This window comes from Kribbella sp. NPDC003505 (genome assembly GCF_040610875.1).
GTDB lineage: Bacteria > Actinomycetota > Actinomycetes > Propionibacteriales > Kribbellaceae > Kribbella.
The window spans coordinates 56,064-112,000 of record NZ_JBEXNA010000016.1; the positions used below are offsets into that span (position 1 = coordinate 56,064).

The window sequence follows — 55,937 nt, forward strand, 5'->3', positions numbered from 1 at the left end:
CGCGCACCGCTCGACCGGGCCGACGCTGATGCGCGACATCGCGGCCGTCCTCGCCGCTTTCGGGGACGACCTGGACATCCTGATCGCGCAGTCCCGGCGCTTCCAGCTCTGGCTCGCCGGGCCGGATCCAACGCCCGCCGACCGGCTGCGCGCCGCGGCCGCGGTCGAGACCATCGGCGCCGCGATGTCGGCCGAGCTCGACCTGGGGATCTCGGACGCCGAGATCCGGGCCATCCTCCTGGACGCCGCCTCCGCCATCCTGGCTCGCCGCGGCGCCCCGATCACCGAATGACTGCACCGCGGTATCACTTCACTGCGCCGCTGTGGCAGTACCCCGGCGAGGGGAGCTGGTACTTCGTCACCGTCCCCGAGGAGATCAGCGACGACATTGCGGCCCTGACCGCCGGACGACGCAAAGGCTTCGGCTCGGTGCGCGTCAGCGTGACCGTCGGCACCAGCCGCTGGCAAACGTCGATCTTTCCGACCAAGTCCGGCACCTACGTCCTCCCCGTCAAGAAGCCCATCCGAACCACCGAAAACCTCACCGAAGGCACCCCCGTCGAGACCGAACTCGAACTCGCCGACTTCTAACCCACCCCGCGAACACCACCGGGCCGGACGCCGTCCGCAGGCACTGCTTGGGCGGCCTTCGCGTGTGTGCATGCCGTTCATACGTGCTGCGGTACAGCGTTCTCAGGTCCTGCGGTGAGAGCCGTTCGCAGGTGCTGGAGTGGGGCGTTCGTACGTGCTGCAGGTACGGCGTTCGCGCGTGCCTGGGGTGGGACATTTGTACGTGCTGGGGGTACGGCGTTCGCGCGTGTTGGGGTTAGCGGCCGTCTTTGCCGGATGGGGTGTTCTTGCCTGTCCCGGGGGTGGTGCGTTGGCGCCTGTTGGCGTCGTCGGTGCCTCCTCTGACCGCCCTGTCGGTGTGCTGGGGGGACACGCTGTTGAGGGGGGTGTCTCCGCGGAAGGCGATCCCCTGGGCGAACTTCGCGTCCAGCTTTGCCGATGAATTCTCTCCGGCAGCGGACCCTTGCTGCTGCGGAACCTGGCCGACCCCACGCCGCCGCGGGTTAGTACCCGGCTGCTGCCCGCCGACGCCTGGCTGGTCCGCCTGGGCGGTGAGGGCGGGGTCGGCTTGGGCGGGCTGCTTCGGGTCGGCGCCGGCCTGCTCCCGGACTGCCGCAGCGGCCCCCGCGGTCCTGGGCCACTCTCCCTGGGTCTCGGAGGCCAAGGTCCAGTCCTCAGCCGGCGCCTGCGCCACCTGCGGCTCGCCACCGTCCCCGACCCCCGGCCCGGTCCCCTCGCCGACCCCGGTCTCACCGACACCCGGCCGCTCACCGTTCTCGGCCTGGTCACCGACGGCCGGACGTTGGCCGGACTCGGGGGTGGCTTCGCCGAGTTCGCCGGCTGGGCGTTCGGCGGGCTGGATGACGGGGTTGTCCAGGCGGACGTTGTCGTCGGGCGGCCGACCCTGCTTGCCGAGGTCCTGGCCGGTGCCCGGCTCGAGCTGATTGACGCCTTCCCGCTGCTGATCCCGACCGGGCTCCAAGGCAGGGTCCGTGCCGGCGTTCTCCTGCTGGAGTTGCTGGACGCGCGCCTCGAGCAGTTGACGCATCTCGGCCTGAAGGCGGTTGTTCTCCTCCATCAGCGTGAGCATCTGCTGCTGGCTCTCGAGGATCGACTGCTGCAGCGCCGCTATCCGCTGGGCGACCTGCTCCGACTGCTGAGGCGTTTGCCGGACCGCGTCCCGGGACTGGATGCCCTGCCCCTGCCGCCCGGCGCCGTTCTGCTGCCCGGGCACTCCCTGGAAGCGGCCCTCCGGCCGGAACACCTCGTCCATCCGGCTCGACGCCAGCGCCGCGAGGTCCGCGCTGTTCAGCGTCGATCGGCCGATGGCCTGCAGCACGGACGGATCGGTCCGTTTGATGTCCTTCGCCGCCTGCGTCAGCGCGGCCTTGAGCGCCTTCGTCCCCCGGCGTTCGTTCCGCCCCCAGCGTGAGTACCGCCGGGCGAGTCTGCGGACCGGATTCCTGGTCCTGGACACGCGGGGTTGTCTGGGTGCGGGACCCGCCGCCTGCAGCCGGTCGCTCGCCCGCTGGCCGAGCCGCTCCGAGACACCGGCATACCGATCCGGGCGCATCTGTGCCTCGACGTGGAGGCTCGCCAACTGCTGCAGGTCGGACTGCGTCATGTTCGCGCGACCGATCCGCTCGCGGACGGCCGGGTCCATCCGCTTCACGTCGCGGGCCGCCTGCGCGTACGCCGCCTTCAGCGTCTTGCGACCCCGCGACGTGGCGCGCCAACGGGAGTACCTGGCGCGAACGCCGGCGCCTTCCTGCGAGGACTCACTCATCGGCGCTCCTAGTCGATGTACACGGCGTAGTTGACGCCGACCGAGGTCGTCAGCGGGTCCTTGCTGGGCTTCGTGCTGTACAGGTGGATCTGGGCGCCTGGACGCAGCCAGACGGCCAGGTGCCGGCGGCCGGTGCCGGCGCCGGGCTCCCACTCGTCGGCGAACGTCGGGCTGCTCTCGTCGCCGACGTAATCGGGCTCGCCCCAGTGCTTGGTGGCGAGCGCGAGGTGGTCCGGCCAGTGCGTGTCCAGCCCGGACTCGGCGGCCGCGATGTCGTCCGGACCGATCTCGTACGCCGACCAGCCGCTGTCGGGGCAGTCGGGGAACGCCAGACCGTCGAACACGATCATGGTGGTGCCGCGGCGGGTGGTGAATCCCCAGGAGACCATGTCGGCGCCGATCACCTCACCGGCCTGCAGCGGCCACGGCTCCCAGGCGGTCTCACCCATCACCCGGTGCACCAGGGCGCGCACGACCTCCGGCCCGGCCTCGTCGCCGTCGGGACCCGCGATCACGGTCCAGTCCGGAATCTCGGCGAGATCCGCCATCGCCAGGTCGTCCTGGTCGAGCGGCCTGTCCTGCGTCTTCATCCGGCCCCGACGTCCTTCCTGCCCGGTTCCTGACCGCAACCCTCTGTAGAACTTCTGTGCGCAACCGTAGGCGGCCCAATGGGTCATTCGCCAGCCGGTACGACGCAGCTGTGGACAACTCGGATCCACCCGATCGGCCGGCTCCCGGACGGCGTGCGGGAGCACAGCAGACCAGGCCGTACGCTGGTCCGGTGAACAAGGAACACCACTACGGCTTCGAGACGCTCGCCATCCACGCCGGGAACGAGCCCGACCCGACCACCGGTGCGGTGGTGCCGCCGATCTACGCGACCAGCACCTACAAGCAGGACGGCGTCGGCGGGCTGCGCAACGGCTACGAGTACTCGCGCTCGGCGAACCCGACCCGGACGGCGCTCGAGGAGTGTCTGGCCGCGATCGAGGCCGGCACCCGCGGCTTCGCGTTCGCCAGCGGCCTGGCCGCCGAGGACACGCTGATCCGGTCGGTGTGCGCGCCGGGCGACCACGTGGTGTTCCCCGACGACGCGTACGGCGGCACGTTCCGGCTGTTCTCCCGCGTGCTGAGCAACTGGGGTGTCGAGATGACGCCCGCCGCGGTCACCCACCCGGAGGCGATCCGGGCCGCGATCCAGCCCGGCAGGACCAAGGTCGTCTGGCTGGAGACCCCGACGAACCCGCTGCTGAACGTCGCGGACATCGCGATCGTCGCCCAGATCGCGCACGACGCCGGCGCGCTGCTGGTCGTCGACAACACGTTCGCCTCGCCGTACCTGCAGCAGCCGCTGGAGCTCGGCGCGGACGTGGTCGTGCACTCGACGACGAAGTACATGGGCGGCCACTCCGACGTGGTCGGCGGCGCGCTGATCGTGCGGGACGCCGAGCTGGCGGACAAGATCGCCTTCCACCAGAATGCGATCGGCGCCGTCGCCGGCCCGTTCGACTCGTGGCTGGTGCTGCGCGGCATCAAGACGCTCGGCGTCCGGATGGACCGGCACAGCGACAACGCCGAGCGGATCGTCGAGTTCCTGCAGCGGCACCAGTCCGTCACCCAGGTGCTGTACCCGGGCCTGGACGGGCACGCCGGCCACGAGACCGCGGCCAAGCAGATGAAGCGGTTCGGCGGGATCGTCAGCTTCCGCGTCGGCGGCGGCGAGGCGCAGGCCCTGGACATCTGCAACAAGGCCGAGGTCTTCACCCTCGGCGAGTCGCTCGGCGGCGTCGAGTCCCTGATCGAGCACCCCGGCAAGATGACGCACGCCTCGGTCGCCGGCACCCCGCTGGAGGTCCCGGCGGATCTGATCCGGCTGAGCGTCGGCATCGAGACGATCGACGACCTGCTGCTCGACCTCGATCGCGCAATGGCGTGAGTCTGGTTGTGGCGGTCGACTTCGGGTCGACCTTCACGAAGGCGGTCGCGGTGGACTCCGGCTCGGGCGAGCTCGTCGCCCGGGCCGAGCACCGGACGACGATCGACACCGACGTCCTGGACGGCTGGCACGCCTGTCGCGCCGTCCTCGAGGAAGCCGACCGGGGCGTCCGGCACGCCGAGGTGCTGGCCTGTTCGAGTGCGGGCGGCGGGCTGCGGATCGGTGTCGTGGGCAACGAGGAGCTCGTCACCGCGGAGGCGGGCAAGCGGGTCGCGCTGTCCAGCGGCGGGCGCGTCGTGGCGGTCTTCAGCGGCGGGCTGACCGCGACGAGTCAGAAGGAGCTGCGCAAGGACCGCCCTGACGTCGTGCTGCTGCTCGGCGGGACCGACGGCGGCAACTCGGCCGTCCTGCTCAAGGCCGCGGAGACGCTGGCGAAGTACCGCTGGCGGAAACCGGTCGTTGTCGCGGGCAACATCGACGCCCAGGCGGAAATCACGGAAACACTGACCGCGGCGGAAGTCCCGCATGTGCTGGCGGACAACGTCGTACCGGAGATCGGCGTGTTCGCGCCGGACAGCGCCCGCGCCGCGATCCGGGAGATGTTCCTCGCGCACGTGATCGGCGGGAAGAACCTGTCCCGGGACCCGTCGTTCGCCCGGATGGTGCGCGCCGCGACGCCGGACGTCGTACTGCGCGGTGTCGAGGTGCTCGCCGCGCTGCACGGCGACGTGGCGGTCGTGGACATCGGCGGCGCGACCACCGATGTGCACTCGGTCATCGAGCTCGATCCCGAGGACGCGAACCTCGGCCGCGAGGTGGTCGCGACGCATCCGGTCACCAGGACCGTCGAGGGCGACCTCGGGATGCGCTGGAGCGCCGTACCGGTGGTCGCTGCCGGCGACGAGGCGGGACTGGTCGCGGATCCCGGCGAGCTGCAGGCGGCCGCCGAGCGCCGGCGCGCGGACCCGTCGTACCTTCCGGGTAGTGACCGGGAGGCGTCGTACGACGAGGCGCTGGCGAGCGTCGCCGCGACGGTCGCGCTGCGCCGGCACGCGGGACGGCAGCGGATCGTGTTCGGGCCGGGCGGACGCGTCATCGAGCGGTCCGGGAAGGACCTGCGCGAGGTGGACCTGCTGGTCGGGTCCGGGGGAGTCCTGCGGCACAACCCGCCCGAGGTCGCGGCCCGGATCCTCGGCTCGATCGGGACCAACGCGCAGGCGGAGGGCTGGCTGGTCCCGGAACGCGCCGAGGTGTGCGTCGACACCGACTACGTGCTCGCCGCGGTCGGCCTGCTCGCCGACGACGCCCCGAAGGCCGCCGAAGGCCTGGCCGCCCACATTCATGGAACGAGCCGCACCGGGCACTAGTCTCGTCATCACCAAGCCTGCGGAGGTGGGATGAGCGAGACGGGGCGGGACCGGGCCGAGGACCGTGACGAGTCGAGTCCGGTGGCGGACAACGACGTGCTGGAGTCGTCGAGCGCCGAGCCGGCGGCGCACTCGATGCCTTCGGAGCCCGCGGCGCGGAAGAAGGTGGATCACGGCGTGACGCCGGCGATGGAGATCGCCAGCGCCTGGGCCTGGCGGTTCCTGGTGATCGTGGCGGCCGTCGGCGTGATCGGCTACGGGATGCGGTACCTGTCCGAGGTCGTCGTACCGGTGACCGTCGGCGTCCTGCTCACCGCGCTGCTGGTGCCCGTCACCACCGGCCTGCAGAAGCTTCGCCTGCCGCGCGGACCGTCGGCCGGGATCACGGTGATCGCGACGATCATCGTGCTCGCCGGCCTGCTGACGCTGGTCGGCACCCAGATCGCCGGGCAGTTCGAGGACCTGTCCAACCAGGTCGGCGAGGGTGTGCAGAAGATCCGCGACACGGCCCGGATCAACTTCGGTCTGACCGACGCCGACATCACCAACCTGTTCAAGCAGGTCCGCGAACAGATCACGTCCGGCGGCGCGCTCGGCCAGCAGGCGGCGGCGGTCGGTACGACGGCGACGCACGTGGTGGCCGGGCTCTTCATCTCGCTGTTCTGCCTGTTCTTCTTCCTCTACCAGGGCGAACAGATCTGGTCCTGGCTGGTCCGGCTGTTCCCACGCCGGGCCCGGGACAAGGCCGACTCGTCCGGTCGGAAGGCGTGGGTGTCGCTGACCGCGTTCGTCCGGGCCACGGTGATCGTCGCCGCGGTCGACGCGATCGGGATCTCGCTCGGGGCCGCGATCCTCGGCCTGCCGCTGGTGAGCGCGATCGGCATCCTGGTGTTCGTCGGCGCGTTCATCCCGGTCGTCGGCGCCCTGGTCAGCGGGATCGTCGCCGTCCTCGTCGCGCTGGTTGCCAAGGGCCCCATCGTCGCGATCATCATGCTCGCGGTCGTGATCGGCGTCCAGCAGCTCGAGGCGCATGTGCTGCAGCCGTTCCTGCTCGGCCGCGCGGTCAGCGTCCACCCGTTGGCGGTCATCCTCGCCATCGCCACCGGCGTGGTCATCGCCGGCATCGTCGGCGCCCTGGTCGCGGTCCCGACCGCAGCCGTCCTGAACACCATCGTCAACCACCTGGCCGGCAACGACGTCGACCCCGAGCCCCCCAGACCGCTCCCCAGACGCCGCAACCACCAGGGAGCCACCGAGGACTCCCCGATCGTCGACTAACTACCCCGCTCGCCCTTCGACCGCTCCTGGCTCAACGACTTCCCGGTCCGGCCTGCCGCGCCCTGCGTCAGGCTGCTGGGGCCGGAGCCGGCGCGGGACTGCCCGGTCTCGGTGAGCCGCATCGCCCGGTCCATGTCCGGGTTCTCCGCGCGGGTCCGGAGCTGGTCGGCCCAGTTGCCCATGTCCTGCTTGAGCGCCGCGGTCTGCTCGGCGTTCAAGCCGTACTCCGCGTACTTGGCGTCCGGGATCCCCCGGGCCTGGTCCAGCTGATAGGCGAAGCCCTCCCGGTCCATCCCGGAGATCTCCCGCTCGTCGCCGAGCGCCAGCAGGTCGTCGCGGGAGTACCGCCCGGACTGGACCGCGGCCTCGAGGTCGATATAGGCCTTCGCCTCGACACGGTCGTAGACCATCCCGACCTTCGAGCCGACCGAGTCCTCGGCCGACAGCATCGGCCCGACCTCGGTCTCGACCGGCGGCCGGCTGCGGAAGTCGCGGCCGACGTCCACCTCGGTGCTGCGGCCGTCCTTGGTCACGGTGAACTTGGCGTGCTCGCCGGACCGCTCGACTAGGTCGAACTGATACCCCGCGTCGCCGTACGCCGTTTCAAACTTGCTCATCGTCTGGTCGAAGTCGGTCTGCCGGTCGGTGAACAGGTCGACGTCGTTCGGCTCCCGGATGCCGATCCCGTGCTCCTTGAAGGCCTGCCCGCCGGCCAGTGCGAACCCGTCGTCGCGGGTCGCGGCGAGCCCGATCCGGGCCACCTGGGCGTGGTCGGCGTCCATCACTGCCAGATCCCGCCGGCGCCGATCTCGGCTAGCTGCGGGAACGCCGTGTGCCAGCGGCGGACGCAGTACCGCGGTAGGTGCAGCTGGGGCCAGAGCTCGATCAGCAGGTCCTTGTTCACCAGGCTGGTGAGCTGGTCGATCGTCGAGGCCTCGCTGAGCACGGTCTTGTAAAGGGACAGCCGGTCGTCGGCGTTGCCGAGGTCGAAGATCCGCTGTGCGCCCCAGACGATCGAGACGGGCAGTTCCACGATTCCGCTACGCGGCCCGGTCAGCTGGTCGAGCGACTCGGGGACGACGTACGGGATCCGGGAGGCGTACGAGTCCCCGGGCTGGGTGTAGCGCGGCTCGTTCATGCGTCCATCTTCCCTGACGGCCGGTTCAGCCGGTCGGCCCACCGCCGTGCCGTGTCCCGGATGCGGGCGATCATTTCGGGCGTCGCGCCGTACTGCAGAAAGCCCGAATCCGGCAGCCGGGCGCCGGCGCGCAGTTGGCCGGCGAACATCTCCCGGTCCAGCGGTATCACCTCGCGCCGGTCGGCGAGCGCGAGCAAGCCGTCACCGTCGTACCGCCCACTGTCCAGCACCGCCTGTACGTCGATGAGGTCGCGCGGCTCGAGCCGGGAGTAGAGGGCGCCGACCTTGCTCCCGATCGCGTCCTGCTCGGCGAGCACCGGACCGATCCCGGTCGTAGCCGGAGGCAACTGCCGATGGTCCGTCCCGAGGTCTGCCTTGGCGGTACTCCCGTCGACGTCGGTCACCACGATCCGGGCGAAGGTCGCGACCTGCCTGGTGACCTCGGTGCGCAGGCCGGCCGCCTGATAGGCGCTGACCAAGTGCTCGACGGACTCGGTGAAATGCGTCGGGTCGAGGTCGTCGGTGAAGAGGTCGATGTCGTCGGACTCGCGGTGGCCGTAGCCGTGCGCCTGGAGGGCGTAGCCGCCGGCGAGGACGAATCCGCGGCCGGCGAGGGCTTGCAGGCCGACGGTGGCCATCCGGGTCTGCAGCGGATTCATGGGCCCAGTCTGCCGTGCGAACAAGCGAAGACGCCGCCGAGCCAGGCCCGGCGGCGTCTTGGTGTCGTGCGGTGCCGTGTCAGCGCCCGCCGATCCCCTTGTCTCCGTTGTTCTTCTGCAGCGAGACGGTGCCGTTCTCCGGCCGCTGCTGTCCCTGCGCGGACTGCCCGCCCGGCACGGCCTGACCCGCCGGCGCGACGCCGCTCAGCGCGTGCATCGCGCTGTTGCGGGCATCGAGCTGAGCCTGAGACGTCTGGGCCAGGCCCTGGAGGATCTCGTTGCGCGCTTCCGCGGTCGGAGCGTTCATCGCGGCACTGAACTTCTGCGCCATCTCCGTGCGGTCCTTGGCGCTGATCGTGTTCGCGCCCATCTCCGGGTCGAACCGGCCGGCGTTGTAGCTGGCCAGCGAGCTCTCGGCCTTCAGCATCGCGTTGTTGAACTTGCCCTGCACCCACCGGCCCGCCCGGTTCACGGCGTCCCGGCCGGCCGCAACGGCGTCCCGTCCGGCGCCGACGACCGCGTCGCGACCGTCACGCGCGCCCTGCACCACGGTGTCCCGCGTGTCCCGGGCACCCTGCACGACAGAGTTGCGCAGCTCGCCGAGGCGGTCGGCACCCGCCTGCCAGGTCTGGTCGAGCCGGACCTGACCGCGCTGGGCGGCGTCCACGACCCGGTCCCGGCCGGCCTCATACACGCCGACTGCCCGCTGGCCCTGCTCGTCCGCCCAGTCGCGGGCGTTCTGAGCACCCTGCACCACCGCGTCCCGCGTGTTCCGCGCGCCTTGGACGACGGTGTCGCGGGCATCCCGCGCACCCTGTACGACGGTGTCGCGCGCATCCCGGGCGCCCTGCACGACCGTGTCGCGGGCGTCACGTGCGCCCTGGACCGCGACGTCGCGATAACCCCGGGCCTGCGAGGCCAGCGACGTGGCCATCTCACTGATCCGGTCGCGGGTGTTGTCGTAGGCCAGATGCACCCTGGCGACAGCGGCCCGGGTCGCGTTCTGCACCCGGGTCTTCAGCGGGTCCGAGTTCGCCGCCCGCATCAGGTTGGCCTGCTGGCGGTCGTCGAGGCTCGCGACCTGGTTCGCGAACGCCCGCTGCTCCGGTGTCATCCCGACGTAGTCGATCAGGGCCCGCTGCTCGTCCTGCGACAAGTTGCTGAGCCAGTCCATCGACTGGCCCCAGCTGCCCTGCTCCCAGCCCGGGCGGCCTTCAGATGGTGTCGTCATGGCGTCTCCTAGTCGATGTAGATCGCGTAGCTGACACCGACCGCGGGGGTCAGTGGGTCTCGGGTGGGCTTGGTGCTGAACAGCCGCAGATGTGCGCCGTTGAGCATCCAGGTGGCCAGGTGGCGCTTGTCCGCGCCCGCGCCCGGCCCCCATTCGTCGAGGAAGTTCGGGTTGCTGTCGTCGCTCACGTACACCGGCTCACCGAAGTACTTGCGGGCCAGTGCCACGTGCTCCGGCCAGTGCGCGTCGAGGCCCGCCTCGGCCTCCGCGGTGTCGTCCGGGCCGAGCTGGTACGCGCACCATCCGCTGTTCAGCACGTCGGCGTACGCCATGCCCGGGAACACCACGATCGTGGTGTTACGCCTGGTGGTGAAACCCCAGGAGGCCAGCACCGGGTCGATCTGCTCGCCCGGCTGGAGGGGCCACGGCTTCCAATCGGTGGCGGCGGTGACCCGCTGCACGATCGCGCGGACGACCTCCGGGCCGCTGTCGTCGTTGTTCGGGCCCGCGATGGCACGCCAGTCGGTGATCTCGGCGAAGTCGGCGAACGCCGCCTCGTCCTCGTCGAGTGGCCTGTCCATGGTCTTCATTTCCGGGCTTGTTCCTTCCGTCGGTGCTCAAGCCTTCGCGCAGTCACCGTATGGCGCTGCAAGGGTCAGTCAGAGGGGGGCGTGGTACTAGCGCGCGGGGCCGTTGCGGTCGGGCTTGGCGCCGCGTTCGAACGTGCTGGACTCGGCGCGAGCGCCGGGGTCAGCGGTCCGCGTCTGCCCCGGCGCGACCCGGGGGAGGGTTGCTGCCTGAACGCTCTTGGCGAGGTCGGGGGACAGTCCTGACGGGCCGTTTCCACTCATCGCGGCGACCTGCCGCGAGATCCGGGTCAGGGCCTCCTGGGACACGCTGCTCTGCGGTCCGGTGGCCGGCGCGACGTCGCCGTTGGCCATCTGGTCGCGGAGCGCGGTCCGGGCGGCCCGGCGCTCGTCGAGTGCTGTCATGACCCCTCCTCGTTGAGGTACACCACATAGTTGATGCCGACCGACGTCGACTTCGGCGTCGGTTTGTTGCTGTACAGGTGGATCTGCGCGCCCGGCGGCGTCCAGACCGCCAGGTGCCGGCGGTCGGTGCCGGCCCCGGGGGCCCAGTCGTCCTCGAAACCCGTCTTGCTCTCGATTCCGACGTACGACGGCTGTCCCCAGTGCCGGCAGGCGAGGTCGAATTTCGCCGGCCAGTGCTCGTCGAGCCCGGCGGCCGCGGCGTCGACGTCGGCCGGCTCGAGGGCGAACGCGACCCAGCCGCTGAACGGGCTGTGCGGCAGCACCTGGTCGTCGTACACCGCGAGCTCGGTGTTGCGGCGGGTCAGGAAACCCCAGCCGTCGAGTTGGTCGTCGATCACCGTCTTGCGGTTGATCGGCCACGGCTTCCAGTTCGTCCCCGACTTCACCCGGCGGATCAGGCGGCGGACCGGCAGCGGTCCGGTCTCACCCGCGTGCGGGCCGCCGAGGCGTCGCCAGTCGCGGACCTCGGCGATGTCGGCCATCGCCCGGTCGTCGTCGTCCAGCGGCCGGTCAAGTGTCTTCATCCGTGCGGCAGTCCCTGTCGGTTGCGGTACGTGTCGAAACTAAGTCCCCGGAGGGGTCAGGCGGACGTCCTGCACCCGCCCTGTCCGCGGACAGAACGAGAACAGCCGCCCTGGGAAGCTTCCCAGGGCGGCTGTCGGGTAGGTCAACCGAAGTTCGGTATCGGTTCGGTCAAGCGCCGGTCAGTGCATCGCGGCGGCCGCGGAGGACTCCAACGACTCCTCGCCCTCGGGCTTGGGGCCGTCGTTGCGACCGGCCAGCCGCTGCTCCGGCGTGATGATCGCGAGGATCAGTGCGATCGCCAGGAACGGCAGCGAGACCAGGAACACGTCGTCCATCGCGTCGACCAGACCGTGCAGCGCCCAGCCCTTCATCGGCTGCTGGAGCAGGTGCAGTGCCTGCACGCTGTTCGCCGCGTCGGCCAGCTTGTCGACCATGCCCTGCGCGGCCTGCGGCACCAGGTCGGTCAGGTGCACCTTCAGCCGGCTGGTCAGGACCGCGCCGTACACCGCCGTACCGATCGCGCCGCCCATCGAGCGGAAGAACGTCATCGTCGAGGTCGCGGAGCCCATGTGCTGCCGGGGCACGCTGTTCTGCGCGGCGGTGACGGTGATCTGCATCGACAGACCCAGACCGGCGCCCATCACGAACATGTAGATCGCCAGCTGCCAGTACGGCGTGCTCAGGCTCAGCGTCGACAGCAGCACCATCGCGCCGCTGACCATCACCGCGGAGATGATCGGGTAGATCTTGTACCGCCCGGTCTTGCTCATCAGCTGGCCGCTCGGGATCGACGCGGAGAAGATGCCGACGATCATCGGCAGCAGCGCCAGGCCGGAGCGGGTCGGCGACAGGTCCTTGACCGCCTGCAGGTACAGCGGCAGGAAGATCAGCGCACCGAACATCGCGAAGCCGAGCAGGAACGCGAACCCGGCGTACCCGGAGAAGATCCGGCCCTTGAACAGGTCCATCGGGATGATCGGCTCGGCGACCCGGAGCTCGATGAACACGAACGCGATGGCCAGCACGACGGAGCCCGCGAGCAGGGCCAGCGTGGTTCCGGTCCCCCAGCCGTTGGACGGGCCGCTCCAGGACACGGCCAGCAGCAGCGAGGTGACGGCGGCGGCCACGGTCGCGGCGCCCAGGTAGTCGATCTTGTGCGAGCGCTTCACGTGCGGCAGCTTCAGGACGGCGCTGACGATGCCGAGGGCAACCAGACCGATCGGCAGGTTGATCCAGAAGATCCAGCGCCAGCCCGGGCCGTCGGTGAGCAGGCCGCCGAGCAGCGGGCCGGCTACCGAGGACAGGCCGAAGACGGCGCCGAAGTACCCCATGTACTTACCGCGCTCGCGCGGCGGGATCACGTCGCCGATGGTGGCGAACGCGAGCGACATCAGACCGCCCGCGCCCAGGCCCTGGACGGCGCGGAAGCCGATCAGCATCTCGATGTTCTGCGACATCGCGGACAGCACCGAGCCGGCGAGGAACGTGAGGATCGCCGCGATGAACAGCGGGCGGCGGCCGTAGAGGTCGGAGATCTTTCCCCACAGCGGGGTGGAGGCGGTCGAGGTCAGCAGGTACGCCGTGACCACCCAGGACAGCTTGTCCAGGCTGTTGAACTCGCTGACGATCCGCGGCAGCGCCGTGCCCACGATGCTCTGGTCCAGGGCGGCGAGGAACATCCCCGCCATCAGTCCGCCGAGGACGACCAGGATCTGCTTGTGGGACAGGTAGTTGGGACCACCGTCGGTTGGTGCAGCGCCGCTGGCGGTGGCGGGCTCTGTGGTGCTCATCTGGTGCTCTCCAGGTTGTTGTCGGTGTTCTCGCGGGGGACGGCGGTGTTGTCCGTGCTCGGGCCGTCGGCCGCGGAGTCTTGTTCGGTACGGCGCCCTGCCGGGGCGGGGCGGCCCAGTCGCGGCGCGACCGCGGCCCAGCCCTTGTCGGCCCAGGCGCCGCTGCTGGGTGCTTCGGTGAGAGCGGCGACGCCGTCCGCGAAGCGGGTCATCAGCCGCTCGAAGGTCTGCACGTCCTCCTCGGACCAGCCCTCCATCGCCGCGCTGAGCAGCTCCATCCGGTGCCGGGCGCTGGCCTCCCACTGCTCGACGCCCTGCTCGGTCAGCTCGACGCGGAACGCGCGGCCGTCGTCGGGGTCGGGGGAGCGGCGGACGAGGCCGAGCTGCTCCAGGGACCGGACGTGCCGGCTCGTGGTGGAGGCGTCGAGCTCCAGCCGCCCGGCGAGGTCTGACAGCCGTAGGGCGCCGTTGCAGCGCAGCGCGAACAGCACGACGTGAGCGCTGTGGTCGATGGTGTCGCCGGGCTGCTTGGCCTTCAGCCGGCGCCCGATCCGGGTGAACGCGTGCATGACGCCCTCGATGGGGGTCTCCGGGATGTACGCGTCGTTTACTTGCATGCTGCAAGCATATACATGCTTGCGTGATACACGCAAATGACTTTCCATGATCATCAACTGAGCCGCCACTTATTTGCTCTCTGCTATCGGGTGATCACTTTCTGCAGCCGAATCACGGGTGTGGGCACTAATGCGACGGCGCAGGCCGGCGTTTTGTGACGCGAGGTAGTGCTGGCCTCCCCGCGATGGTCGGTCCAGCACCCTCGTCCGACCGCCGTACCGCCACGAGGCTGTGGCGGTGATCAAACGGCGGCTGGTGGAGTTCGGGGTCATCTGTCTGGTTCTCACCTGGGTGCCGTGGGGAGCCCTCGGCGTACTGGGGGCCGATCCGAACGAGGGTGCGGGCGCGCTCGTCTTTGCGCTGGCGGCCGCGGGACCGTCGCTGGCCGCGTTGGCGATGTGGCTGCTGCACCGCGAGCGGCGGCGGGTAGTCCGGTGGTCGTTGCCGTGGCCGGTCGCCGCGGTCGTACTGGGTGCGCTGCCACCGCTGGTGGCCTCGGCGCTGGTGGGAGACCTCCCAGCGTTGCCGGATCATGCTGCCTCGGTCGTCGCGGGAGCTGGAGGGGTGCTCGGCGCGGCGGCGTACACGTTCCTGGCGGGGCCGGTGTCGGAGGAGTTCGGGTGGCGCGGGTACGTGCAGCCGCGGCTGCGTGCGTACTTCGGGCCGCTCGGGACTACCGCGGTGCTGGGAGCGGCGTGGGGTCTTTGGCACGTGCCGCTGTACTTTCTGCCCGGCACAGGTCAGTACGACGACGGGCTGTTCCCCCAGCAGGGACTGACGTTCTTCTTGGAGCTGTTCCCGTTGACGTTCGTGATGCTGTTCGTGAGCGAGCGTCTGCGGGGCGGGGTGCCGGCCGCGATCCTGGTGCACGCGGCCTGGAACCTGACGGAGGAACTGGTGCCTCCGCTGGGCAAGGGCGTCTGGCTGGAGTTGCTGGTCCTCACTGCGATCGCCGCGGCGTTGCTGCCATCCTGGACGGCAGTCCGGCGAGGCAGAAGGGTGGCGGCATGACGAGGGTCGCAGTAGTTACCGGTGGCGGGTCAGGGCTGGGGCGGGAGATGGCGCTGGCCTTGGCGGCGGCTGGGTTCCAGGTGTGGGTGACCGGCAGGACAGAAGCGAAGCTGAAGGAGACCGTCGACGCTGCGGGCGGGGCGGTGCGACACGTCGTACTCGATGTGGCCGACGGTGCTGCGGTGCGGGAGTTCTTCGGCGGACTCGAGCGGGTCGACGTCCTGGTGAACAACGCGGGCATCGGCTCACCGGTTGCGGCCGTGCAGGACGTCGCGGAGGAGGACTGGCGGCGGGTGGTGGACACCAACCTGACCGGGTCGTTCCTGTGCGCGCAGGCGGCGTACGACGTGATGCTGCGGCAGGACCCGAAGGGCGGGCGGATCATCAACAACGGGTCCATCTCGGCGCACGTGCCGCGGCCGCAGGGGATCGCGTACACCGCGACCAAGCACGCCGTCACCGGTCTGACCAAGAGCCTCGAACTGGAGGGCCGGGCACACGGGATCACGGCGTGCCAGATCGACATCGGCAACGCCGCGACCGCGATGACCGCCCGGATGGAGCAGGGCGTGCTGCAGCCGGACGGTTCGATCGCGGTCGAGCCGACCTTCGACCCGAAGATCGTGGCCGACTTCGTCGTGCGGATCGCGGAGCTGCCGACGTCGGTCGCCGTACCCACGCTGACGGTGATGGCGGCCGGCATGCCTTATGTCGGGAGAGGGTGACGGAGCAGCGGGCGTACGCGGTGAAGCGGCTCGGGTACCGGCGAAACGAGGAGGAAACTGTCCGACGGTCCGTCTAGTGTCGGTCAGGTGAGCGAGCAGCGGGAGTCCTTGGTGCATGTCCGCGGCCTGCGGAAGTCGTACGGCGACTTCGAGGCCGTGCGGGGGATCGACCTGGACGTGTGGCGGGGCGAGGCCTTCGGCTTCCTCGGGCCGAACGGCGCGGGCAAGTCGTCGACGATGCGGATGATCGGCGCGGTCTCGCCGACCAGCGGCGGCACCCTGCGGATCCTCGGCCTGGACCCGGCCGCCGACGGCCCGGCGATCCGCGCGCGACTCGGCGTGTGCCCGCAGGACGACACCCTCGACACCGAGCTCTCCGTCCGGGAGAACCTGACGATCTACGGGCGGTACTTCGGTCTCAGCCGGGCCGAGTGCCGCAGCCGCGCCGACGAGCTGCTCGAGTTCGTGGCGCTGACCGACAAGGCGAAGGTCAAGGTCGACGAGCTGTCCGGCGGGATGAAGCGCCGGCTGACGATCGCGCGCTCGCTGGTCAGCAAGCCCGACCTGCTGCTGCTCGACGAGCCGACCACCGGCCTCGACCCGCAGGCCCGGCATCTGTTGTGGGACAAGCTGTTCCGGCTCAAACAAGCCGGCGTCACGCTGATCATCACCACCCACTACATGGACGAGGCCGAGCAGTTGTGCGACCGGCTGGTGGTGATGGACGGCGGCCTGATCGCGGCCGAGGGCTCCCCGGCCGACCTGATCCGCGACTACTCGACGCGCGAGGTGACCGAGCTGCGGTTCGGGCCGGACGTGATGCTCGCCGACCACGACGCCCTGGCCGGCAAGGTCGAGGACCTGGCCCAGCGCATCGAGGTGCTGCCCGACCGCCTGCTGCTCTACACCGACGACGGCGAGCGCGCGGTCGCCGCCGTCCATGAGCGCGGTCTGCAGCCGGCCGCCGTGCTGGTCCGCCGCTCGACCCTGGAGGACGTGTTCCTGCGCCTGACCGGCCGGACGTTGGTGGACTGAGATGGCGCTCGCAGTGGAGAACGGCCGCCGGATGTTCGACTACTGGCTGACCGTCTACAAGCGGACCTGGAAGGGCACGATGATCAGCAGCTTCCTGCTGCCGATGCTCTACCTGGCCGCGATGGGGATCGGGCTCGGCTCGTTCGTGGACAGCAACGGGACCGGTGCGCTCGGCGGCGTCAGCTACCTGCAGTTCATCGCGCCGGGCCTGCTGGCCGCCACCGCGCTGCAGATCGCGGTCGGCGAGGCGACGTACCCGGTGATGAGCGGGCTGAAGTGGCAGAAGTTCTACCACTCGATGATCGCGACGCCGCTGCGGCCGGCCGACGTGGTCTACGGACAGCTGGGCTTCATCGCGTTCCGGGTGTTCACGTCGTGCGCGGTGTTCCTGGTGATCATCACGTTGTTCGGCGGGCTGAAGTCGCCGCTCGGGGTGCTCGGTCTGCCGGTCGCGCTGCTCGTCGGGATGGCGGTCGCCAGCCCGATCGCGGCGTACGCGACGATCCTGGACAACGACTCCGGGTTCGCGATGGTGTTCCGGTTCGGTGTGGTGCCGGCGTTCCTGTTCTCCGGGGCGTTCTTCCCGGTCTCGCAGCTGCCGGACTGGATCGAGTGGCTGGCCTACGTCAGTCCGCTGTGGCACGCGGTCGATCTGTGCCGCAGCCTCAGTCTCGGCACGGTCGACCCCTGGCTCGCGCTCCTCAACGTCACGTACCTGCTGGCGTGGTTCGTCGTCGGCACCTGGCTCGCCGTCCGCGGCTTCACCCGAAGGCTGGTCGGCTGATGGCGACGATCGCGGCCCGCGTGCTGCCGGTTCCGGTGCGGCTCGGCGGCGGCCGGCACATCGTCGAGCGGAACTTCCTGCTCTACCGGCGGTCCTGGGTGGTGTTCCTGTCCGGCTTCTTCGAGCCGGTGTTCTACCTGCTCTCGATCGGGGTCGGCGTCGCGCACCTGGTCGGCGACTTCACGTTGTCCGACGGCACGAAGATCGCGTACGCCGCGTTCGTCGCGCCGGCGATGCTGGCCAGTTCCGCGATGAACGGCGCGATCTTCGACTCGACGTACAACATCTTCTTCCGGATGAAGTACGCCAAGCTCTACGACTCGATGCTCGCGACGCCGCTCCGGCCGTGGGACGTGGCCACCGGTGAGGTCACGTGGGCGCTGCTGCGCGGCGCGATCTACTCCGCGATGTTCATCGTCGTGATGCTGCTCATGGGCCTGATCTCGTCATGGTGGGCGCTGCTCGCGCTGCCCGCCGCGGTGCTGATCGGGTTCGCGTTCGCCGGCGCGGGGATGGCGCTGACGACGTTCATGCGCAGCTGGCAGGACTTCGAGTTCGTGCAGCTGGCGATCATGCCGATGTTCCTGTTCTCGGCGACGTTCTACCCGGTCGAGACCTACCCCGAGGCGATCCGCTGGCTGGTCGAGATCACCCCGCTCTACCAGGGCGTCGTCCTGGAGCGCGCCTTCAGCACCGGCACCGTCGACTGGTTCCTCCTGGTCCACGCGCTCTACCTGGCCGCCATGGGCGCCCTCGGCATGTACGTCGCCTCCCGCCGCCTCGGCAAACTCCTCCTCAAATAGCGCGGAACCATGACACCGGTCGGCACCGTCGGACCTGACATGGACATGTCCTTCCGAGATCTGGTGAGGGCGCCGAAGGTCGAATTGCCGGGTGGGGCGCGGCGGTGGGTCGAGGAGGCGTTGGGGCTGCTCGTCGGGCACTGCGGGACGGACGGGTTGCGGCGGCCGGCCGTCGTACCGGGGGAGTTCGTGCCGGACGGGTACGACGGGTCGCCGGAAGCCGCTCGTGAGCTGTGTCTGAAGGTGAGCGAGCGGATGGGTATCCCGTCGACGCGGATCCGGTTCAGTTTCCAGCTGGAGCAGGTCGTCGAGGCGGGACAGTTGCTGGCGGCAACTCTTGTCGACGCGTACGTCGCGCGGTCCCTGCCGGCGTTCCGCGGTGCGGCCGCGGAGGACGTCGCCGCCGTCCGGACGTACGCGCGGATGCCAGGCGCCGAGACCGGCGACCGGTTCGAGGAGCTGCTCGTCGAGTGCGGCGTTCGCGACGGCACCGACGGCGACGGCCTGCTGCCGGAGATCCAGCGGTTCGCGTTCCTCGACTTCCTGACCGAGCTGGTTCGCTGCCGGGAGATCGCGGCCGAGCCCGACCCCGTCCGCCGCGCCGAGCTCGAGGGACGACCCGATCGCCCGGACCCCGGAACCGCCGCCGCCGAGGCGTCGGCCGCCGGGCGCTGGACCGACCTGACCTACTGCCTGCCGGGCGTCGAGCTGCTGCCCGGCCACACCGCGGTGATGCTCGGCTCCGGCCTCCTCGCCGACCCGACCGTGCTGATCGCGGCGGCATCGCACGAGCTCGGCCACCAGGTCCTGCTGTCCTCCGACGTACCGGGCGCCGCCGGCCCGCTCCGCGAACCGCTGACCGACCTGTACGCCGTGCTGCACGGGTTCGGGATCGCGCACGCGAACGCGGCCCTCGACGAGAAGACGCTCGGCACACCGACCGTGGAGACCTTCGGCTACCTCGGTGAACACGCCGTCGCCGAAGCGCTCGCCGTGTATCGCTTCCGGCAGCACCAGTTGGTCCGCGACGGGCCACTCCTCCCGCACTGGCACCAGGCTCTCGATCCGGAGCCGCGAGCCCGCTTCGTGGCCCGGCTGGAAGAGCTGATCGGCGGCCCGCCGACTGTCTTGGGCTGGTGATCCAGCCGCAACACTGCCGATGGAACGGGGCCGCGTGCGGCCGCGTCAGTTCCGGTATGAATCTGATCGGTGCGTGGCGGCGCCGGCAACGACATCGCGAGCAGCTGTACGGACCGAAGGTCCTGCTGCCCGGTGGGCCGGAGCAGTGGATCGAGAACTCGCTGGACTGGCTGATCGGCCGGTTCGGGGTCGAGCCGCTTCGCCGGCGACCGGTTCTGCCCAGCCAGTTCGTGCCGGCCGGGTACGACGGTTCGGAGCACGCGGCGCGCGAACTCTGCCTGAAGGTCTGCGCGTGGATGGAGGTCCCCGACGACCGGATCCGGTTCAGCTTCCGGATGGAACAGGTCCGTGCGGCGGCCCGCAGCGCCGCCGTGCACCGGCTGCACGCCGAGCAGGGCCGCGACCCGGTCGCGGTGTCGGGGCTCAGGGCAACGATGACCCCGGCCGAGGTGGATGTGCTGGCCGCCGCCGGGTTCGCGGCCGAGATCGGCGTACTCGCGGAGCGCGAACTGCACGCCGAGGTGAAGCGCTGTACGGCGATCCGCGCCGCGACCGACCCGGTCCGCCGGGCCGAACTCAGCCGGCGAGCCGAGGCGATCTGGTCGACGCCGGCCGGCAGCGGATCGCGCGCGGCCTGGCTGGATCTGCGCAGCGGCGGGCACCGGGGGACCGCGGTGATGCTGTCGGCAAGCACCCTGGCCGACCCGGCGGCCGTGGTCGCGGCCACCGCCCACGAGCTCGGGCACGAGGTGCTCTGGGGCTATCACCTGATCGACCGCGGCCGGCCGGACACCGAGGCGCTGACGGACCTGTTCGCGGTGTTCCACGGATTCGGGATCTTCCTGGCCAACCAGGCGGTCGAGCGCGTCCCCGGCCGGCGTTCGGCGCTGCAGACGCTCGGCTATCTCGGCGAGCGCGGCGCCTGCGACGCGCTCGCGGCGTACACCTTCCGGCGGCACCTGTTGTGGCCGGAGTCGCTGCTGCCGGTGATGCCCGCCGAGGTCGACCGGGCGGTCCGGATCCGCACCTTCGCGCGGCTCGCGACGCTGGTGAAGGACGCCGAGCTCGCCGCGATCCAGGAAGGCGCACCGCTGCCCTGACGGCAACCCCTGGTGACGCAGTGGAACCGGGAGGTTTCGCTGCGACGTCGTACAGGCATGATCCGGCGGGTGAGGAATCCGATCGGGATGATCCGGCGAAGTCAGCAGCTGCGGTCCCACCTGAAGGCGCCCCGCGAACGGTTGCCGGGCGGCAGCCGGCGCTGGATCCGGGCGTCGATGGACTGGCTGGTGGCCGAGTTCGGGCGCGACGTACTGCTCCGGCCGATCGCGCTGCCGTCCGACCTGATCCCGGACGGGTACGACGGCAGCGTGGCCGCGGCGACCGAGCTGTGCGGCCGCATCGACGCGCGGATGGACCTGCGCCCGGGGCAGTGCGGGCTGAGCTTCGCGCTGGACGGCGTACGGCGCCCTGTGAACGGCTTGGTGGTGAAGGAGCAGTCCGGGCGCTGGATCCGCACCAACGGGCAGAACCAGATTCTGCTCGCACCCGCGCTGGCGGCCGATCCGGTCGCGTTGATCGCCACGTACGCCCACGAGGCCGGCCACGAGTTGCTGCTCGGCAGCGGCCGGATCTCGCTCGTCCGGCGCCCCGACCACGAGTCGCTCACCGACCTGCTCACGGTCTTCTACGGGCTCGGGATCTTCACCGCGAACGCGGCGTACGAGCGCCGGCCCCGTCCGAACGGCCGCGGCAAGCAGCCGCTCGCCCGCGGGTATCTCCGCGAATCCGCGCTGTCCGAAGCCCTCGCGCACTACGCGAAGCTCCGCGGCGAACGCCACCCCGACTGGGACCGCTACCTCGACCCGCCGGTGCGCCGCGGACTCCGCAACCAGCTAGTCGTCCTGCACCGCTAGCAGCTTTCGCAGCCAGAACAGGCCACCGTTCGTCATCGACTCCCGGCTCGGGCCGGTCAGGTGATCGACGAGGTGCAGGTACGTGAGCGTCTGGTACAGCGCGCCGAGCTCCTCGGCGAGTGCCAGCGCCCGGCGAAGGTCGGCCGGCGCGGCGTACTGTTCCCATTCGCCCAGGTACGCGTCGAGCACCCGTGGGTCGCTCGACAGCGGCGACTCCTTCTGCACGAACGTGACCAGGTCGAGGAACGGGTGCGCCAGCGCCGCGTCGGTCCAGTCGAACGCGAGCACCTTTCCGTCCCGCACCGCCAGGTTGCGCGGATGCAGGTCGCCGTGCAGCAACGTCTCCGGTACCCCGATCTCGGCCAGCTCGACGATTGCCTCACGCAACTGTTTCGCCCGATCCGGTAACGGCGCGAGCTCGGCCTCGTCGATCCGGGTCGTCAGCGAGTTCGGTTCGAGCAGCCGGTTCAGCTCCTCGTCGAGGACGGTCAACCGCCGGTCGGCGCAGCTGAACTCCAGCAGCCGCCCGGGCTCCGTGGCGTAGCTGCGCTGCAACCGAGCATGGTTGCGGACGGCATCGATCCAGACCGAGACGTCGGTCTCGCCGGCCAGTGGCGAGCCCAGATCGGGCAGCAGCATCCAAGAGCGCTGCTCGTCGATCGCCAACGGCGCCGGGACCTCGCCAGGGCGGTCGGCCGCCATGCGCTGCAGGAACAGCGGCTCGTTCACGAACAGGAACGGCAGGGCGCCCGGCGCGGTCGACGCCTGGGAGACGGCCTTGAAGTACACGTCACCGTCGGCGGTCGGGATGCGCAGCACGTTCGAGAGGCCCCACGACTTCAACTGCGCCCAGGGGCCTGTGGCCTTCAGCCGCTCTGCGATCCACCGCGGCGCTTCGCCGTACCACTCCGGACGTGTCCAGTCAGGGAGGTCCGACGAGCTCACCGGGTGGTCGTGGACCCAGCGGGCGGTGGCCGGCGCCTCACCTGTGGGGAGCATCAGGTAGGTGATCGGATCCGTCGAGAGGCAGGAGAGTACGACGGCTTCGATGTCGTGCCGCTCCCGCAAGGCTTGCAGCACCGGCTCGACGTCCGGGAACCAGGATTCGTCCGGCACCTCGAGCCGGGGGAGCCCCGACGGGAGCATCAGGACAGCCTGATCGGTCGGACGGACGACGACAGCGGTGACTTCCACCTGCTGAAGCGTATGTACCCGGTGCAACTGCTTTTTCTGACTAGGGTGAGGCCGTGATCGATGCCAAGGATGTTGCTCGGGCGGCCGATCTGCTGCACGACGTGGTCGCGCCGACGCCGCTGGAGTACTCGCGGTGGTTGAGCGAACTGGTCGGCGGTGACGTGTTCCTCAAGTGCGAGAACCTGCAGCGGACCGGGTCGTTCAAGTTGCGCGGGGCGTACGTGCGGATGGCACGGCTGTCGAAGGCGGAGCGCGCCCGCGGTGTCGTCGCGGCGAGCGCGGGCAACCACGCGCAGGGGGTCGCGCTGGCGGCGCAACTGCTCGGCATCAAGGCCACGGTGTTCATGCCGCAGGGCGCGGCGATCCCGAAGGAGAAGGCGACCCGGGCGTACGGCGCGGAGATCCGCTTCGGCGGTACGACGATCGACGACTGCCTGGTCGCGGCGCGTGCGTTCGAGGCCGGGACCGGTGCGGTGCTGATCCATCCGTTCGACCATCCCGACATCGTCGCGGGCCAGGCCACGACCGGGCTGGAGATCGTCGAGCAGTGCCCGCAGGTCCGCACGGTCGTCGTACCGACCGGCGGCGGCGGGCTGCTCGCCGGGATCGCCTCGGCGATGCAGCGCGACGGCATCCCGATCGAGGTGCTCGGCGTGCAGGCGGCCGGTGCGGCGGCGTACCCAGCCTCACTCGCGGCGGGCGAACCGGTCACCCTCACCGAGATGACCACGATGGCCGACGGCATCGCGGTCGCCCGGCCCGGCGACGTACCGTTCGAGATCGTCCAGCGGTACGTCGCCGACGTACGCACCGTCGGCGAGGAGTCGTTGTCGACGGCGCTGCTGCTGATCCTGGAACGCGCGAAGCTCGTGGTCGAACCGGCCGGCGCGGCGGCGGTCGCGGCGCTGCTGGACGAACCGTCGAGCTTCGAACCGCCGGTGGTGGCGGTGCTCTCCGGCGGCAACATCGACCCGCTGCTGCTGATGCGGGTGATCCGGCACGGCATGGCGGCAGCCGGCCGCTACCTCTCCCTGCGAGTACGAATCCCCGACACGCCGGGCGGCCTCGCCAAGCTTCTCGAACGCCTGGCCGAACAGGACGCGAACCTGATCGAGGTCGTGCACGAACGCGTCTCCGCCGGTCTCACCCTCGACGAGGTCGAAGTAGCGCTCCAACTCGAACTACGCGGCCCCGACCACCGAGACCGCATCCTCGCCGGCCTCCTGCACCACGACTACACCTACACCCTCAACTGACCAGCGGACGTACGTAGGTCAGGTGGCCGATCAGGACCAGCTTCTCCGCGCCGTACCGGTCTCTGATCTGCTCGGCCAGCTCGATCGCGTCGGCGACGTACCGCGCGATCGTGAGGGTGTCGGCGATCGTTTCGGTCCTCCGTGGACGAACAGGATCACGGGGTTCGAGCGGTCCCGGCCGCGGGCGTAGACCCAGTGGTCGACACCGCCGGCGCGCAACTGACAGTTCTCCTGGACGCCGTTGGGCGTCACGATCCGGTGCAGGTCGGCGATGACCTCGCGTGCTTCTTCGAGCGCCTCAGGCATCCACTGAGGGTACGGGCTCACAGGTCTTCACCAGCGGCGCGTGCAGCCGCTGGGCGAGCACCCGGCGCTGGGTCGGCTGGGCCTCGGTCTGGCGCCGCAGGCCCTCGTCGGTCAGCCGGACGTTGACGGCGCGGCGGTCCTCGGGGCACATGTGCCGCTCGACCAGGCCGGCGACCTCCAGGCGGCCGATCACGCGCGACAGCGCGCTCTGGCTGAGGTGCACGGACTTGGCGATCGTCGCCACCTTCGCGGAGTGCTCCGGCAGCTCCGCGAGCCGCTCGAGCACCTCGTACTCACTCATGCCGAGGGCGTGGCCGGCCTGCAGCGCGCGGTCGAGGGCGCAGGTCAGGTCCGCATGGCGAGCCAGCAGCTCGCGCCATTCGCGCACATCGGCGGTGGTTTCACCAGTCCCACCACTGACCTTCGTAGCGGTCATGGAGCCGACCATAGCATGCACGCGCAATCTATGCAAACGCATTTAATGCCTAGACATTAGATGCACACGCATGCAATAGTGTCTGCTCGTGACCGAAACAACGCACACCACATCACCGGCCCGCATGACCTGGGACGCGCGCCTCTGGGGCGCACTTCTGGTGGTCTGCGGCGTGATCTTCCTCGACGGCCTGGACGTGTCCATGGTCGGCATGTCCCTGCCGTCCATCGGCGCCGACCTGGGCGTCTCCCTGGCCTCGCTGCAGTGGGTCGTGACCGGCTACGTGCTCGGGTACGGCGGTCTGCTGCTGCTCGGCGGCCGGACCGCCGACCTGCTCGGCCGGCGCCGCGTCTTCCTGATCGCGCTGGCCGTCTTCGCCGCCGTCTCGATGCTGAGCTCACTGGCGAGCAACCCCGAACTGCTCATCGCGGCGCGGTTCGTGAAGGGTGTCGCCGCGGCGTTCACCGCCCCGGCCGCGCTCTCGATCATCACCACGACCTTCCACGAGGGCCCGGATCGCAACCGCGCCCTCAGCATCTTCACCACCTGCGCCGCCAGCGGCTTCTCGATGGGCCTCATCCTCGGCGGCGCGCTGACCGAGGTCGGCTGGCGCTGGACCTTCCTGATGCCCGGCCCGGTCGCCCTGATCGTGCTGCTGTTCGGCATCAAGCTGATCCCGAACAGCCCGCGCGACGACGCCGCCGGCGGGTACGACGTGCCGGGGGCGGTCACCGTCACCGCGGGCATGCTGTCCCTGGTCTACGCGGTCGTCGGCGCCGAGCACGCCGGCTGGGCCTCGTTCCAGACCATCGGGCTGTTCGCGCTCGCGGCAGTGCTGCTGGCCGGCTTCGTCGCGATCGAGCAGCGCACCAAGCACCCGCTGGTCCGGCTCGGCATCCTGCGCAACGCCTCGCTGCGGCGGGCGAACCTGGCCATCCTGACCGTCTTCGGTTCGTACGTCGCCTTCCAGTTGATCGGCACCCTGTACCTGCAGAACCTGCTGGGCTGGTCGTCGTTCGAGACCGCGCTCGGCTTCCTTCCGGCCGGCCTGCTGGTCGCCACGCTGTCCCCGAACGTCGGCAAGATCGTCGACCGGGTCGGCACCGAGAAGATGATCATCGTCGCGATGGCGCTGTTCGTCGCCGGGTACGCGCTCAGCTTGCGGATCGGCCCGGAGTCGGCGTACTTCTCGACCGTGTTCCCGACCATCATGCTGCTCGGTCTCGGGTTCGCGATCGGGTTCCCGTCGCTGAACATCCAGGCCGTGTCCGGGGTCCCGGACCACGAGCAGGGGCTGGCCTCCGGGCTGTTCAACACCTCCAACCAGGTAGGTGGCGCAGTGGTCCTCGCGATCGTGACCGCGGTGATCAGCGGACAGACCGTCGGCGTCACCGCACCGACCGGGGTGCTGTCCGCGTACAAGTCCGGCCTCGGCGTCGTGACGGGGATCGCGGCACTCGGCCTGGTCATCGCGCTGACCGGCCTGCGCGGCCTGCGCGCCCGGCGGGCCGTCGAGGAACGGGAGGCCGCGGAACTGGCCGCCGTACAGGACGAACTGGCGTCGGAGGAGATGACTCCGGCCGCCTGACAACAACCAGCCCTCCCGGGCTGTGCGGTGATAGATGAAGTAGTGCGGATCCTTCCGGGGGTCCGCACTACTGCTTTTCGGGGCGATCCCCGATTGGTTTCGGACCGGTGGGGTGCTGGACTGGGGACATGAGCAACCAGAGCTACGACGAGAAGGTCAAGGCCATCCTCGACCGCGTCGCGAACGGCCACCTGTCCACCGAGGAGGCCACCACCCTGATCGCCGCCATCAAGCCGGCCGCCGACGCCGGTGACACCTCGACCGCTGATGGGCCGGGCGCCAAGGAGCCGGTTGCCGAGCAGGGGACCCAGGACGCCCCGCCCCGGAACTCGACCGACTGGCCGGCCGCCGAGGACCTCGCGTCCCCGGAGGTCTGGGCGGACGCCGTCGACTCACCCGTCGCCGAACCCGCTCCCGAACCTGCTGCCGAACCTGCTGCTGAACCCGTTGCCGAACGTGCTCCCGAGCCCGCCGCCGAGGCGGTTGTGGAGCCGGCTGTGGAGGAGGCCGAGCCGGTCGAGGAGGAGCACAGCAACGTGCCGATCCCGTCGGGCGTGCAGCGGGTCACCGTCCGGGCGATCGGGCGGCGGGTGCGGCTGATCGGCGAGCCGGCCGTGAACGGCGTCGCCGTCGACGGGCCGCACGTGATCAAGCGCGACGGCGACACCCTCGCGATCAGCAGCGAGGGCGACATGGGCGTCTCGATCGACGGCTTCAGCATGCTGCGCAACCCGACCGACCTGAAGGCGCACGTCAACGGCCTCGCCAAGGAACTGTCGATCCGCGTGAACCCGCAGCTCCAGGTCGAGGTCGAGGTCACCGGCGGCAGCGTCAACGCCGAGCGCCTGCCCGGTCTGAGCCGGGTCCGCGTCACCGCCGGTACGGCGAAGGTGTCCGACGTCGACGGCCCGATCGACGTCCTCGTCCAGGCCGGTTCGGCGAACCTGGACGCCCAGATCACCAAGGGCCGCTCCCGCGTCCGCGTCGAGTCCGGTACGGCGCAGGTCGCGCTCCGCCGCGGCTCCGACGTCCACGTCCACACCGAGGCCCAACTCGGCCGCGTCACCTGGACCGGCGCGGTCTCCGGCCAGTCCAAGGACGTAGAGATCGGCCGCGGCCGCGCCGCCCTGGACGTAGAGGTCCTGGTCGGCACGGCTCAGATCGCCTCGGACTGACGGCGCGCGGATCGCCAGGCCATCACAATCACCCGTCCGCCGCACCGCTACGCGGGCGCACGCCTTGGTCCGGCGATTGTGATGGCCCTGAGGTCCGCATCACCTCGGGAGGAATGGTCCGCAAGGTGCGGAGTCGGGAGAAGTAGAGGAAGGCGTTGCCGGCCAGGGTGCCAAGGCCTGCTATCCACAGCGTGGTGTGCAGGCCGAACGCCGTACCGAGGGCGCCGCCGAGGAGACTGCCCAGCGGTGCGGCGCCCCAGCTGACGAAGCTCATGGTGGCGCTGACCCGGCCCTGCAGGTCCGGCGGGCAGAGGCGCTGCTGTGTGCTGACCTGCAGGATGTAGCTGACGATGATGCAGAAGCCGGCCAGCAGCGTGGCCACCACGAACCAGCTCACCATCCAGCCGGGCGCGGTGAGCGCCTGCAGGGTGAACGCGACGCCGATGCCCGTCGACGACAGCAGCAGCGTGCGCGCATCGCCGTACCGAGTGCTGAGCTTCTCGGTGACGGCCGAGGCCACGATCGCGCCGAGCAGGCCGATCATGCTGAGGACGCCGATCGTCGCCGGCTGCAGATGGACGCCGCGCACCAGGTAGACGACCATGATTGCGCCGGCGGCGGCCTGGAAGAGCATGGTTGTCATCGTGTTCAGCGCGACCGGTCGCAGCAGCGGATGCTGGAAGACGTACCGCATGCCGTCGCCGATCTCGCGGCGCAGGTTGGGCCGCTCGGGTTTCACGGGCTCGGCCTCCGGCGTACGGATGCTTCGCAGCCAGAGCGCTGACCAGAGGAAGGTCAGTGCGTCCAGGCCGATGGTCAGCGCCGCCCCGAGCCATTGGACGAGCAGGCCGCTCGCACCGGCGCCGATGACGGCCGCGATCGAGTGGTTCGCGGCCAGCTTGGCGTTGCCCGGCAGCAGGCGGTCCCGCTCGAGCAGCCGCGGCAGGTACGAGTTGTGCGCGACGTCGAACAGCACGGTCAGGATCCCGGCCGGCACCAGCACGACGTACACCTGCGTGAGCGTGAGTACGCCGAACCACCAGGCGATCGGGATCGACGCGAACAGGAGCGCCCGGAGCAGGTCGGCGTACACCAGGACCGGACGGCATCGGATCCGGTCCGCCCAGGCGCCCGCGAACAGGCCGAGGACGAGCCAGGCGGCCGTCTCGCACGTCCGGAGCAGTGAGATCTGGAGCGTCGACGCGTTCAGGGTGAGGACGGCGAGCAGCGGGATCGCGCCCATGCTCAGGCGGGATCCGAGCTGACTGAGCAGGTCGGCGGCCCACAACCGGCGGAAATCGGGATGGCGGAGGATGCCCATTCCGCGACCGTAGAGCCAAACCTGAGCCGTGTCGACTCAACTGTCAACAAAGTTGAGTCGATGAGACTCAATATAATTTCAGAGTGAAATTGTCGGCGTTCTCCGGCAGGATAGTGGCCTGCGTCACATCCAGAAGGGGGACGTGCGGATGGCTGCAATCGAGGCAACCGGCCTCGTGAAGACGTTCAAAGGCCGACAGGCCACGGTCAAGGCACTCGACGGGATCGACCTCGACGTGCCGGAAGGGACGGTGCTCGGCCTGCTCGGGCCGAACGGGGCAGGCAAGACCACCACGGTCCGGGTGCTCACCACACTGATGAAGCCGGACGCCGGCTCCGCCCGCGTGCTCGGCCACGACGTGGTGACCGAGGCGGACACCGTCCGGTCGCTGGTGGGGCTGTCGGGGCAGTATGCCGCGGTCGACGAGCTGCTCACCGGCCGGGAGAACCTGTGGATGTTCGGCCGGCTGTACCGGCTGACCAGCCGGCAGGCGAAGGAGCGGGCCGAGGAGCTGCTGGCGACGTTCGACCTGACCGACGCCGCGGACCGGATCCTGAAGACGTACTCGGGCGGCATGCGGCGCCGGCTCGACCTGGCCGGATCGCTGATCGCGCACCCGAAGGTGCTGTTCCTCGACGAGCCGACCACGGGCCTGGACCCGCGCTCGCGCCTCGACCTGTGGCAGATCATCCGCGACCGGGTCCGTGAGGGCGTCACGATCCTGCTCACCACGCAGTACCTGGAAGAGGCCGACGAGCTGGCCGACAGCATCGCGGTCGTCGACCACGGCTCGGTGATCGCCCGCGGTACGGCGGACGAGCTCAAGGCGAAGGTCGGCGGCGAGCGGATCGAGGTCGTCGTCCACGATCCGCGCGACACCGTGCGGGCGCTGGAGCTGCTGACCCGCGCGCTCGGGATCGCGGATCCGGAGTCGACCACGCTTGAGGAGCACACCCGCCGGATCACGGTGCCGGCGCCGGGCGGCTCGAGCGCGCTGGTCGAGGTGATCCGGACGCTCGACGCGGCCGGGATCCGGATCGCCGACATCGGGCTGCGGCGCCCGACGCTGGACGACGTGTTCCTCAGCCTGACCGGGCACGAGGCCGAGCAGAAGGAGGCAGTGTGAGTGCGGAGCTGCCGGCCCGGGTGAACCCGATCGGCCGGGCGTTGTCGGATGCCGGGATCCTCGCCTGGCGAAGCCTGAAGCGGATCCCGCGGACGCCGGACATGCTGATCTACGCGACCATCCAGCCGATCATGTTCGTGCTGCTGTTCGCCTACGTCTTCGGCAACGCGATCCCGATCCCGGGCTTCCCCGGACCGCAGGCCTACCGGGAGTTCCTGATGTCCGGGATCTTCGCGCAGACGATGGCGTTCGCGGTCGCGTCGGCGAGTGTCGGGCTGGCCGACGACATGTCGAAGGGTCTCATCGACCGGTTCCGGTCGTTGCCGATGGCGAGGTCCGGGGTGATCGCCGGCCGGGTGGCCGGCGACCTGGTGTTCAACTCGTTCGTGATGGTGATCATGGTGCTCTGCGGCCTGCTCGTCGGCTGGCGCTGGCACAACGGGTTCGGGCAGGCACTGGCGGCGTTCGGGATCCTGCTGCTGTTCGCGTTCGCGATGCTCTGGGTGGGCGCGCTGATCGGGCTGTCCGTCGGCGGCCCCGAGGTGGCGTCGTCGGCGGGGCTGATCTGGCTGTTCCCGCTGACCTTCCTGTCGAACGCGTTCGTGCCGACGCCGCAGCTGCCGAGCGCGCTGCAGCCGATCGCCGAGTGGAACCCGATCTCCTCGATCGTCGCGGCCTGCCGGCACCTGTTCGGCAACCCGTCGCCGTTCGCCAGCCCGGACAGCTTCCCGGCCCAGCACCCGGTCTGGCTGTCGCTGATCTGGTGCACGGCGATCATCGCCGTCTTCGCGCCGCTCGCGGTCCGCAAGTACCGCAGCGCGACCGGGCGCTGAACCGGCCAGCCAAGCCGAAGCGCCCCGGTGGGGGATCCCACCGGGGCGCTTCGGAAGCTTGGTGGGTCAGCCGGTGAAGGGTTCCGCGGCGACGATCTCGACGGTCACGTCCTTGCCGTTCGGGGCCTCGTAGGAGGCCTTGTCGCCCTTCTTCTTGCCGAGGATCGCCGCGCCGAGCGGAGACTGCGGCGAGTAGACGTCGATGTCCACCGACGCGTCCAGGGCGAGCAGCTCACGGGAGCCGAGCAGGAACGTCTCGACGTCGTCGTCACCGGCGAACTTGATCGACACCTTCATGCCCGGCTCGATCTTGCCGCCGGCCTTCGGGGTCTCGCCGACCCGGGCCCGGCGGAGCATGTCCTCCAGCTGCCGGATCCGCGCCTCGATCTTGCCCTGCTCGTCCTTGGCGGCGTGGTAGCCGCCGTTCTCCTTGAGGTCGCCCTCGTCCCTGGCCTCGCTGATCCGCTGCGTGATCTCGGCACGGGCGGGGCCCTTCAGGTGCTCGAGCTCGGACTTCAGCTGGTCGTAACCGTCCTGCGTCAGCCAGACAACGCTGTCCTCGTCGATCTTCTGCGTCACGGGCTGCTCCTTGTGTCGGATGGGATGGGCAGGAAAATACTCTTGGCCGCCGTCGTCGACGGCGACCAATCCAACGAGCGTAGCAAGAGACCGCAGATCACGCAGGGTCTCCAGACGGTCGCAAGCGCTTGGAAAACGCTTGCTCAGCGGCATTTCGGCGATCCGGGAAACTTTCCTGGCAATCGGTTGCCGCCAACCGGTCGATTGACGCCTGACCTGCGCTTTCCTACGCTCCCCAGGACAGCGGCCCGGGGCGCGAAAGTGGTTCATGTGACAACGAGTGCCGAGCGGCCTGGTCCGCGCCGGCTGTGGATCGCGGGGGCGGCCGTGCTGGCGGTCCTGGCAGCCGCGGTGACCTGGTTCGTCGTGGGTCGCGGGGACGGCGGCGCCGAGGTGCCGGCGGCCGTGCCGACGACCATCGAACCGCCGTCCGAGGAGCGGATGCTGGCCGGCGTCGAAGCCGTCCTGAACGCTCGAGCGTCGGCCCTGCTGGCCGGCCGGCTGCCGCAGTACCTCCAGTACGTCGACCCGGAGAACCAGCAGCTCCGGCAACGCGACCAGCAGGTGTTCGCGAACCTGCGCAAGCTCGGCCTCTCCCGGCTGAGCTATCAGGTCGACACCAACTGGGCCCCGGAGGTCCAGGCGCAGCACGGCCCGAGCGCGCGGGCCTTGCGCGTCCTCATGCAGCTGCAGATCGCGGGCATCGACTCGGCTCCGCGGGCCACCTCGCTCGGCTACACCTTCGCCGAGCGCGACGGCCGTTGGCTGCTGGTCGACGACGACGATCTCGCGGCCGAGACGGACCTCAGCGCGTACCGCGAACCCTGGGACCTCGGCGCGATCGAGGTGGCGCGCCGCCCCGGCGTACTCGTGGTCGTACCGGCCGGCGAACGCGCCAATGCCGAACGTCTCGCCCGGGAGGCACGGCCGGCGATCCCGATCGTGCGCTCGATCACCCGGCGCGCCCAGGCCGGTGTTCTGGTCGTCGCGATGGCCGACGGCCGCTCGATGTCCGGCGAATGGCGAACCGGCGGGCATCCGGCCGCCGCCGTGGCCGTGCCGAACTTCGCCCCGGCGAACCCGGAGGCGAGCGAGTTCAAGGTCACCGGCAGCCGCGTGGTCATCAACCCGGAGCAGCGCACCAAGGCCGACCGGTTGCTGCTCGCGCACGAGTTCACGCATGCGGCGATGGAGCCGCTGGGGGACCGGGCGCCGATCTGGCTGGTGGAAGGCTTCGCGATGTACGTCGAGAACAAGCTCGCGGCGCAGGACGAGTACCAGGACGAGATCGACGACCAGCGCCAGGAGTTGCTGAGCGAGAAGATTCCGGCGCTGGTGGTGCTCCCGATCGACGGGGTCTTCCACGGCGACTACGACGAGGACAGCTACGGCGTCAGCTGGGTCATCGTCGAGTACCTGGTGACCACGTACGGACAGGCCAAGGTGAACTCGCTCTACGCCGACCTGGCCCGCGGACCCGATGCACCCGCAGCCCGGGAGCAGGTGCTGCGCAAGCACCTGAAAGTCGGCGAGACGGCGCTCGTCGCGGCGCTGAAGAAGTACGACGGGCCCGGCTAGCGCGGGCGGTGCTGGTCCGCGGTGGTGCAGCCGACGAGGACGACCGATGTCGCCGAGCGTTGCGTTGTCAGCGTCACCGGGAGGACCTGGTGACGGGGTGCGTCCGCGGGGACCGTCAGCGTCACCTCGCCGACGATGGAGAAGTCGGCCGCCTTCGCCTGCAGCCGGCAGCTCGCCGCGACCGACTTGCTGCGGTCGACCTTCACGCTGGCCTTCACGCTGGTCGGCGAGACGATCTCGAATCCCTGCAGTTGCGACGTCACCGGCGGATTCGACTGCACCCAGGCCGCCCAGATCAACCAGGCCAGTCCGGCCAGCGCGATCACGCCCACGACGCCGATCAGCAGCGGCCGGCGGGACCGTCCGGACCGGCCGTAGCGGGCGTTCAGGTCGGAGGGCGGACTGGCGGCAGATGACTCGGTCACGGGGTGTCCAGGGGGTCGGTCGTGGGTTTTCGCGGGTGTTGGAGGACCATTGTGTCTTGTGAGTGGAGATCTTCGGTTGTTGCATGTGCACGCCCATCCGGACGACGAGTCGAGCAAGGGAGCCGCGTCGACCGCACGGTACGTCGCCGAAGGCGTGGAAGTGATGGTCGCCACGTGTACCGGCGGGGAGCGCGGATCGATCCTGAATCCGAAGATGGACCGCCCCGAGGTGCTGGCGAACATCACCGAGATCCGCCGCAAGGAGATGGACGCGGCGCGCGAGATCCTCGGCATCCGGCAGGAGTGGCTGGGCTGGGTGGACTCCGGCTTCCCGGAGGGCGATCCGCTGCCGCCGCTGCCCGAGGGCTGCTTCGCGGCGCAGAAGGTCGAGGACGCCGCCGCGCCGCTGGTGAAGCTGATCCGCGAGTTCCGCCCGCAGGTCGTCACGACGTACGACGAGAACGGCGGCTACCCGCACCCGGACCACGTCATGTGCCACCAGATCACCGTGGCCGCGTTCGAGGCCGCCGGGGACAAGGACGCCTATCCGGAGCTGGGCGAGCCGTGGCAGCCGCTCAAGCTGTACTACCACCACACCTTCCACTACGAGCGGATGAAGGCGCTGCACGACGGCATGGTCGCGCGCGGCCTCGAGTCGCCGTACGCCGAGCGGCTGAAGGACTGGAAGCCGGACCCGGAGAACGAGCGCCGGATCACCACCCGCGTGGAGTGCGCGAAGTACTTCGAGGTGCGCGACCGGGCACTGCTCGCACACGCCACCCAGATCGACCCGGACGGCGCCTGGTTCGCCGTACCGCTGGACGTGCACCAGGCGGCCTGGCCGACCGAGGACTACGAGCTCGCGCGGAGTGTGGTCGAGTCCGAGCTGCCCGAGGACGATCTGTTCGCGGGGCTGCACTGACGGGCGGCGCGGACAATGAGACAATGGTGGCGTGGTAACAGCGATGATCTCCCTTCAGACGGCCGAGATCGACCCCAACGTGGTGAAGCCGGGGTGGGTCGCGCTGCTGATCGTGCTGGCGCTCGGTGCCGCCACGGTGCTGCTGTGGCGCAACATGGGCAAGCAGCTGAAGCGGATCGACTTCGATCGCGATGGTGCGGACGACCCAGCACCGTCCGGCGACCCAGCGAGTCCGGACCGCTCAGCGTCCCCGGCTACCGATGCAGCGCCGACGACTTCGGCCCAGACCCCGACCCAGACCTCGAGTGAGTCCAAGGAACACTCAGAGCACTGAGTCTGTAGCAGTGCGGTAACTGATTCTCGGGAGCTCGGAAACACCCTGGTCACGAGATGGTGTCGGGCTGGGCGGCCCACCTTCGGCTGACCCTATAGTGAGCCGCGTGCTGAATGGTGCCCAGGACCGGTCCCCCCGGTGACCGCGACCCGCGCCGCCCGGCATCGCATGCCCGGACGTCTGGTCGTGGGTGGGGTGGGTGCTGTTGCCGTCGCCTCGGCGGCGTTGGTGGCCGCGTTGTACGCGGCGGACAGCGAGCCTCGTGATGTCGGCGGGATCGGCGGTCCGGATGTCTTCGTTGCTTGGCTGCTGCCGCTGTTGCGGATGATCTCCACACTGGCGACGGTCGGCTGCGCGGGTGCGCTGCTGGCCGCCGTCGTCCTGCTGCGGGTCGAGGGCGGGCCGCTCGGCGTACAGGGCCGGCGTGCGGTCCGGGACGCGAGCAACGCGGCGATCATCTGGGCGGTGTGCGCGTTCGCGGGTGCGATCGTGACCGCGTCGCTGCTGCTGAACACGCCGGTGCTGCTGCTCCGGCTCCGCCTCGACGACGCGCTCGGCGTCCCCGAGGTGAAGGCGCTGCTGATCACCGGCATCCTGGTGCTCGCGCTGGCGATCGGGATCCGCCGGGTGCAGACGTCCTCGGCCGCGGGCCTCGGTGTGCTGGTCGCGATCGGCGCGCTGATACCGACCGCGGTCACGGCGTACCCGAGGAACGAGTCGTACGTCGTCCTGGCCGGCGCCGCCCTGGTGATCCACGTGATCGCGGCGACCACCTGGATCGGCGGACTCGCCGGCCTGGTCCGGTACGGGCGGGCGAGCCGGACCGGACTGCCGCTCGTGATGGAGCGGTACGGCCAGACGGCGTTCATCTCGGCGATCGCCGTCCTGGTCAGCGGCCTGATCAGTGCCGCCGGCCGGCTGGCGGCCAAGGGCGGCGGCTGGGGCTCGCTCGTCGACGCCCTCACCGAGGACGCGTACGGCGCGCTGCTGATCGCCAAGGTGGCAGCGTTCGTGCTCCTGGTCGTCCTCGCGGGGATCCACCGGGCTCGCTCCGACGTCGACCTGCTGGACTCCGGCGGCCCGTTCTGGCGCGTGGTCGGCGTCGAGCTCCTGGTGATGGCGCTCACCCTCGGCCTGTCGGTCGCCTTGTCGCAGACCGCCTAGGCCCTAGGCCCAGGGCGCCGTCCGCAGGTCAGCGGTACTGCGACGCTCCCGGTCGGCCGGGCGGTTCTCCGCGGGCCGGCCGACCGCGATCATCGACAGGATGTGCCAGCCGGGGCCGGGGTCGAGGTCCGCGGTGAGGGACTCGAGGTCGAACGCGCGGAACTGGCGGCAGGCGAGATCCATCGCGTGGGCCTGCAGGGTGAGGTGCGCGACCGACTGCCCGAGGTCGTAGTCCGCGAAGTCGGAGTACGCCCAGTCGGTGTCCTCGACGTACCGATGGGCCATCGTCACGATCAGCAGCGACGCGCTCGGCGCCCAGCGGGCCGAGCTGCGGGCGAGGTGCCGTACGACGCGCTTGTGCTCGGGCTCGTCGCGGCGCGCCACGAAATACGCCCAGGGCTGCGAGTTGCCCGCGGACGGCGCCCAGCGGGCCGCGTCGAGGAGCAGTTCGACGTCGTCCTCGGTGACGGTCCAGGCGGGATCGAACATCAGCGGGCTGAAGCGGCTGGCGAGCAGAGGATGGACGGGCACGCTCCCATTCAACCCCGGACGCATACGGTGGGACGTATGGCGAACGAACTTCGGCGGTCGACCAGTCCGTACCTGCGGCAGCACGCGGACAACCCGGTGGAGTGGCGGGAGTGGTCGGAGCGGGCGTTCGCCGAGGCCCGCGAGCGGGACGTGCCGGTCTTCTTGTCGGTGGGGTACTCCGCGTGTCACTGGTGTCATGTGATGGCGCACGAGTCGTTCGAGGACGCCGCGACCGCCGCGTACCTGAGCGAGCACTTCGTCAGCGTGAAGGTCGACCGCGAGGAGCGGCCGGACGTCGACGCGATCTACATGTCGGCGACCGTGGCGATGACCGGGCAGGGCGGCTGGCCGATGTCGGTGTTCCTGACATCGGCGGGCGAGCCGTTCTTCTGCGGCACGTACTTCCCGAAGGACACCCGCGGCGGGATGGCGTCGTTCCGGCAGGTGCTGGAGGCGATCACCGACGCGTGGCAGCACCGGCGCGAGCAGCTCGACGGGATCGGGAAGCGGGTCGTCGAACAGCTCGGCGCCCACCAGCCTGCCGGCGAGGAGGCGTTCGACCTCCACCGCGCCGTCCAGTTGCTGAAGACCGAGTTCGACCCGGTCGACGCCGGCTTCGGGCGGGCCCCGAAGTTCCCGCCGTCGATGGTGCTCGACTTCCTGCTCCGGCATCACCGGCGCACAGGCGACGAGGACGCGCTCGCGATGGTCGCCCACACCTGCGACCGGATGGCCCGGGGCGGGATGTACGACCAGCTGGCCGGCGGCTTCGCCCGGTACTCCGTCGACGGGCAGTGGATCGTTCCGCACTTCGAGAAGATGCTGTACGACAACGCGCTGCTCCTCGACGTCTACACGCACTGGTGGACGCTCAGCCGCGACCCGCTGGCGCGCCGCGTCGCCGAGGAGACCGCCGGCTTCCTGCTCGCCGAGCTCCGGACGCCTGAGGGCGGCTTCGCCTCCGCGCTGGACGCCGACACCGAGGGCGAGGAGGGCAAGTACTACGTCTGGGCGCCGGACGAGCTTCGGCAGGTGCTCGGGGACGACGCCGACTGGCTGATCGAGCTCTGCGACGTGACGGGCACGTTCGAGCACGGTACGTCGGTGCTCCAGCTTCGGCGGGATCCGGAGGACGCCGAGCGGTGGAATCGGGTGCGCTCGACGCTCGCGCAGGTGCGGAGCAGACGCACTTACCCGGGCCGGGACGACAAGGTCGTTGCCGCGTGGAACGGCTTGGCGATCACGGCGCTGACGCGGGCCGGGGTGGTGCTCGACAGGCCTGAGTACGTCGAGGCCGCGGCTGCGGCGGCGCGGTTGATCCGGGAGGTGCATCTTGACGGCGCCCGGTTGTACCGGACGTCGCGGGACGGAGTGCGGGGGAGTGCGGACGGCGTACTCGAGGACTACGCGGCGTTCGCCCAGGGGTGCTTGACGCTGCTCGGCGCGACCGGTGACGCCGAGTGGTTCCGGGTGGCGGAGGGCTTGCTGGGCAGGGTCCTGGAGCAGTTCGTTGCTGACGGCTCCTACTTCGACACGGCCGCGGACGCGGAGCAGTTGGTGTGGCGGCCGCAGGACGCGACGGACAACGCGACCCCTTCGGGGGTCAGCCTGGCGGCCGAGGCCCTGATCACGTTCGCGAGCCTGACCGGATCCGACCGCTACGAGACCGCTGCCCACCAGGCCCTGCAAGCCTCGGCAACCATCGCCGCCCGGGCTCCTCGGTTCGCGGGCCGCGCACTGGCCGTCGCCGAAACAATTGCCGGAGGCCCCCTCGAGATCGCCGTCGTTGCCGCCGGCGACTCTCTCACCGGCTCCGCGCGAGAGCTTGTGCGGGTCGCGTTCGCCGACGCTCCGTGGGGTACGCCGATCGCGGCCGGGGCGCCCGGGCTCGGCGTACCGCTGATGGACGGACGGGGGCTGGTCGGCGGATCGCCGGCGGCGTACGTGTGTCAGAAATTCACCTGCCGGCTGCCCGTGACGTTGCCGGAACACCTTCGGCGGGAGTTGCGCCCCACGGACTGAGCCCGTCCCGGGCGCGGGTTTTCCCTGCGGTTTCGGCCGAATCCCTTGACTCACGGCGCACGGACGACAACAGTCTGTCCTCACGTCGGATGTAACAGAACTCGCATGCATCGACACGAAGTGTCACAAATGAGGCAGTGGCACTGTTGCGTCAGCATCCGGCGCGTCCCCAACTGAATTAGGTCGCTGCGCCCAAACAGCGACCACACCGTGAGGAGATGTTGTCTTGAAACGACTGACATCAGCAGGGGCGGTGGCCGTCGTCGCGGCAGCGGGTCTTGCCGCTGGCGTGACAGGGTTCACCGCTTCGACCGCGGGTGCCGCCGACCGGACGGCTCCGCTCCCGGCATCCGGCTTCAACCAGCCGGCCGCCGTCCAGGCCGAACAGGCGCTGACCGCGCAGACGGCCGCCGCCCTCGGCCTCGGCGCCGGCGAGCAACTCAAGGTCCGCGACGTGGTGAAGGACGCGGACGGCACCGAGTACGTCCGCTACGACCGCACCTTCAACGGCCTGAAGGTCGTCGGCGGTGACCTGATCGTCAAGCGCAAGGGCGAGTCGATCGGGCAGGTCACCTACAACCGCGGTGCGAAGGCCGTCGCCGTCGCCACCAAGCCGACCCTGTCCCAGTCGGCCGCGCTCGCCAAGGGTGCGAAGGCCGCGGAGTTCAAGGCCACAGGCAACAAGGGGCAGTTGGTCGTCTTCGTGACGCCGACCAAGCCCGTCCTCGCGTACGAGGTGATCACGACCGGCGTGAAGGCCGACCAGACCCCGTCGGTGCTGCACTCGTTCATCGACGCCAAGTCCGGCGCGGTGCTGGACCAGGACGACGAGGTCAAGACCGGTACCGGCAACTCGATGTACTCCGGCACCGTCAGCATTGGCACGTCGGGCAGCTACACGATGAGCGACCCGAACCGCGGCGGCAACTACACCACGGACCTCAACGGTGCTACCTCCGGCAACGGCACCACGTTCACCGACCCTGACGACACGTGGGGTACCGGCGCCGCGTCGAACCGCCAGACCGCCGGTGTGGACGCGCACTACGGCGCCCAGCTGACCTGGGACTACTACAAGAACGTCCACGGCCGCAACGGCATCTTCAACAACGGCCAGGGCGCCCGCTCGCGCACGCACTACGGCAACGCGTACGTGAACGCGTTCTGGGACGGCACCCAAATGACGTACGGCGACGGCGCGAGCAACACGCACCCGCTGACGTCGATCGACGTCGCCGGTCACGAGATGAGCCACGGTGTCACCGAGGCGACCGCGAACCTGAACTACTCCGGCGACGCCGGCGGCCTGAACGAGGCCACCTCCGACATCTTCGGTACGGCGGTGGAGTTCTCCGCGAACAACTCGTCCGACCCGGGTGACTACCTGATCGGCGAGAAGATCAACATCAACGGCAACGGCACGCCGCTGCGCTACATGGACAAGCCGTCGAAGGACGGCCGGAGCGTGGACTGCTGGTCGACGAGCACCGGCGGCCTGGACCCGCACTACTCGTCCGGCCCGCTGAACCACTGGTTCTACCTGGCCTCCGAGGGCACCGGCAGCAAGGTCATCGGCGGCGTGACGCACAGCAGCACCGCCTGCAACGGCGCCACGATCACCGGTATCGGCCGCGACGTGGCCGCGAAGGTCTGGTACCGCACGCTGAGCACCAAGCTGAGCTCGGGCAGCACCTACAAGGACGCCCGTGAGGGTGCGATCAACTCCGCGAAGGAGCTGTACGGCGCGGACTCCACGCAGTGCAAGGGTATCGAGGCCGCGTTCAACGGCATCTCGGTCCCGGCCGGTGCGGCCGCCTGCTCGGGCGGCGGCGACCCGGAGCCGCCGACCGGCGACAACCTGCTGCTGAACCCGGGCTTCGAGTCCGGCGCGGTGAACTGGACCGGGACCGCCGGCCCGATCACCAACGACTCGGGCCGCCCGGCGCGGACCGGCACCTGGAAGCTGTGGCTCGGCGGCAACGGCCGCGCCGCGGCCGAGAACGAGGCCCAGTCGGTCGCGATCCCGGCATCGGCGACCAGCGCGACGCTGTCGTTCTGGATCCGCATCGACACTGCGGAAACCACCACCTCGACGGCGTACGACACCGCCAAGGTGCAGATCGTCGACGGTTCGACCACGACCACGCTGGCGACGTACTCGAACCTGAACAAGAACACGTCGTACGTCCAGAAGACGCTCAACGTGACGCAGTACAAGGGGAAGACGGTTTCGGTGAAGTTCGTCGGCACGGAGGACTCCTCCCTGCAGACCAGCTTCGTCATCGACGACACCTCCCTGACCGCGAGCTGACCTCGCGGGTGTTTCGTCCGGGGCGTGTGCGGCCCTCCGCCCAAGGCCCGCACGCCCCGGATTTCCTTTGCCCGAAGGAGATCCACCATGCGCAAGTCCCTCGTCCCAGGGCTCGGCGTAGTAGCGCTCGTCGCCGGGGCAGTGTTTGTCACCGGCAACAGCGCGGTCGCGGCCGAGTCGCCCGACATCTCGGTCACCAACACCAAGGCCCACCTGGACCAGTTGCAGTCCATTGCCAACAGCAACGGTGGCAACCGGTACACCGGCAGGGCCGGCTACAAGGCCTCGGCCGACTATGTGAAGGCCAAGCTGGATGCGGCCGGGTACACCACCACCCTGCAGTCGTTCAGCACCTCGGCCGGTACGTCGTACAACGTGATCGCGGAATGGCCGCACGGCGACGCGAACCACGTCGTGATGGCCGGCTCGCACCTGGACAGCGTCAGCTCCGGTCCAGGAATCAACGACAACGGTTCTGGCAGCGCCGGCGTACTCGAAACCGCCCTCGCCTACGCCGCCAGCGGCCAAACTCCCAGGAACCGGCTGCGCTTCGGCTTCTGGGGTGCCGAGGAGCTCGGGCTGCTCGGCTCGAAGTACTACGTCAACAACGTGCCCTCCGCCGAGCGCGACAAGATCGAGCTGTACCTGAACTTCGACATGATCGCGTCGCCGAACCCGGGGTACTTCGTGTACGACGACAACCCGGCCGGCGACGGCGCCCGGGACGACCTGGTCGCGTACTTCACGAGCAAGAGCGTCCAGACCGAGTTCATCGACGTCCAGGGCCGCTCCGACCACGCCGCGTTCCGTTCGTTGGGTGTCCCCACGGCCGGGACCTTCTCCGGCGCCGAAGGCACCAAGACGTCCGCCCAGGCGTCGAAGTGGGGCGGTACCGCGGGGAGCGCGTTCGACCCGTGCTACCACCGGTCCTGCGACACCATCAACAATCTGAACCTGACGTCGCTCGACCGCCAGATCGATGCCATCGGCCACATGATCTGGAACTACGCGCAGAAGGACTACACCGGCGGGCCGCCGCCGACCGGCGGCAACCTGCTGCAGAACCCGGGCTTCGGGTCCGGTGCGGTGAACTGGACCGGCGACACCGGCGTGATCACCAACAGCTCGTCACGTCCGGCGCACACCGGGTCGTACAAGGCGTGGCTGCAGGGGAACGGCCGGAGCAGCACCGAGAACCTCGGCCAGTCGGTCGCGATCCCGGCCACGGCGACGGCGGCCTCGCTGTCGTTGTGGATCCGGATCGACACCGCCGAGACGACCTCGTCGACCGTCTACGACACCGTGAAGGTCCAGATCGTCGACGGATCCACCACGACGACGCTGGCGACGTACTCGAACCTGAACAAGAGCTCGTCGTACGTACAGAAGACGCTGGACGTCACGCAGTACAAGGGCAGGACGGTCACGGTGAAGTTCGTCGGCCAGGAAGACTCCTCGCTGCAGACGAGCTTCGTGATCGACGACGTGGCCCTGACCGCCTAGAGCTGCTTGCAGAGCTTGCCCGGCGGAACGGCGGCTTCGGTGAGCAGTTTGTTCACCGGGGCCGCCAACGGCTTCAGGTTCGGGTCCTCGATCCGGGCCGTCTTCCCGTTCGCCGACACCGCGACGATCATGTCGTCGGGGTGCTTCGTGGTCAGCTTGGTCGCGGTGACGCTCGCCCAGTCGACCTGCTGAGCGGCCGTGGTGATGGACGCCAGCAGGCTCGGGTCGAGCTTGCACCGGATCGTTTCCTTCCCGCGCTTGGTCACCGTCGCGACGCCGTCGGGGCCGACCTGCACGTGGTCGTCGAAGCCGGCGAACCCGCCGGTCCTGGACACGGTCAACGGCAGGCCGGTACCCACCGGCGTCGACTGCGTCACGGTCGGCAGGGTGGGCGGCGGTGTCGTGCTCTGCGGCGTGCCCGCCGAACCGGACTCGCTGCCGCACCCGGTCAGCACGAGTCCCGCGACGGTCGTACACACGGCCATTGCTGCGTATGTGCTCAGGTTCGTCACGCTCTATGGATACCGGGTGACGGGTCGTTCGTTGCAGCTGTGACACGACTGAAATGTTCAGATCACCGGCGACACCAGGTCGACCAGCGTGCGGGTCAGCAGCACGCGCTCCTCGAACAGCTCCAGCGATGCGTCCGCCTTACCGAACTGCTCCAGCGGCAGCGCGGTGAACGCGGCCCGGACGAGCAGCGAGCCGAGGTACCCGTACAGCACCTGCTCCTCGTCCACCTCCATCCCGTCTTCGCGGAGCCCCTCCTGAAACGCCTTCAGGATGACCTTGTGTACTGCGGGCAGCGCCTCCGGCGAGAGCTCCCCCGCGTGGGCCAGCCCGATCAGCAACTGCCCCAGGTCGAATCCGGCCGCCTGCGGGCAGTCGAAACCCCAGTCGATCGCCACGAACTCGTCCGGGCTGTCGTGCGGCACCAGCAGGTTCTGCGGGCTGGCGTCACCGTGCTGGTAGCACTGCGGCAACGCGTCGAGCGTGTCGAGGACCGCGGGAATGCGCTCGCCCAGTGCGAGCAGATCGTCCCGCAGGGCGTGCTCGTTGAGGTTGCACACCGCCGCCGCGAGCAGGGGCTGCCGCCAGCACTGCGGGTCGGCGAGGACCGGCAGCGCGGACTTCATGACGCGGCCGTTCGCGTAGTAGCGCAGCGCCGAACCGGGGGTGCTGGAGACCTCCCTGTCGAGCAGCGGCTCGACGAGGTGCGGTTGGCGGCGCGCGGACAGCCTGCCGAGCAGGTACGCCGCTCGCTCGAAGCGCTCCAGCGGCCACGGGCCCCATTCCTGGACGACGTTCTCCATCCACACCGTGCCGCGGTCGTCGTCGTACAGGTCGATGCGGTAGGCCTTCGCGAGCCGCAACCCGTCGGGCATCAGGTCGCCGACGCCGCTGCGGTGCACGGCGATCTCCAGCTGCCAGGGCATGTAGTCGATGAAGCTCTGCCGGTAATCGATCGGCACGAACCTGATGATCGGCGAGTGCCGGACCGACTGGAGCTTCTTCACGAAGCACGACCAGCCGGCGCCGTCGGCCGTCGTACCGAAGACGCGGTGCAGGGACTCGGTGCTCGGCGTGCCGATCGGGTAGTCGACAGGCTCGACCCGGACCGCGCCTGCGACGGCCGCCGGATCCCCGGTGATCGTCCGCACGAGCGCGGCCAGGTCGTCGGCCCCCAACGCGTCCCGGCCCAACGGTGCGAGTTCGGTGATCATGTTCCCCCCAAGGAAGTAAAGTCACCTTACTATCGGCATAGTAAAGTGGCTTTATGACCTCCGTCAACGACGATCACCGCGTGGACCACGTGGCCGGACTGCTCGGGCAGGCGCTGCGGCGCATCCGGGCGGAGATCCTCGCGACCTCGGAGGAGCGGTTCCCCGGGCTGCGCGTCTCGCACTACCGGCTGCTCGAACTGATCCCGCCCGAGGGCGCCCGGATCACCGACTTGGCCGAGGTCGCCACGATGACGAAACAGGGCCTCGGCCAGCACGTCGACTACCTCCAGAAACTCGGCTACACCACCTCGGAGCGCCTCCACGAAGACCGACGAGTCCGCCTGGTCCGCCGTACGGCGCTGGGTGACGAAGCAGTCGCGTACAGCCGAGAAGCCATCGCCCGAGTAGAAGAATCCTGGTCCCGCCACCTGGGCGAGTCCCGCTACACGGCCCTCCGAGAAACCCTCCGAGAACTAGGCGCAGGTGACTGACCGGACGCTCGCGCAGGGTTTGGTCGTCGAGTCGTGAAAAGTGGTTGTCAGCGGCAGCCGCTTTTCACGACTCGGCGGGAGGGGCAGGAGCCATTCGCCACGACTCGCCCCTCAGCAACACACGCTTGGTCAAGCGAAGGTGTGTCCTCGTCAGCCGGCGTGGTACGTCGCGATGCTGACGGCGATGTAGTGGCAGATGAAGGCGGCCACGGTGAAGGCGTGGAAGATCTCGTGGAAGCCGAACCAGCGGGGGGAGGGGTTGGGGCGCTTGGTGCCGTAGACGACGGCGCCGATCGAGTACAGGCCGCCGCCGACCGCGATCAGGGTGACGACCGCCGCGCCGCCGGCGTGGTAGATGTCGCCCATCCAGAAGATCGCGACCCAGCCGAGGGCCAGGTAGATCGGGGTGTAGATCCAGCGCGGGGCGCTCAGCCAGAAGATCCGGAACAGGATGCCGAGCACGGCGCCGCCCCAGACCAGGCCGAGCATCAGCAGCCGGTCCTTGCCGTGCAGCAGCACCATGCCGAGCGGGGTGTAGGTGCCGGCGATCAGCAGGAAGATGTTGCTGTGGTCGAGCCGGCGCAGGATCGCCTCGCCGGTCGGGCCCCAGTAGAACCGGTGGTACAGCGCCGAGATGCCGAACAGCAGCATCGACCCGGCGGTATAGACCGCCGCCGCCCAGCGTGCGTTCGCGTGCGGGGCCAGGCAGATCAGCACGATGCCGGCGGCGGTGGCGAGCGGGAACGTGCCGGCGTGCAACCATCCGCGAAGTTTGGGCTTGAGCGGCCCGAGCCGGCCGGAGAGCCGGTGCCCGAGGTCCTGGGGCTGGGCGCTGGTAGCGGTCATCGCCGTCCTTTCGAGGGGAGTCCGGGCGGTTCATACCTACGCAACCGTAACCTACGGAACCGTAGGTTGCATCGGTCGGAAGAATGAAATGTAGGCGAAGTCACCCGGGTGCTGCAGCAGGCCCGCGGGGTACGACGCCCGAACGCACCGAAAAGTTCGACCTTCCCGGCAGGTTTCTGCAAGCCACTCCAGGGCCTCTCACCGGCGGCGTTTCTGGGCTAGCCTCGTGACCGAGAGTCTTTGAGGAGAGCACCCTGCCCATGCGGACACCTGGCAAACAGAAGCTGCGCGGCGCGATCTACGGCCTGTACGAGCGTCGGGTCCGCCGGTCCCTGTCGCCGGACCGGATCCCGCGGCACATCGGCGTCATCATCGACGGCAACCGGCGCTGGGCCCGCCAGGTCGGCGACCCGGTGTCGCGCGGCCACGAGGCCGGGGCGAACAAGATCTCCGAGTTCCTGGAGTGGTGCGACGACGTCGGCGTCAAGGTCGTCACGGTGTGGATGCTGTCCACCGACAACCTGACCCGCCCGGCCGAGGAGCTCGAGCCGCTGCTGCGGATCATCGAGCAGACCGTCGAGGAGCTGACCGCGATCGGCCGCTGGCGGATCCACCCGGTCGGCGCGCTCGACCTGCTGCCGGGCACGACCGCCGAGGCGCTGAAGGCGGCCGAGACGGCGACGCAGGACAACCAGGGGATGCTGGTCAACGTCGCGGTCGGGTACGGCGGGCGGCGCGAGCTCGCCGACGCGGTCCGCTCGCTGCTGCTCGAGGAGGCCGCGAAGGGCATCTCGATCGAGGAGCTCGCCGACCGCGTCGACGTGGAGCACATCGCGCGGCACCTGTACACGAAGGGCCAGCCGGATCCGGACCTGGTCATCCGGACGTCGGGTGAGCAGCGCCTGGGCGGCTTCCTGCTGTGGCAGAGCGCGTTGAGCGAGTTCTACTTCTGCGAGGCGCTGTGGCCGGACTTCCGGCACGTCGACTTCCTGCGCGCGATCCGGAGCTATGCGCAGCGAGAGCGTCGCTTCGGGACGTAGTGCCGCGCCCGCACCGCGAGCACGTCGTACGGCGCCGCAGGTAGTACGCGTACGTCGCCACGCCCAACGCCGCGCCCCAGGCGATCCACAGGATGCCCGGCATGTTGGCTCCCCACATATCGCCGTCGAGCGGGGCCTGGGTGTTCATCAGCCCGGCCGGAATCAGGACGGCCGACACGATCGAGGCCGGGACGATCGCGAGCAGCGGCGGTACGCGGCGGCCGGCCTTGAACCAGATCCACCGTGGGTACACCTCGCCCCACCGGTGCACCAGGCCGTGCGTGAGGACGCCGCCGCCCAGGCCCAGGACGGCCAGGCCGAGGCCCATCTCGAGCATCCCGGGCGTGTCGGCCATCATCCGGTGGAACTCGTCGGTGATGCCGAGCGGCCAGCCGACGTACCAGGCGATCCGGGTGAACTCGTAGGGGAGGTTCGCCAGCACCGCTATCGCGACCGCCCAGCGGCCCCACCGGAGCGCGGCCTCCGGGCGCTTCCAGGCGGGCTCCGCGGCGCCCCGGCCGCACGAGACGCACGCCTCGCGGCTGCGCCGGTGGTAGGCCAGCGCCGTCGCCGCCCAGAGCACCCCGCCGACGAACAGGATGATCAGGTTCACCCGGTGCCAGTAGAGTATGTCGCCGACGCCGTCCTGCGGTCCCGGTACGCCGGTGAAGGCGAACACGATCAGTGCCGGGGCCATGGCGACCACCGCGACCAGTGTGTAGTCGGGTACGACGAGCGCGAGGCCGACCGCGAGTACGGCGGCGATCGCCTGCAGGATCGACCCGCGCGGCCTGGTGTGCGTCATGACGAGCGCGAGGGCGGCGCCGCCGAGGCCGATCGCCGCCATCGCCGGGGCGACGACGTGCACGGGCGTACCTTCCAGGATCGACGCCGTGGACAGGTCGTCGGGGACCCGCGCGAATGGGTAGCCGGCGCCGCCGAAGGTCCAGTACAGCCCGAGTACGCCGTACACCAGCGACCAGAGCGCGGTGGCGTATCCGGTCCACGTCGGCCAGTTCCTTGTGATGCTCCGAGTCATGCCCCGAGCCTCGTCGCGCGGCCGCCGGACCGGATCACCCGGCGGAGTGAGGTGGATCCCCCGCGTGAGGGGGAAAGGCGTAACACCGTGTTAACCCCGTGGCCGGGCGTGTCGGGCTGCGCCGTTTGCAGGAGGCTCCTACCCTGACAGTGACGGTCGGAGGGGAAGCCGGCTGTCCGGGAGGCCCGATCAGCTTGAGAATCGTTCGCCAGCCGGTAGCCCCATGAGGGGCCGAACGGAGTATCCGAGACGTCAGGTCTCGATCTCACTGATTCCCGTCGTTGCGTACGCGGCACGGCGGACGGGGTCTGCACCAGACCCCGAGGGCGGCACCCGGTCCACCTAACCACTGGTCGGCCGGGGCGAGGGTGCACGTCACGGCCAGAAGAGGACGTGCGACATGGCCGCGAATGCCAAGGCGTCAAGTACCTCATCCACACCGGCCCAGCGCACATTCGTGCTGGACACCTCGGTGCTCCTGTCCGACCCGCACGCGATGTTGCGGTTCGACGAGCACGAGGTCGTCGTCCCGGTGGTCGTCGTCACCGAATTGGAGGCCAAACGGCATCACCCGGAGCTCGGCTACTTCGCCCGTACGGCGTTGCGACTGCTCGACGAGCTCCGGATCCTGCACGGACGTCTGGACGCGCCCCTGCCAGTGGGGGAGAAGGGTGGAACCCTCCGGGTCGAGCTGAACCACACCGACCCGGAGAGGCTGCCGGCCGGTTTCCGGCTCGGCGACAACGACAGCCGGATCCTGGCCGTGGCCTGCAACTTCATGGCCGAGGGCAAGGACGTCACGCTGGTCTCGAAGGACCTGCCGATGCGGGTCAAGGCCTCGGCGTGCGGCCTGCTCGCCGAGGAGTACCGCGCCGAGCTGACGCTGGAGTCCGGCTGGACCGGGATGGCGGAGCTCGAGGTCGAGACCCATGTCGTGGACGACCTGTACGAGAACGGTTCGGTCGAGCTGCCGGCGGCCGGCGAGTTCCCGACCCACACCGGGCTGGTGATGCTGTCCGACCGGGGCAGCGCGCTCGGCCGGGTGATGCCGGACAAGCGGATCCGGCTGGTCCGCGGCGACCGCGAGGCGTTCGGGATCCGCGGCCGGTCCGCCGAGCAGCGGGTCGCGCTGGACCTGTTGCTGGACCCGGACGTCGGGATCATCTCGCTCGGCGGCCGCGCCGGTACGGGGAAGTCCGCGCTCGCGCTGTGTGCCGGGCTGGAATCGGTGATGGAGCGCCGCCAGCACAAGAAGGTGGTGGTCTTCCGGCCGCTGTTCGCGGTCGGCGGCCAGGAGCTCGGGTACCTGCCGGGCAGCGAGTCGGAGAAGATGCAGCCGTGGGCCCAGGCCGTGTACGACACGCTCGGCGCGCTGACCAGCGGTGACGTGATCGACGAGGTGATCGATCGCGGGATGCTCGAGGTGCTGCCGCTGACCCACATCCGCGGCCGGTCGCTGCACGACGCGTTCGTGATCGTGGACGAGGCGCAGTCGCTGGAGCGCAACGTGCTGCTCACGGTGCTGTCCCGGGTCGGCGCCAACTCGCGGGTGGTGCTCACCCACGACGTGGCCCAGCGGGACAACCTGCGGGTCGGCCGGCACGACGGCGTGGTCGCGGTGGTCGAGCAGCTCAAGGGGCATCCGCTGTTCGCGCACGTCACGCTGACCCGCTCGGAGCGGTCGCCGATCGCGGCGCTGGTCACCGAGATGCTGGACGATCTGCAGCTGTAAGGAGCGTTACGTTTCTTAGGTAATAGCTTTCTGTAAAGCGAGAGTAAGAACGGTGCGGTCGCCACGCGGCGGCCGCACCGTTCGTTCGTGACCTGCTTGTGATCACGGACGGTTTACGTCAGAGTATGTTCTCGTTGCAGCCGACGGGGGTCGGGTTTTCTCGGAAGGACAGATGAAAGCGAAGCGCTCCGTCGCGGTTCTCGCAGTCACCGGAATCGCCGTGGTCTCCGTTGTCGCCGGTGTCGACCTCTTCAGCTCTCCTGGGAGCAGCAGTGCGTCGGAGAAGGTGTCCGGGCGGGCCGAGATGGCCGTGCTGAACAGTGGGAAGGCCATCCCGTCCGCGACCACGCCGTCGGCCAAGGAGAAGTCGGCCGCCGAGATCGCCGCCGAGGCGGTCCGGATGCGGAACCAGGTCGAGGCCATCGAGCAGCAGCGCACCGCGCTGCAGGACGCGGCCGACCAGAAGATGAAGGCCAAGAACGCGGCTTTGCTGCGCTATCAGGCACTCAAGGAGGCGAGCCGGGACGCCGCCGAGGAGCGGGCCAGCCGGGACGCCGAGCGGAAGAAGTACGAGGGCACGCCGAAGGAGGTCGCGATGAACCTCCTCCCCGACCACGGCTGGAGCCAGAGCCAGTTCAGCTGCCTGGAGAAGCTCTGGAACAAGGAATCCCGCTGGAAGGTCAGCGCCGACAACCCGACGTCGTCGGCATACGGCATCCCGCAGGCGCTGCCGGGCAACCGGATGGCGGCGTACGGCAAGGACTGGCGGACCAACCCGGTCACCCAGATCAAGTGGGGCCTGGACTACATCGAGGCCACGTACGGTTCGCCGTGCAAGGCGTGGAACCACTCCCAGAACACCGGCTGGTACTGATCACCCGATCCTCACCGTTACGTCCGAAGAAATGGCGAGACGTACTCGCACTTCTTCGGACGTAGCGGGTTAGTGGGGTCGCCAGCCGCGCGCCACGAGCGCAGCGCGGACCTGGTCGAGGAAACGGGCGGGGTCGGTCCGGAGGCCGGCTACAGGGATCCGCAGTACGGACGACCGACGGGTGGTCAGGTTGTTCTGCCGCAAGGCGTCGGAGATCGTCACCGGAGCGTGCAGGTGATGAGCACCTTCGATCTCCACCACCAGGTCGTACTCGGTCCACTCGTTGTCGACCACGGCCCAACCGCCCCCGAAGTCGTGAACCGCCTGACGATCTGGTTCCGGCAGCCCCGCCGCCCTGCACATCCGGGCGAAGTCGAGTTCCGCCATCGACTGCACACCACCCTGGAGATCGACGAGGAGCTGGAGAAGGAACCTGCGCCTGCGGTGCCGCCGGACGCCCGCCATCGCCTCGTCCAACGCAGCGACGGTGACCAGCTGCTGCTGTACTGACATCGTCATGATCAGCGCGGCCTGGCGATCGGAGGCGGCCCAGAGCGCTGCCCGCACAGCTGCAACGGCCGGTCGGACTCGCGGAATGCCAGCGATGACGAGATCCGTGCTGAGCCGGCGCCGGGTGTCGTGCACCACCGCTCCTGGCCACCGCCTCGGCTTTCCGGACTTGGGCATCGAGATATGGATGGCAGGCTCGGTGAAGCCGGTCAGTCCGGCCGCTTGGAGTGCGGTGACACCGTCCAGAGCCGCGCGGGACCCGACCTCGATCAATGCGGTCCACCAACGCCCTCGCTCGCACAGCACGCCGGTGATATTGCTGATCGACTGCGGTCCACGCGTCAACCAACGGCCGGAACGGAGCTCGGCCTTGACGTCCCAGCGCCCGAGTCCGACGGCGTACAACTGCCTGCGACTCGCAACGCCGTACTGCTGCGCGAACAGTTCGCGGCTACGCTCGGCTCGTTGCCGCCGATGACGCGCCGCCCGAGAGCCGCCTCCTTCCAACATCCGCGAGAGTTTCCCCTCTGCACCCCCGCTCCCGCCACCACTCTCTCCCGCCCCTGTGGACAACCGCCTTACGTCCGAAGATGCGGCGGGAGGTCTCTCGACTTCTTCGGACGTAGCGGGATGTGTGGATGGGAGGATGGCGGCGTGCGGGAGATTGCGCGGGCGCGTAGTGAGCGTGGTGAGCTGGTGCTACGGCGCCGCGAGGACGACGGGGCGCTGGAGCTGCGGGTCAACGGTGTCTTCGTGATGGACGACCGGGAGACGTCGAGCGAGGAGTTGCTGGCGTCGGCTGCGCTGGAGGAGGTGCAGCGGCCCGATCGGGTGCTGGTCGGGGGACTCGGCCTCGGGTACACGGTTCGCGCGCTGCTCGCCGACGACCGGCTCGGCGAGGTGGTGGTCGCGGAGATCGAGCCGGACCTGGTGTCGTGGATGCGCTCCGGCCTGGTCCCGTCGATCCTCGACGACCCGCGGGTCGCGGTCGTCGTCGGGGACGTCCGGGCCGTCGTCACGGACCTGCCCGACGCGTCCGTCGACGCGATCCTGCTGGACGTCGACAACGGCCCGGACTTCCTTGTCTACAACGAGAACTCGACCATCTACACGTCCGGCTTCCTGACCACCTGCCGGGCCAAGCTGCGCGCCGGCGGCGTCCTCACCGTGTGGTCCTCGTCCGTGTCGACCGCCCTGGAGACCGCCGTCGGCGCCGTGTTCGGCACGTGCGAGGTCAAGCCGGTGCCGGTTCAGCTCCAGGGTCGCGACGAGCTGTATTACGTCTACCAGGGCAGCTCGTAGTCGTTGTGTCGTTGTCCACAGGTTGCCGATCGCGCGGTTCCGGCAGCGGTGATCGACGTACTCTTTTTGGCATGGGTGATGACGTGGACTTCCGGATCGAGCACGACACGATGGGCGAGGTCAAGGTGCCCCGCGACGCGTTGTGGCGGGCGCAGACGCAGCGCGCGGTGGAGAACTTCCCGATCTCCGGGCGGCCGCTGGCGCCGGAGCTCGTGCACGCGCTGGCGCAGATCAAGGCCTCCGCCGCGGTCGTGAACGCGTCACTCGGGGTGCTCGACGCCGATCGGTCCGCCGCGATCGTGGCCGCCGCGGACCAGGTGACCGCGGGGCAGTTCGACGCGGAGTTCCCGATCGACGTCTTCCAGACCGGTTCCGGCACCTCGACGAACATGAACGTCAACGAGGTCCTGGCCACCCTCGCCACCCGCGCACTCGGCGCCGACGTGCACCCGAACGATCACGTCAACGCGTCGCAGTCCAGCAACGACACCTTCCCGTCGGCGATCCACGTCGCCGCCACGGCGGGTGTCGTCCAGGAGCTGCTGCCGGCCCTCGAGCACCTCGCGGATTCCCTGTCCCGCAAGGGATCCGAGTTCGCCGAGGTGGTGAAGTCCGGGCGCACACACCTGATGGACGCGACGCCGGTGACGCTCGGCCAGGAGTTCGACGGGTATGCCCAGCAGATCCGCCGCGGCGCCGCGCGCGTGCACGCCACGCTGCCCCGCGTCGCCGAGCTGCCGCTGGGCGGGACGGCGGTCGGCACCGGGATCAACACACCGCCCGGGTTCGCGGCGGCCGTCATCACCGAGCTCAACCGCCGCACCGGGCTGGAGCTGACCGAGGCCGAGGACCATTTCGAGGCCCAGGGGGCGCGCGACGGGCTGGTCGAGCTGTCCGGGCAGCTGAAGACGGTCGCGGTCAGCCTGACGAAGATCTGCAACGACCTGCGCTGGATGGGCTCCGGGCCGCGCGCCGGGCTCGGCGAGATCGCGCTGCCGGACCTGCAGCCCGGGTCGAGCATCATGCCCGGCAAGGTGAACCCGGTGATCTGCGAGGCGACGCTGATGGTCGCCGCGCAGGTGATCGGCAACGACACCGCGATCACCGTGGCCGGTGCCGGCGGCAACTTCGAGCTGAACGTGATGCTCCCGGTGATCGCGCGCAACCTGCTCGAGTCGATCAGCCTGCTGGCCAACAGTTCGCGGCTGCTCGCCGACCGCTGCGTCGACGGCATCACGGCGAACGTCGATCACGCCCGCGCGCTGGCCGAGTCGTCCCCGTCGATCGTCACGCCCCTGAACCGCTACATCGGCTACGAGAACGCCGCCGCGGTCGCCAAGAGCGCCTTGAAACAAGGCAAGACGATCCGCGAGGTCGTGATCGAGAACGGGCACGTCGAGAAGGGCGACCTCACCGAGGAGCAGCTGGACGCGGCCCTCGACGTCCTGTCCATGACCCGGCCGGCACAGTCGTGACGTTCTGGGAGCCCGGCACGACGATCGAGTGGGTGTACGAAGGCCTCGGACAGCACGCCGACAAGCCGCTCGTGCGGCCGATGACGGTGGTGCGGGACGACGCGGACGGGCTGGTCGCCTGGCTCGCCCCCGGGACGCCGTTGCTCAAACCAGTCCTCGTCGACGGCCGCGAGATCCGGCACGCCGGTCCGGTCGCGATGTTCACCGCGGAGCGGGTGCTGAAGCTCGACGTCTGGCGCGGGACCGGGATCCTCAAGGTGTCGCCGCCCGGCAAGCCGTGGTCGGTCTGGTACTTCTGGGACGCCGACACGACCTTCCGCGGGTGGTACGTGAACCTCGAGCGCGAGCACGTCCGCGACTGGGCGGCCCGCCGTACGACCACGGTCGATCATGTGCTTGACCTGTGGATCAACCCGGACCGCACGATCGAGTGGAAGGACGAGGACGAGCTCGAGGGAGCGGTCAGCGCCGGACGTTTCAGCGCAGCCGAGGCCGAGCGGATCGTCGCCGACGCGCACCTGGCGATCCGCGACGTCGAGGCCTGGACCGCGCCGTTCTCCGACGGCTGGGAGTCCTGGTCGGCGCCGCCGGCCTGGCGGCTGCCCGTCGCGCCCACGACCCATCAGCCGACCTGGATCGCCGAGGAGCTGCACAGCTGCTGACAACAGGTAGGTCACGAGCGCTTGTCACCGGCGGGATTGGTCTTAGCTTGGAAGTATGTACACCATCGAGCTGCAGGCCGACGAGCTTCAGATGCTGCGCTCGGCCCTTGGGTGCTACCTCCAGGCGTTCGGGCACAACGAGGCGGACCTGGTCAAAGCGGCCAGGGCCCTGCTGATGAAGCTCCCGCAGGAGATCGAGACCAAGGCCGGCTGAGCGGGGTCAGTCCGGGGCGGGTTCCAGGACGGCGACGGGGATCGTCCGCCCTGCCTTTGTCGCGAACCGGCCGATCCGCGGGTCCTCGCGGAGGATGACGTCGGTCCACACCGTGCTCCGCTCGGGCTCGGTCAGTTCCCGCGCCCGCATCCGCCGGTGCTCGGCGCCGATCTGTACGTCGGTACTGTCCGCCGCCCGTAGGTTCCGGAACCAGTCCGGGTCCTGGGGCGAGCCCGACCCGGTGCCCCAGACCACGAGCCCGTCCGCCGTCTCCAGGTACCGCACGCAGGTCGACCTCGGTACGCCGGTCCGCCGGCCGGGCGTGGTGAGCATCAGGACGTGCACGTCCTTGCTGCCGCTCGCCAGCCGCCCGTCGAGCGTCCGGTACATCCACACGCCGACCCGGTTCCCCATCCGCAGCATCCGCCGCCCCATCGTGACCACCCCCAACCCGAGCATCCGGCGGCGTCCCACCCACGTCAACCACCGCACCCACGCCACCCACCGGACGTCTGAGGGGTCAACCCCGTCGGTGGTGGGTTGGCCCCTCGGAATCTGGTGGCCTAACCCACCGGCTACGGGGTTGACCCCTGAGACGTCCGAGGGTGGACGGGATCAGGTGCGGGGGCGGACCGTCAGCGGGACGGGCTTCCTGGTGTCGGTGAAGAAGTCGTTGCCCTTGTCGTCGACCACGATGAACGCGGGGAAGTCCTCGACCTGGATCTTCCAGATCGCCTCCATGCCGAGCTCGGGGTACTCGATCACGTCGACGGACTTGATGCAGTCCTGCGCCAGCCGCGCCGCCGGGCCGCCGATCGAGCCCAGGTAGAACCCGCCGTGCTCCTTGCACGCCGCCGTCACCCTCGCCGACCGGTTGCCCTTGGCAAGCATGACGAACGAGCCGCCGGCCGCCTGGAACTGGTCGACGTAGGCGTCCATCCGGCCCGCGGTCGTCGGCCCGAAGGAGCCGGACGCGTAACCCTCGGGGGTCTTCGCCGGTCCCGCGTAATACACGGCGTGGTCACGCAGGTACTGCGGCATCGGCTCGCCCGCGTCCAGCCGCTCCTTGATCTTCGCGTGCGCGATGTCGCGCGCCACCACGAGCGGGCCGGTCAGCGACAGCCGGGTCTTCACCGGCAGCTTGGACAGCTCGGCGCGGATCTCGCTCATCGGCCGGTTCAGGTCGACCCGGACGACCTCGGAGTCGTCGAGGTGCTCGTCGGTCGTGTCCGGCAGGAACCGGGCCGGCTCCCGCTCCAGCTGCTCGAGGAACACGCCCTCCGGCGTGATCTTGGCCAGCGCCTGCCGGTCCGCCGAGCAGGACACCGCGATCGCGACCGGGCAGGACGCGCCGTGCCGCGGCAGCCGGATCACCCGGACGTCGTGGCAGAAGTACTTCCCGCCGAACTGCGCGCCGATCCCGAACTCCTGCGTGAGCTTGAAGACCTCCTCCTCCAGCTCCACGTCCCGGAACCCGTGCCCGAGCGGCGATCCGCTCGTCGGCAAGGTGTCCAGGTAGTGCGCGGAGGCGTACTTCGCGGTCTTCAGCGCGTACTCGGCCGAGGTCCCGCCGACCACGACGGCCAGGTGGTACGGCGGGCAGGCCGCCGTACCGAGGGAGCGGATCTTCTCGTCCAGGAACTCCATCATCCGCGACGGGTTCAGCACCGCCTTGGTCTCCTGGTAGAGGAACGACTTGTTCGCCGAGCCGCCGCCCTTGGCCATGAACAGGAACTTGTACGCCGGGTCGCCGGAGCCGGCCGGTGTCGAGTAGAGCTCGATCTGGGCCGGCAGGTTGGAGCCGGTGTTCTTCTCGTCCCACATGGTCAGCGGGGCCATCTGCGAGTAGCGCAGGTTCAGCTTGGTGTACGCGTCGTACACGCCGCGGCTGATCCACTCCTCGTCGACCGCGCCGGTGAGCACGCCCTCGGACTTCTTGCCCATCACGATCGCGGTGCCCGTGTCCTGGCACATCGGCAGCACGCCGCCGGCCGAGATGTTCGCGTTCTTCAGCAGGTCGAGCGCGACGAACCGGTCGTTCCCGGACGCCTCCGGGTCGT

57 protein-coding genes (2 of these 57 cut by a window edge) are annotated in these 55,937 nt (G+C 69.7%); 33 read left to right on the forward strand and 24 right to left on the reverse strand.

What is annotated here, in order from left to right:
- A protein-coding gene (locus ABZX12_RS38500) for a helix-turn-helix domain-containing protein (protein ID WP_355700403.1) crosses the window boundary here: on the forward strand, positions 1-292 show its 3' portion. 290 nt of this gene lie to the left of the window's left edge; only the last 292 of its 582 coding nucleotides appear in the window; its start codon lies off the left edge, out of view; the stop codon is at positions 290-292.
- Positions 289-591 carry a DUF1905 domain-containing protein gene (locus ABZX12_RS38505; protein WP_355700404.1) on the forward strand — a complete coding sequence of 101 codons (303 nt, stop codon included), beginning with the start codon at positions 289-291 and terminating at the stop codon, positions 589-591. Before ABZX12_RS38500 ends, ABZX12_RS38505 begins: the two co-directional genes overlap by 4 nt.
- 235 nt (positions 592-826) lie before the next feature.
- Here the strand turns inward: ABZX12_RS38505 and ABZX12_RS38510 are convergent, their stop codons facing one another.
- Both ABZX12_RS38510 and ABZX12_RS38515 read right to left on the reverse strand, forming a co-directional pair.
- Positions 827-2,356 (reverse strand): hypothetical protein, encoded by a 1,530-nt coding sequence (locus ABZX12_RS38510; RefSeq protein WP_355700405.1) that lies wholly within the window; start codon positions 2,354-2,356, stop codon positions 827-829.
- An 8-nt stretch (positions 2,357-2,364) separates the two neighbouring features.
- The gene (locus ABZX12_RS38515) at positions 2,365-2,946 is read right to left on the reverse strand and encodes a hypothetical protein (protein ID WP_355700406.1); all 582 of its coding nucleotides are present in this window, start codon (positions 2,944-2,946) and stop codon (positions 2,365-2,367) included.
- 191 nt (positions 2,947-3,137) lie between these two features.
- On the opposite strand from ABZX12_RS38515, the gene ABZX12_RS38520 reads away from it, so the two are divergent.
- The 3 genes from ABZX12_RS38520 to ABZX12_RS38530 are packed head-to-tail and all read left to right on the forward strand — an operon-like array spanning position 3,138 to position 6,937.
- Positions 3,138-4,292, forward strand: coding sequence for a cystathionine gamma-synthase (locus ABZX12_RS38520; protein WP_355700407.1), 1,155 nt, complete (start codon positions 3,138-3,140; stop codon positions 4,290-4,292).
- Positions 4,289-5,659, forward strand: coding sequence for a glutamate mutase L (locus ABZX12_RS38525; protein ID WP_355700408.1), 1,371 nt, complete (start codon positions 4,289-4,291; stop codon positions 5,657-5,659). Before ABZX12_RS38520 ends, ABZX12_RS38525 begins: the two co-directional genes overlap by 4 nt.
- 30 nt (positions 5,660-5,689) lie before the next feature.
- The gene (locus tag ABZX12_RS38530) at positions 5,690-6,937 is read left to right on the forward strand and encodes an AI-2E family transporter (RefSeq protein WP_355700409.1); all 1,248 of its coding nucleotides are present in this window, start codon (positions 5,690-5,692) and stop codon (positions 6,935-6,937) included.
- On the opposite strand, the gene ABZX12_RS38535 is transcribed toward ABZX12_RS38530, so the two are convergent.
- The 9 genes from ABZX12_RS38535 to ABZX12_RS38575 all read right to left on the reverse strand — a co-directional run bounded on the left by ABZX12_RS38535 (position 6,934) and on the right by ABZX12_RS38575 (position 13,949).
- Positions 6,934-7,719 carry a hypothetical protein gene (locus tag ABZX12_RS38535; protein WP_355700410.1) on the reverse strand — a complete coding sequence of 262 codons (786 nt, stop codon included), beginning with the start codon at positions 7,717-7,719 and terminating at the stop codon, positions 6,934-6,936. The genes ABZX12_RS38530 and ABZX12_RS38535 overlap by 4 nt on opposite strands.
- Positions 7,719-8,075 (reverse strand): transcriptional regulator, encoded by a 357-nt coding sequence (locus ABZX12_RS38540; RefSeq protein WP_355700411.1) that lies wholly within the window; start codon positions 8,073-8,075, stop codon positions 7,719-7,721. Before ABZX12_RS38540 ends, ABZX12_RS38535 begins: the two co-directional genes overlap by 1 nt.
- Entirely contained in the window at positions 8,072-8,734 is a 663-nt protein-coding gene (locus ABZX12_RS38545; RefSeq protein WP_355700412.1) for a nucleotidyl transferase AbiEii/AbiGii toxin family protein, read from the reverse strand. The genes ABZX12_RS38540 and ABZX12_RS38545 overlap by 4 nt, the downstream gene beginning before the upstream one ends.
- 79 nt (positions 8,735-8,813) lie before the next feature.
- Complete coding sequence (locus ABZX12_RS38550; protein ID WP_355700413.1) at positions 8,814-9,965, reverse strand: hypothetical protein; 1,152 nt, start codon at positions 9,963-9,965, stop codon at positions 8,814-8,816.
- Positions 9,966-9,973: 8 nt separating this feature from the next.
- Positions 9,974-10,555 carry a hypothetical protein gene (locus tag ABZX12_RS38555; RefSeq protein ID WP_355700414.1) on the reverse strand — a complete coding sequence of 194 codons (582 nt, stop codon included), beginning with the start codon at positions 10,553-10,555 and terminating at the stop codon, positions 9,974-9,976.
- Between the two features lie 87 nt (positions 10,556-10,642).
- Positions 10,643-10,957 (reverse strand): hypothetical protein, encoded by a 315-nt coding sequence (locus ABZX12_RS38560; RefSeq protein WP_355700415.1) that lies wholly within the window; start codon positions 10,955-10,957, stop codon positions 10,643-10,645.
- Positions 10,954-11,541, reverse strand: coding sequence for a hypothetical protein (locus ABZX12_RS38565; protein WP_355700416.1), 588 nt, complete (start codon positions 11,539-11,541; stop codon positions 10,954-10,956). The genes ABZX12_RS38560 and ABZX12_RS38565 overlap by 4 nt, the downstream gene beginning before the upstream one ends.
- A 180-nt stretch (positions 11,542-11,721) precedes the next feature.
- Positions 11,722-13,332 (reverse strand): MDR family MFS transporter, encoded by a 1,611-nt coding sequence (locus tag ABZX12_RS38570; protein ID WP_355700417.1) that lies wholly within the window; start codon positions 13,330-13,332, stop codon positions 11,722-11,724.
- Positions 13,329-13,949, reverse strand: coding sequence for a MarR family transcriptional regulator (locus ABZX12_RS38575; RefSeq protein ID WP_355700418.1), 621 nt, complete (start codon positions 13,947-13,949; stop codon positions 13,329-13,331). The genes ABZX12_RS38570 and ABZX12_RS38575 overlap by 4 nt, the downstream gene beginning before the upstream one ends.
- Before the next feature lie 238 nt (positions 13,950-14,187).
- Here ABZX12_RS38575 and ABZX12_RS38580 point away from each other — a divergent pair, with 238 nt between their 5' ends.
- The 8 genes from ABZX12_RS38580 to ABZX12_RS38615 all read left to right on the forward strand — a co-directional run bounded on the left by ABZX12_RS38580 (position 14,188) and on the right by ABZX12_RS38615 (position 21,364).
- Entirely contained in the window at positions 14,188-14,961 is a 774-nt protein-coding gene (locus ABZX12_RS38580) for a type II CAAX endopeptidase family protein (RefSeq protein WP_355700419.1), read from the forward strand.
- The gene (locus ABZX12_RS38585; protein ID WP_355700420.1) at positions 14,958-15,686 is read left to right on the forward strand and encodes an SDR family oxidoreductase; all 729 of its coding nucleotides are present in this window, start codon (positions 14,958-14,960) and stop codon (positions 15,684-15,686) included. The genes ABZX12_RS38580 and ABZX12_RS38585 overlap by 4 nt, the downstream gene beginning before the upstream one ends.
- Before the next feature lie 87 nt (positions 15,687-15,773).
- Entirely contained in the window at positions 15,774-16,721 is a 948-nt protein-coding gene (locus ABZX12_RS38590; protein ID WP_355700421.1) for an ATP-binding cassette domain-containing protein, read from the forward strand.
- Between the two features lies 1 nt (position 16,722).
- Positions 16,723-17,505, forward strand: a complete 783-nt coding sequence (locus tag ABZX12_RS38595; protein ID WP_355700422.1) for an ABC transporter permease — start codon at positions 16,723-16,725, stop codon at positions 17,503-17,505.
- Positions 17,505-18,308: an ABC transporter permease gene (locus ABZX12_RS38600; RefSeq protein ID WP_355700423.1), complete on the forward strand. Its 804-nt coding sequence runs from the start codon at positions 17,505-17,507 to the stop codon at positions 18,306-18,308. Before ABZX12_RS38595 ends, ABZX12_RS38600 begins: the two co-directional genes overlap by 1 nt.
- A gap of 63 nt (positions 18,309-18,371) precedes the next feature.
- Complete coding sequence (locus tag ABZX12_RS38605; protein WP_355700424.1) at positions 18,372-19,448, forward strand: hypothetical protein; 1,077 nt, start codon at positions 18,372-18,374, stop codon at positions 19,446-19,448.
- 56 nt (positions 19,449-19,504) lie between these two features.
- On the forward strand, positions 19,505-20,548 hold the full coding sequence (locus ABZX12_RS38610; RefSeq protein WP_355700425.1) for a hypothetical protein: 1,044 nt from the start codon (positions 19,505-19,507) through the stop codon (positions 20,546-20,548).
- Positions 20,549-20,617: 69 nt separating this feature from the next.
- Positions 20,618-21,364 carry a hypothetical protein gene (locus ABZX12_RS38615; RefSeq protein ID WP_355700426.1) on the forward strand — a complete coding sequence of 249 codons (747 nt, stop codon included), beginning with the start codon at positions 20,618-20,620 and terminating at the stop codon, positions 21,362-21,364.
- Here the strand turns inward: ABZX12_RS38615 and ABZX12_RS38620 are convergent.
- Entirely contained in the window at positions 21,344-22,558 is a 1,215-nt protein-coding gene (locus tag ABZX12_RS38620; RefSeq protein WP_355700427.1) for an aminoglycoside phosphotransferase family protein, read from the reverse strand. The genes ABZX12_RS38615 and ABZX12_RS38620 overlap by 21 nt on opposite strands.
- 53 nt (positions 22,559-22,611) lie before the next feature.
- On the opposite strand from ABZX12_RS38620, the gene ilvA reads away from it, so the two are divergent.
- Entirely contained in the window at positions 22,612-23,814 is a 1,203-nt protein-coding gene (gene ilvA, locus ABZX12_RS38625) for a threonine ammonia-lyase (RefSeq protein ID WP_355700428.1), read from the forward strand.
- A 30-nt stretch (positions 23,815-23,844) separates the two neighbouring features.
- Here ilvA and ABZX12_RS38630 read toward each other — a convergent pair whose 3' ends face one another.
- Together ABZX12_RS38630 and ABZX12_RS38635 are read right to left on the reverse strand one after the other, a co-directional pair.
- On the reverse strand, positions 23,845-24,120 hold the full coding sequence (locus ABZX12_RS38630; RefSeq protein WP_355700429.1) for a hypothetical protein: 276 nt from the start codon (positions 24,118-24,120) through the stop codon (positions 23,845-23,847).
- Positions 24,113-24,556 carry a MarR family transcriptional regulator gene (locus ABZX12_RS38635; RefSeq protein WP_355700430.1) on the reverse strand — a complete coding sequence of 148 codons (444 nt, stop codon included), beginning with the start codon at positions 24,554-24,556 and terminating at the stop codon, positions 24,113-24,115. Before ABZX12_RS38635 ends, ABZX12_RS38630 begins: the two co-directional genes overlap by 8 nt.
- 88 nt (positions 24,557-24,644) lie before the next feature.
- On the opposite strand from ABZX12_RS38635, the gene ABZX12_RS38640 reads away from it, so the two are divergent.
- Both ABZX12_RS38640 and ABZX12_RS38645 read left to right on the forward strand, forming a co-directional pair.
- Positions 24,645-26,144, forward strand: coding sequence for an MFS transporter (locus ABZX12_RS38640; protein ID WP_355700431.1), 1,500 nt, complete (start codon positions 24,645-24,647; stop codon positions 26,142-26,144).
- A gap of 128 nt (positions 26,145-26,272) precedes the next feature.
- On the forward strand, positions 26,273-27,319 hold the full coding sequence (locus tag ABZX12_RS38645) for a hypothetical protein (protein WP_355700432.1): 1,047 nt from the start codon (positions 26,273-26,275) through the stop codon (positions 27,317-27,319).
- Between the two features lie 28 nt (positions 27,320-27,347).
- On the opposite strand, the gene ABZX12_RS38650 is transcribed toward ABZX12_RS38645, so the two are convergent.
- The gene (locus ABZX12_RS38650; RefSeq protein WP_355700433.1) at positions 27,348-28,640 is read right to left on the reverse strand and encodes an MFS transporter; all 1,293 of its coding nucleotides are present in this window, start codon (positions 28,638-28,640) and stop codon (positions 27,348-27,350) included.
- Between the two features lie 148 nt (positions 28,641-28,788).
- Between ABZX12_RS38650 and ABZX12_RS38655 the strand changes: the two genes are divergently transcribed.
- On the forward strand, positions 28,789-29,766 hold the full coding sequence (locus ABZX12_RS38655) for an ATP-binding cassette domain-containing protein (RefSeq protein WP_355700434.1): 978 nt from the start codon (positions 28,789-28,791) through the stop codon (positions 29,764-29,766).
- Complete coding sequence (locus ABZX12_RS38660; RefSeq protein ID WP_355700435.1) at positions 29,763-30,599, forward strand: ABC transporter permease; 837 nt, start codon at positions 29,763-29,765, stop codon at positions 30,597-30,599. Before ABZX12_RS38655 ends, ABZX12_RS38660 begins: the two co-directional genes overlap by 4 nt.
- A 66-nt stretch (positions 30,600-30,665) precedes the next feature.
- Here ABZX12_RS38660 and greA read toward each other — a convergent pair whose 3' ends face one another.
- Positions 30,666-31,178 carry a transcription elongation factor GreA gene (greA, locus tag ABZX12_RS38665; RefSeq protein ID WP_355700436.1) on the reverse strand — a complete coding sequence of 171 codons (513 nt, stop codon included), beginning with the start codon at positions 31,176-31,178 and terminating at the stop codon, positions 30,666-30,668.
- A gap of 270 nt (positions 31,179-31,448) precedes the next feature.
- Here greA and ABZX12_RS38670 point away from each other — a divergent pair, with 270 nt between their 5' ends.
- Positions 31,449-32,756 carry a hypothetical protein gene (locus ABZX12_RS38670; protein WP_355700437.1) on the forward strand — a complete coding sequence of 436 codons (1,308 nt, stop codon included), beginning with the start codon at positions 31,449-31,451 and terminating at the stop codon, positions 32,754-32,756.
- Here the strand turns inward: ABZX12_RS38670 and ABZX12_RS38675 are convergent.
- Positions 32,753-33,181 carry a DUF4307 domain-containing protein gene (locus tag ABZX12_RS38675; RefSeq protein ID WP_355700438.1) on the reverse strand — a complete coding sequence of 143 codons (429 nt, stop codon included), beginning with the start codon at positions 33,179-33,181 and terminating at the stop codon, positions 32,753-32,755. The genes ABZX12_RS38670 and ABZX12_RS38675 overlap by 4 nt on opposite strands.
- Before the next feature lie 58 nt (positions 33,182-33,239).
- Here ABZX12_RS38675 and mca point away from each other — a divergent pair, with 58 nt between their 5' ends.
- The 3 genes from mca (at position 33,240) to ABZX12_RS38690 (ending at position 35,601) form a co-directional block, all read left to right on the forward strand.
- Positions 33,240-34,103: a mycothiol conjugate amidase Mca gene (gene mca, locus ABZX12_RS38680; RefSeq protein WP_355700439.1), complete on the forward strand. Its 864-nt coding sequence runs from the start codon at positions 33,240-33,242 to the stop codon at positions 34,101-34,103.
- 43 nt (positions 34,104-34,146) lie between these two features.
- Positions 34,147-34,437, forward strand: coding sequence for a hypothetical protein (locus tag ABZX12_RS38685; protein WP_355700440.1), 291 nt, complete (start codon positions 34,147-34,149; stop codon positions 34,435-34,437).
- A 138-nt stretch (positions 34,438-34,575) separates the two neighbouring features.
- A complete protein-coding gene (locus ABZX12_RS38690) occupies positions 34,576-35,601 on the forward strand; it encodes a CopD family protein (protein ID WP_355700441.1) in 1,026 nt (341 codons plus the stop codon).
- 3 nt (positions 35,602-35,604) lie between these two features.
- Here the strand turns inward: ABZX12_RS38690 and ABZX12_RS38695 are convergent, their stop codons facing one another.
- Positions 35,605-36,132: a nitroreductase family protein gene (locus ABZX12_RS38695; RefSeq protein WP_355700442.1), complete on the reverse strand. Its 528-nt coding sequence runs from the start codon at positions 36,130-36,132 to the stop codon at positions 35,605-35,607.
- 36 nt (positions 36,133-36,168) lie between these two features.
- Between ABZX12_RS38695 and ABZX12_RS38700 the strand changes: the two genes are divergently transcribed.
- From ABZX12_RS38700 to ABZX12_RS38710, 3 genes are all read left to right on the forward strand, one after another.
- Entirely contained in the window at positions 36,169-38,154 is a 1,986-nt protein-coding gene (locus ABZX12_RS38700) for a thioredoxin domain-containing protein (RefSeq protein WP_355700443.1), read from the forward strand.
- A gap of 226 nt (positions 38,155-38,380) precedes the next feature.
- Positions 38,381-40,465: a M4 family metallopeptidase gene (locus tag ABZX12_RS38705; protein WP_355700444.1), complete on the forward strand. Its 2,085-nt coding sequence runs from the start codon at positions 38,381-38,383 to the stop codon at positions 40,463-40,465.
- A gap of 87 nt (positions 40,466-40,552) precedes the next feature.
- Entirely contained in the window at positions 40,553-41,968 is a 1,416-nt protein-coding gene (locus ABZX12_RS38710; RefSeq protein ID WP_355700445.1) for a M28 family metallopeptidase, read from the forward strand.
- Here ABZX12_RS38710 and ABZX12_RS38715 read toward each other — a convergent pair.
- Both ABZX12_RS38715 and ABZX12_RS38720 read right to left on the reverse strand, forming a co-directional pair.
- Entirely contained in the window at positions 41,965-42,480 is a 516-nt protein-coding gene (locus ABZX12_RS38715; RefSeq protein ID WP_355700446.1) for a hypothetical protein, read from the reverse strand. The two genes, ABZX12_RS38710 and ABZX12_RS38715, sit on opposite strands and share 4 nt — an antisense overlap.
- 57 nt (positions 42,481-42,537) lie before the next feature.
- The gene (locus ABZX12_RS38720; protein WP_355700447.1) at positions 42,538-43,692 is read right to left on the reverse strand and encodes a phosphotransferase; all 1,155 of its coding nucleotides are present in this window, start codon (positions 43,690-43,692) and stop codon (positions 42,538-42,540) included.
- A 53-nt stretch (positions 43,693-43,745) separates the two neighbouring features.
- On the opposite strand from ABZX12_RS38720, the gene ABZX12_RS38725 reads away from it, so the two are divergent.
- Positions 43,746-44,183, forward strand: a complete 438-nt coding sequence (locus ABZX12_RS38725) for a MarR family winged helix-turn-helix transcriptional regulator (protein WP_355700448.1) — start codon at positions 43,746-43,748, stop codon at positions 44,181-44,183.
- Between the two features lie 150 nt (positions 44,184-44,333).
- Here ABZX12_RS38725 and ABZX12_RS38730 read toward each other — a convergent pair whose 3' ends face one another.
- On the reverse strand, positions 44,334-45,029 hold the full coding sequence (locus tag ABZX12_RS38730; protein WP_355700449.1) for a hemolysin III family protein: 696 nt from the start codon (positions 45,027-45,029) through the stop codon (positions 44,334-44,336).
- Between the two features lie 260 nt (positions 45,030-45,289).
- Between ABZX12_RS38730 and ABZX12_RS38735 the strand changes: the two genes are divergently transcribed.
- The 3 genes from ABZX12_RS38735 to ABZX12_RS38745 all read left to right on the forward strand — a co-directional run bounded on the left by ABZX12_RS38735 (position 45,290) and on the right by ABZX12_RS38745 (position 49,714).
- Complete coding sequence (locus ABZX12_RS38735) at positions 45,290-46,069, forward strand: isoprenyl transferase (protein WP_355476954.1); 780 nt, start codon at positions 45,290-45,292, stop codon at positions 46,067-46,069.
- A 1,439-nt stretch (positions 46,070-47,508) separates the two neighbouring features.
- Complete coding sequence (locus tag ABZX12_RS38740) at positions 47,509-48,840, forward strand: PhoH family protein (protein WP_355700450.1); 1,332 nt, start codon at positions 47,509-47,511, stop codon at positions 48,838-48,840.
- A 172-nt stretch (positions 48,841-49,012) separates the two neighbouring features.
- A complete protein-coding gene (locus ABZX12_RS38745) occupies positions 49,013-49,714 on the forward strand; it encodes a hypothetical protein (protein ID WP_355700451.1) in 702 nt (233 codons plus the stop codon).
- Positions 49,715-49,783: 69 nt separating this feature from the next.
- On the opposite strand, the gene ABZX12_RS38750 is transcribed toward ABZX12_RS38745, so the two are convergent.
- Positions 49,784-50,734, reverse strand: a complete 951-nt coding sequence (locus ABZX12_RS38750; protein WP_355700452.1) for a hypothetical protein — start codon at positions 50,732-50,734, stop codon at positions 49,784-49,786.
- 144 nt (positions 50,735-50,878) lie between these two features.
- Between ABZX12_RS38750 and ABZX12_RS38755 the strand changes: the two genes are divergently transcribed.
- The 4 genes from ABZX12_RS38755 to ABZX12_RS38770 all read left to right on the forward strand — a co-directional run bounded on the left by ABZX12_RS38755 (position 50,879) and on the right by ABZX12_RS38770 (position 53,877).
- Positions 50,879-51,526, forward strand: a complete 648-nt coding sequence (locus ABZX12_RS38755) for a hypothetical protein (protein ID WP_355700453.1) — start codon at positions 50,879-50,881, stop codon at positions 51,524-51,526.
- Between the two features lie 71 nt (positions 51,527-51,597).
- On the forward strand, positions 51,598-53,001 hold the full coding sequence (locus ABZX12_RS38760) for a class II fumarate hydratase (RefSeq protein WP_355700454.1): 1,404 nt from the start codon (positions 51,598-51,600) through the stop codon (positions 52,999-53,001).
- Positions 52,998-53,663, forward strand: coding sequence for a DUF402 domain-containing protein (locus tag ABZX12_RS38765; protein ID WP_355700455.1), 666 nt, complete (start codon positions 52,998-53,000; stop codon positions 53,661-53,663). Before ABZX12_RS38760 ends, ABZX12_RS38765 begins: the two co-directional genes overlap by 4 nt.
- A gap of 55 nt (positions 53,664-53,718) precedes the next feature.
- A complete protein-coding gene (locus tag ABZX12_RS38770) occupies positions 53,719-53,877 on the forward strand; it encodes a hypothetical protein (RefSeq protein WP_355700456.1) in 159 nt (52 codons plus the stop codon).
- A 6-nt stretch (positions 53,878-53,883) separates the two neighbouring features.
- Here the strand turns inward: ABZX12_RS38770 and ABZX12_RS38775 are convergent, their stop codons facing one another.
- Positions 53,884-54,369: a nitroreductase/quinone reductase family protein gene (locus tag ABZX12_RS38775; RefSeq protein WP_355700457.1), complete on the reverse strand. Its 486-nt coding sequence runs from the start codon at positions 54,367-54,369 to the stop codon at positions 53,884-53,886.
- Between the two features lie 123 nt (positions 54,370-54,492).
- Positions 54,493-55,937 carry the 3' portion of a fumarate hydratase gene (locus ABZX12_RS38780; RefSeq protein WP_355700458.1) on the reverse strand. 220 nt of this gene lie beyond the right edge of the window, so the window shows 1,445 of its 1,665 coding nt (coding positions 221-1,665); the start codon falls outside the window, past its right edge; its stop codon occupies positions 54,493-54,495.

Coding starts and splice junctions, on each gene's coding strand:
- ABZX12_RS38505 (WP_355700404.1), top strand. CDS start 289: ATGACTGCACCGCGGTATCACTTCACTGCGCCGCTGTGGCAGTACCCC.
- ABZX12_RS38510 (WP_355700405.1), bottom strand. CDS start 2,356: ATGAGTGAGTCCTCGCAGGAAGGCGCCGGCGTTCGCGCCAGGTACTCC.
- ABZX12_RS38515 (WP_355700406.1), bottom strand. CDS start 2,946: ATGAAGACGCAGGACAGGCCGCTCGACCAGGACGACCTGGCGATGGCG.
- ABZX12_RS38530 (WP_355700409.1), top strand. CDS start 5,690: ATGAGCGAGACGGGGCGGGACCGGGCCGAGGACCGTGACGAGTCGAGT.
- ABZX12_RS38535 (WP_355700410.1), bottom strand. CDS start 7,719: ATGGACGCCGACCACGCCCAGGTGGCCCGGATCGGGCTCGCCGCGACC.
- ABZX12_RS38540 (WP_355700411.1), bottom strand. CDS start 8,075: ATGAACGAGCCGCGCTACACCCAGCCCGGGGACTCGTACGCCTCCCGG.
- ABZX12_RS38545 (WP_355700412.1), bottom strand. CDS start 8,734: ATGAATCCGCTGCAGACCCGGATGGCCACCGTCGGCCTGCAAGCCCTC.
- ABZX12_RS38550 (WP_355700413.1), bottom strand. CDS start 9,965: ATGACGACACCATCTGAAGGCCGCCCGGGCTGGGAGCAGGGCAGCTGG.
- ABZX12_RS38555 (WP_355700414.1), bottom strand. CDS start 10,555: ATGAAGACCATGGACAGGCCACTCGACGAGGACGAGGCGGCGTTCGCC.
- ABZX12_RS38560 (WP_355700415.1), bottom strand. CDS start 10,957: ATGACAGCACTCGACGAGCGCCGGGCCGCCCGGACCGCGCTCCGCGAC.
- ABZX12_RS38565 (WP_355700416.1), bottom strand. CDS start 11,541: ATGAAGACACTTGACCGGCCGCTGGACGACGACGACCGGGCGATGGCC.
- ABZX12_RS38570 (WP_355700417.1), bottom strand. CDS start 13,332: ATGAGCACCACAGAGCCCGCCACCGCCAGCGGCGCTGCACCAACCGAC.
- ABZX12_RS38575 (WP_355700418.1), bottom strand. CDS start 13,949: ATGCAAGTAAACGACGCGTACATCCCGGAGACCCCCATCGAGGGCGTC.
- ABZX12_RS38585 (WP_355700420.1), top strand. CDS start 14,958: ATGACGAGGGTCGCAGTAGTTACCGGTGGCGGGTCAGGGCTGGGGCGG.
- ABZX12_RS38595 (WP_355700422.1), top strand. CDS start 16,723: ATGGCGCTCGCAGTGGAGAACGGCCGCCGGATGTTCGACTACTGGCTG.
- ABZX12_RS38600 (WP_355700423.1), top strand. CDS start 17,505: ATGGCGACGATCGCGGCCCGCGTGCTGCCGGTTCCGGTGCGGCTCGGC.
- ABZX12_RS38610 (WP_355700425.1), top strand. CDS start 19,505: ATGAATCTGATCGGTGCGTGGCGGCGCCGGCAACGACATCGCGAGCAG.
- ABZX12_RS38630 (WP_355700429.1), bottom strand. CDS start 24,120: ATGCCTGAGGCGCTCGAAGAAGCACGCGAGGTCATCGCCGACCTGCAC.
- ABZX12_RS38635 (WP_355700430.1), bottom strand. CDS start 24,556: ATGACCGCTACGAAGGTCAGTGGTGGGACTGGTGAAACCACCGCCGAT.
- ABZX12_RS38645 (WP_355700432.1), top strand. CDS start 26,273: ATGAGCAACCAGAGCTACGACGAGAAGGTCAAGGCCATCCTCGACCGC.
- ABZX12_RS38650 (WP_355700433.1), bottom strand. CDS start 28,640: ATGGGCATCCTCCGCCATCCCGATTTCCGCCGGTTGTGGGCCGCCGAC.
- ABZX12_RS38655 (WP_355700434.1), top strand. CDS start 28,789: ATGGCTGCAATCGAGGCAACCGGCCTCGTGAAGACGTTCAAAGGCCGA.
- ABZX12_RS38685 (WP_355700440.1), top strand. CDS start 34,147: ATGATCTCCCTTCAGACGGCCGAGATCGACCCCAACGTGGTGAAGCCG.
- ABZX12_RS38700 (WP_355700443.1), top strand. CDS start 36,169: ATGGCGAACGAACTTCGGCGGTCGACCAGTCCGTACCTGCGGCAGCAC.
- ABZX12_RS38710 (WP_355700445.1), top strand. CDS start 40,553: ATGCGCAAGTCCCTCGTCCCAGGGCTCGGCGTAGTAGCGCTCGTCGCC.
- ABZX12_RS38720 (WP_355700447.1), bottom strand. CDS start 43,692: ATGATCACCGAACTCGCACCGTTGGGCCGGGACGCGTTGGGGGCCGAC.
- ABZX12_RS38725 (WP_355700448.1), top strand. CDS start 43,746: ATGACCTCCGTCAACGACGATCACCGCGTGGACCACGTGGCCGGACTG.
- ABZX12_RS38730 (WP_355700449.1), bottom strand. CDS start 45,029: ATGACCGCTACCAGCGCCCAGCCCCAGGACCTCGGGCACCGGCTCTCC.
- ABZX12_RS38735 (WP_355476954.1), top strand. CDS start 45,290: ATGCGGACACCTGGCAAACAGAAGCTGCGCGGCGCGATCTACGGCCTG.
- ABZX12_RS38740 (WP_355700450.1), top strand. CDS start 47,509: ATGGCCGCGAATGCCAAGGCGTCAAGTACCTCATCCACACCGGCCCAG.
- ABZX12_RS38745 (WP_355700451.1), top strand. CDS start 49,013: ATGAAAGCGAAGCGCTCCGTCGCGGTTCTCGCAGTCACCGGAATCGCC.
- ABZX12_RS38750 (WP_355700452.1), bottom strand. CDS start 50,734: ATGTTGGAAGGAGGCGGCTCTCGGGCGGCGCGTCATCGGCGGCAACGA.
- ABZX12_RS38760 (WP_355700454.1), top strand. CDS start 51,598: ATGGGTGATGACGTGGACTTCCGGATCGAGCACGACACGATGGGCGAG.
- ABZX12_RS38770 (WP_355700456.1), top strand. CDS start 53,719: ATGTACACCATCGAGCTGCAGGCCGACGAGCTTCAGATGCTGCGCTCG.